This window comes from Halomonas sp. ABH4_019 (assembly GCF_056159885.1).
Genome location: NZ_JBSWWC010000005.1, coordinates 1 through 46,058 on the forward strand (window position 1 = coordinate 1; position 46,058 = coordinate 46,058).

Sequence of the window (46,058 nt, forward strand, 5' to 3'; positions counted from 1 at the left end):
GTAGAGGCCGTAGGGGCAGCGCTGGGGCGAGTTCTGGCCCTCGGGCAGCGCGCCCGGCATGGCCTCGGTGGCGACATGGTTCCGGAAGCCCGGCTGATAGTCGAGCGATGTTGTCATTCTGGACGACCTCGTGGGCGAAATGGTTTCAAGTGAAACTATAGCCAGGCTAGACCCTGATGGTTTCATGTGCAACCATTTTCCGGCCCTTCATGACCGGACCCACAGAGCGATGCCCATGAGCCCCGACGATGCCAGCGCGACGCGCTTCGATCTCGACCGCTTCCTGCCCTATCGCCTCAACAGCCTGGCCGATCGCATCAGCCAGGCCCTGGCGCGCCTCTACGAGACGCGCCACGACCTGACCGTGGCCCAGTGGCGGGTGCTGGCCTGGCTGCATCACCGCGAGCAGTTGACCGCCAAGCAGATTCGCGAGGCCACCCGCATGGACAAGGCGCGGGTCTCACGGGCGGTGCAGGCGCTGGAGGAGCGAGGGCTGGTCCGGCGGCGGCCGTCGCCGGAAGACCAGCGTCGCCATGAACTGCGGCTCACCGAGGCGGGACTGGCGCTGCTGGAAGAGCTGATTCCCGAGGCGCGGGACTGGGAGGCGGAACTGGTCGCGCCGCTGTCGGTGGAGGAGTATCGCCAGCTGCTCGAGCTGATGAGCAAGCTGGAGGGGCAGTTGGGGCGGCTGGAAGGGGAGTGAGAAGAGAGGCGTGAGGAGAGGGGCGTGAAGAGAGGGGCCCGGCGGAAGTGCCGGGCCCGGGTCAGGCCAGGGCCTCGTCGTGGGCGGGGATCCGGCCGCCCAGCCGGGCGGTGATCTCCTCGGCGGCGTCGCGGACCTGCTCGCCGAGCTCGGTGAGGCGCTCCTCGGGAATCCGCGCCATGGGGCCGGACACCGAGATGGCGGCCAGCGGAATGCCCTGCTCGTCGTGGATGCAGGCGGCCACGCAGTGCAGGCCGATGGCATGCTCCTCGCGATCGCAGGCGTAGCCCTGGCGACGGATCTCGGCCAGGCTCTCGCGCAGCGCGATGGGATCGTGGATGGTGTTGGTGGTCACTCGCGCCAGGCCGCGCTCGTCGAGCACCCGCTCGAGTTCGTCGTCGGGCAGCCAGGCCATCAGCGCCTTGCCGACGCCGGAGGCATGCAGCGGCGCCCGAGAGCCCAGACGAGTGATCATGCGCATCATCTGTGGCGATTCGCTCTGGGCCAGGAACACCGCGGTGCTGCCGTCGCGCACGCCGAGGTTGGCGGTCTCGCCGGTCTGGGCGGTCAGTCGGCGCAGGAAGGGGCGGCTGGTGGCCACGAAGTCGCGGGCCTCGAGGAAGCTGTTGCCGATGCGGAAGGTCTTGACGTCGATCTTCCACATCCCGAGCTCGTTGTCCTGGGTGACGTAGCCCTGGCTCTGCAGGGCCTGGAGCAGCCGGTGGGTCGTCGAGGGGGCGAGGTCCGCCTGTTCGGCGATCTCCGACAGCGCCAGGCCACCGGGGCTGCCCGCCAGCCGCTCCAGCAGGTTGAGCCCGCGCACCAGAGACTGGCTGTGGCCGCCGCTGGTCTTGCCCGATGCCGGTCGTCCCGCCGTTCTGCGCTTGCCTTCACTCACTGCCTGGTCTCCTGCTGCGGCTGCTCTGGAATGCCCAGCATACCCTCTCGGGCACGGCCTGTCTCGCCTGCGGAAATGGTTTCCATCCTTGGTCGAAGCGCGGCCGGTATCGGGTCGGGGTGCGAGGGGATGGCCGGTAGGCCGGCGTGGGAGGGTCGGGCGTCGGCGTGGCGGTATTCGCGGGGAGAGAAAGGCCAGGGGCCGCCCCGGGCGGGGCGGCCGTGGGAGGGTCAGACGTCGTCGCGGAAGGCGCGATCGCGCTTGGGCAGCACCAGGTTGAGGATGATCGCGCACAGCGCGCCGGGGATCAGGCCGGACTCGATGATCGCCCTGACGTTCTCGGCGAGGCCGGCGTAGAGGCCCTCCTGGGCGGGCAGGCCGATGGCCGCCGACAGCGACACGCCGATGATCACCATGTTGCGCTTGTTGAAGTCGATATGGGAGAGCATCTTGATGCCGGCGCTGGCGATCATGCCGAACATGATCAGCACGGCGCCGCCCAGCACGGCATTGGGGATGCTCGAGATCAGCCCGCCCAGCTTGGGCAGCAGGCCGGCCAGCAGCAGGAAACCGCCGCCGATGGCCACCACGAAGCGGCTGACCACGCCGGTGAGCGCGACCATGCCGACGTTCTGGCTGAAGCTGATCTGCGGGAAGGCGTTGAAGATGGCGGCGAACACGCTGGCCAGGCCGTCGGCCATCACCCCGCCGGAGAGTTCCTTGTGGGTGGGTTCGCGGTCCATGCCGCCGGCGGTGGTGCCGACGATGTCGCCGATCGACTCGGCGCAGGTCACCACGGCCAGCAGCACCACCGGGATGATGGCGGCCAGGTGGAACTCCAGGCCGATGGTCAGCGGCATGGGCAGCGAGACCCAGTCGGCGGAGACGATCTGGCCGAAATCCACCAGGCCGAAGGCCATGGCGGTGAAGTAGCCGACGACCAGCCCGACCAGCGGGGCGGCCTCGGACCAGATGCCGCGGCCGAACTGGTGCAGGCCCAGGGTGACCAGCAGCACCAGGGCGGCCAGCAGGATGTTGTGCAGCGCGCCGAAATCCTCGGCGCCGAAGCCGCCGCCGGCGTAGGCGAAGCCCACCGGCATCAGCAGGGTACCGAGCATGATCACGAAGCTGCCGGTGACCACCGGCGGGAACAGGAAGCGGAACCAGGGCAGGAAGAGCCCCACCAAAGCCATGGCGACGCCGCCGCACAGGGCCGCGCCGAGCGCCGCCGGCAGCCCCATGCCCACGGCGATGGGGATCAGCACCGGCACGAAGCCGAAGCTGGTGCCCATGACGATCGGCAGCCGGGCGCCGATCGGGCCGAGGCCCAGCGACTGCACCAGGGTGGCGATGCCGGCCACGAACATCGCCGCCTGGATCATGAAGGCGGTCTGGTCCTCCGGGAGGTCGGCGGCGCCGGCGATGATGATCGGCACGGTCACGTTGCCGACGAACATCGCCAGCACGTGCTGAAGCCCCAACGGAATCGCCCGCCCCAGGGGCGGCATGGCGTTGACGTCGTGGGTACTGCGCACCTTCGGCGGGTTGGCCCCGGTGGCGGTGTCGGGTGTCGACATGGGTGGTCTCTCCTGTTGTCGTTGTTGGAAACCCGTGTATTGCCCCTCAGACGGCGCTGCGCAGCGCCCGGGCGGCCTGATCATGGCGGGCCAGCAGGGCGTCGAGATCGACGCCGACCGGCCGGCCCTCGGTCACCCGCCACTGCCCGGCGACCATCACCCGGTCGGCCCGGTGGGCGCCACACAGCAGCAGGGCGGCGATGGGGTTCTCCGCGCCGGAAAAGCGCGGCTCGTCGAGGCGGAACAGCGCCAGGTCGGCCTGCTGGCCAGGGGCCAGGCCGCCGATGTCGTCGCGGCCCAGGCAGCCGGCCGAGCCGTGGGTCGCCCAGCGGATGACGTCGTCGTGGGTGATCCGGCTCGGGGCATAGCGCAGCCGCCCCAGCAGCAGCGCCTGGCGCATCTCCTCGGCGAGGTTGGAATGGTCGTTGGAGGCGGAGCCGTCCACCGCCAGGCCCACCGGGCAGCCGGCGGCTTCCAGCTCCAGGGTGCGGCACAGCCCCGAGCCCAGCACCATGTTCGACGATGGGCAGTGGGCGATGCCGGTGCCCGCGGCGCCGAGCCGGGCGACCTCCTCGTCATTGAAGTGGATGCCGTGGGCCAGCCAGGTGCGAGCGGACAGCCAGCCGGTGGCCTCCAGGTAGTCCAGCGGGCGCATGCCGAACAGCCGCTCGCAGTAGGCGGTCTCGTCCTCGGTCTCGGCCAGGTGGGTATGCAGGCGCACGTCCTTGGCCTCGGCCAGCCGCGCGCTGTCCTGCATCAGCTCGCGGCTCACCGAGAACGGCGAGCAGGGCGCCAGGGCGATGGTGGTCATGGCGCCGGCGCCGCGCTGGTGATAGGCATCGATCAGCCGCGCGCTCTCGTCGAGGATGGTGGCCTCGTCCTGCACCACCGACTGCGGCGGCAGGCCGCCGCTATCGCGGCCCACGCTCATCGAGCCGCGGGTCAGGGCGGCGCGCACGCCGAGGCGCTGGGCGGTTTCCACCTGGACATCGATGGCCTGGGCGAGCGCTCCGGAGAACACGTAGTGATGGTCGGCCACGGTGGTGCAGCCGCTCATCAACAGCTCGACCATGGCCAGCTCGCTGGCCACCGCCAGCTGCGACTCGTCGAGGTGGGCCCAGACGTCGTAGAGGGTGGTCAGCCAGGGAAAGAGTTCCTTGTTCAGCGCCGGTGAATAGGCACGCGTCAGGGTCTGGTAGAAGTGGTGATGGGTATTGACCAGGCCCGGCAGCAGCACGTGATCCGAGGCGTCGAAGGTCGCGTCGACCGGGGTGTCGGGCGCGGCGCCCGCCGGCACCGCCTCGACGATGCGCTCGCCGCGCACCACCACGCCACCGGCGGCGCCGGGGTCGCTGCAGGCGCGGGGGTGGCGGATCCACAGGGTCTGTGCGTTCTCGGTCATGATTGTCCTCCCGAAAGGCCGCCGTGGGCGGCATGGTGGACAAAGGGTTACCCAAGTCTGGCCAGGACCGGAGCCTTGGTTCAGGTGCCTTTGTAGTGTTGTGTACGACGCTGTGTCGTGGATGAATCAAGGATTGTGTACAAAGTGCGAGGGTTTTGCGCGACTGTCAAGAGGGGCGTTCCAGGCTCCCGGCGCGAGGCCCGAGCTTCTCATGGCGATGGGGTGGCGAGTAGGGGGCAGGAGCCGCCAGGCGGCGGCCATCGCGGCGCACGGGAGCGCCGCGATGGCGAGCGGAGTGCACGAGGCGCACGGGCGCCGCGGTCAGGACGTGGGGAGTCGCGACGGCTTCGAGCGCCGTGCCACCTGGCGATTCGCCCGCACAGGCCTTATTCGGTGCCTTCCCGGCGTTCGGAGGCGCCCTTCATCGTGCGCGGATCACGGCCGATGGGGTGGGGCTCGCCGCGCTCCCTGGCCAGGGCGATCTGGTGCTGGCGCTCGCGGGCCGCGGCCCGGGTCTTCTCCGGGAGCGAGTCCCAGCAGTGGGGGCAACTGACGCCGGGCTCGTAACGCTCGGAGCGCTGGTCGTCGGCGGAGATCGGCATTCGGCAGGCGTGGCACTGGTCGTACTCGCCCTCGCTGAGGTCGTGGCGTACCGTGACCCGGTTGTCGAAAACGAAGCACTGGCCCCGCCACAACGACTCCTCCTCGGGGACCTGCTCCAGGTAATTGAGCACGCCGCCCTTGAGGTGGTAGACCTCCTCGAAGCCCTCGCCGAGCATGAAGCTCGAGGCCTTCTCGCAGCGGATGCCGCCGGTGCAGAACATCGCCACCTTCTTGTGCCGGGTCGGGTCGTAGTGCCGGCGCACATGGTCGGGAAACTCGCGGAACGACTTGGTCTCGGGATCGATGGCGCCCTCGAAGGAGCCGATGGCCACCTCGTAGTCGTTGCGGGTGTCGATCACCAGTACCTCGGGGTCGGCGATCAGCGTGTTCCAGTCCCGAGGCTCCACGTAGGTGCCGACCCGGTCGTTGGGGTCGATGCCCTCGACGCCCAGGGTGACGATCTCACGCTTCAGCTTGACCTTGGTGCGGTAGAAGGGCGGCGCGTCGCAGTAGGATTCCTTGTGGTCGATATCGGCCAGCCGCGGATCCTCGGCAAGCCAGGCCAGCAGCGCGTCGATACCGGCACGGGGGCCGGCCACGGTGCCGTTGAGGCCCTCGCGGGCGAGCAGCAGGGTGCCCTTGACCTGGTGGTCGAGCATGGTCTGGCGCAGTGGTTCGCGCAGGGCCTCGAAGTCGTCCAGGGTGACGAACTTGTAGAGCGCCGCGACGACGATCGGTGGCGTCGGGGAGGGGGTCATCGATATCTCCTGGTTGTCGTCCTCGCAAAGGACGGACCGGGCGAGAGTCTGGCGCCATCCGTGGGCGGACGGCCACATGAGCGTATATTCTGCACCAGCGCCGGGGATGGCGACATCCCGGATGCCGGTGCACAGGGGCGGTGATCACGACCGGCGCCCCGGTATGAAAGCCGAGGCGCGGTCGGACGGGGCGTCGGGCCTCAGCCCTCGTAGCTGGACTCGGAGTAGAGCACCCGCACCCGCTTGGTGTGGGCGACCCGGCTCAGTGCCTCCAGGGCCTGGGGGCCATAGTCCTTGTCGACGTCGATGACCACGTAGCCGATGCGTTCGTTGGTCTGCAGGTACTGGCCGAGGATGTTGATGTCGTTCTCGGACAGCACCTTGTTGATCTCGGACATCACGCCCGGCACGTTGTCGTGGATATGCAGCAGGCGATGCTTGCCCGGGTGGGCCGGCAGCGCCACCTCGGGGAAGTTGACCGAGGTGATGGTGGTGCCGTTGTCGGAGTAGGTGACCAGCTTCTCGGAGACCTCGATGCCGATGTTCTCCTGGGCCTCGAGGGTGGAGCCGCCGATGTGCGGGGTGAGGATGACGTTGGCCAGGCCGCGCAGCGGGCTGACGAACTCCTCGTTGTTGCCCTTGGGCTCCACCGGGAAGACGTCCACCGCGGCGCCGTTGAGGCGGCCGGCCTCGAGGGCCTCGGCCAGCGCCTCGATGACCACCACGCTGCCGCGGGAGGCGTTGATCAGGATGCTGCCCGGCTTCATCAGCGCGATCTGCTCCTCGCCGATCATCCAGCGAGTGGAGGGCAGGTCCGGCACGTGCAGGCTGACGATGTCGGCGCGGGCCAGCAGCTCCTCGAGGCTGCCCACCTGGCGGGCGTTGCCCATGCCCAGCTTGGTGACCACGTCGTAGTAGATGACGTCGAAGCCGAGCGACTCGGCGAGCACCGAGAGCTGGGCGCCGATGCTGCCGTAGCCGACGATGCCCAGGGTCTTGCCACGGGCCTCGTGGGAGTTCTTGGCCGACTTCAGCCAGCCGCCCTGGTGGGCACGAGTGCTCTTCTCGGGGATGCCGCGCAGCAGCATGATCGATTCGGCCAGCACCAGCTCGGCCACCGAGCGGGTGTTGGAGTAGGGCGCGTTGAACACCGGGATGCCGCGCGCCAGCGCCGCGTCCAGGTCGACCTGGTTGGTGCCGATGCAGAAGCAGCCCACGGCCACCAGCTTCTCGGCGGCGTCGAAGACGCGCTCGTTGAGCTGGGTCCGGGAACGGATGCCGATGAAGTGGACGTCGCGAATCTTCTCGATCAGCGTTTCCTCGTCCATCGAGGTCGGCAGGTGCTCGATGTTGGTGTACCCGGCGTTGAGTAAGTTATCCACCGCGCTCTGGTGGATGCCCTCGAGCAGCAGGATCTTGATCTTGCTCTTGTCCAGGGACGTCTTGGCCATGGTCGAATCAACCCCTTCTTAGGTGTGCGCCGCTTGCGGTTCAGGTGGGGGAGCGATGGAACCCGCCAGGTCGCGGAGGCCTTGGCCGGTGCCGGCTCGAAATGAGGCCCCATATGCTACCACAGCGCTGCCGCGGCGAGATGAAAATGCTGCGCTGCCGACATGAGGCGCCTGCATGATGACGCCGGCGCTGCCGGCCATCCGGGCGGGGCAGACGACCCCCCGGGGGGAGCGTGTATACTGTCGCCCTCATGGTGGGAGCGACCGACGAGGAAAGCCATGGCGGAACAGCATCGCCGCCCCCCCGGGGAAGCGGATACCGGGCCCCGGGACGAGGCCGAGCCGGCGGACTTCGCCGCGACCGTCGAGCGCCTGGAGGCGCTGGTGGAGCGGCTGGAATCCGGCGAATTGACCTTGGAGGGCTCGCTCGAGGCCTTCGAACAGGGCGTGCGCCTGACCCGCGACGCCCAGTGCCGCCTCGACGCGGCCGAACTCAAGGTGCGCACCCTGACCGAAGGCGAAGACGGCGGCATGGACCTGCGGCCCTTCGCTCCGCCCGCGGAGGACGATGGTGAACGCTGACAGCCTGGCGGCGCGACTGGCCGCCGATCGGGCGCGGGCCGATGCCCGCCTGGAGCGGCTCTTCGCCGAGCGCCCGGCGCCGGCGCCGCGCCTCGAGGCGGCGATGCGCCACGGCGTGCTGGTGGGCGGCAAGCGGCTGCGGCCGGTGCTGGTGTATGCCGCCGGCCGCGCCCTGGGCGCCGACGAGGCGGCCCTGGACGCCCCGGCAGCGGCCCTGGAACTGATCCATGCCTACTCGCTGGTCCACGACGACCTGCCGGCCATGGACGACGACGACCTGCGCCGCGGCCAGCCCACGGTGCACCGGGCCTATGACGAGGCCACGGCGATACTGGCCGGCGACGCCCTCCAGGCCCTGGCCTTCGAGGTGCTGGCCGAGACCGCCCATCCGCGGCTGCCGGCGATGATCGCCTCCCTGGCCCGCGCCGCCGGGCGCGACGGCATGGTGGCGGGACAAGCGCTGGACCTGGCCGCGGTGGGCGGCCACCCTGACGTGACGGCGCTGGCCACCATGCATCGCCACAAGACCGGCGCGCTGATCCGCGCCGCGGTGCGCCTCGGCGGGCTGGTCGCGGTGGCCGAGGACGACCCGCGGCTGGCGGCCCTTGAGCGCTATGCCGAGGCCATCGGCCTGGCCTTCCAGGTCCACGACGACGTCCTCGACGTGACCGGCGATACCGCCACCCTGGGCAAGGCCTCGGGAGCCGATGCGGCCCGCGACAAGCCCACCTATCCCAGCCTGCTGGGGCTGGAGGGCGCGCGGGCCCGGGCCGCCGAGCTGGTCGACGAGGGCGTGACGGCGCTGGCGCCGCTGGGCGAGGCCGCCTCGCCCCTGGCCGCACTGGCCCGATACATGATCGAGCGTGACCACTGAGGAGGCCCTGCCGGCTTCCCTGACAGATAGAGCCTTCATGAAGCTGTTCGATGACATTCCGGTCGAGCGTCCGGCGACGCCGCTGCTCGACACCCTGGAGACGCCGGCCGCCCTGCGGGCCATGGACGATGCCCAGCTCGCCCAACTGGCCGACGAGCTGCGCGCCCACCTGCTCTACAGCGTGGGCGTCTCGGGTGGCCATTTCGGTGCCGGCCTCGGCGTCGTGGAACTCACCGTGGCGTTGCACCATGCCCTGGAGACGCCCCACGACCGCCTGGTGTGGGACGTCGGCCACCAGGCCTACCCCCACAAGATCCTCACCGGGCGCCGCGAGGCGATGACCGGCATCCGCCAGTACGGCGGCCTGGCGGCCTTCCCGCGGCGCGCCGAGTCGCAGTACGACACCTTCGGCGTCGGCCACTCCAGCACCTCGATCTCCGCGGCCCTGGGCATGGCGCTGGCCGCCCGCACCCGCGGCGAGCAGCGCCGCGCCTGCGCGGTGATCGGCGACGGCGCGCTGACCGCGGGCATGGCCTTCGAGGCCCTGGCCCACGCCGGCCACGTGGACGCCAACCTGCTGGTGGTGCTCAACGACAACGAGATGTCGATCTCCGAGAACGTCGGCGGCATCGCCAGCTACCTGGCGCGGATCCTGGCCAGCAAGCCCTACACCAGCATGCGCGAGGGCGGCAAGAAGGTGCTCTCGCACCTGCCGGGGGCGCTGGAGCTGGCGCGGCGCACCGAGGAGCACATGAAGGGCATGGTCAGCCCGGCCACGCTGTTCGAGGAGATGGGCTTCAACTACATCGGCCCCATCGACGGCCACGACCTGGCGACCCTGACCCAGACGCTGCGCAACATGCGCGACCTGGAGGGGCCGCAGTTCCTCCACGTGAAGACCCGCAAGGGGCGCGGCTTCCTGCCCGCCGAGGCCGATCCCATCGGCTACCATGCGATCACCAAGCTGGAAAAGAACGAGCCGGAAAAGAACGGCGATACCCCGCCGCCGCTCAAGCCCGCCAACCCGGCTCCCGCCCCGAAGAAACGCAAGTATTGCAACGTCTTCGGCGACTGGCTGTGCGACATGGCGGCGGTGGACGAGCGGTTGATCGGCATCACCCCGGCGATGCGCGAGGGCTCGGACCTGATCCGCTTCTCCCAGGAATATCCCGAGCGCTACTACGACGTGGCGATCGCCGAGCAGCACGCCGTGACCCTGGCCGCCGGCCTGGCCTGCGAGGCCATGAAGCCGGTGGTGGCGATCTACTCCACCTTCCTGCAGCGTGGCTACGACCAGCTGATCCACGACGTGGCGGTGCAGGCGCTGGACGTGACCTTCGCCATCGACCGGGCCGGCCTGGTCGGCGAGGACGGCCCCACCCACCACGGCGCCCTGGACCTCTCCTACCTGCGCTGCGTGCCGGGCATGGTGGTGCTGGCGCCGGCCGACGAGGCCGAGTGCCGGGCCATGCTCAGCGCCGCCTATCATCATCCCGGGCCCGCCGCGGTGCGCTATCCGCGCGGCACCGGGCCGGGCGCCGAGATGCCCGGGCACCTGGAGCCGCTGGTCATCGGCGAGGCGCAGCTGCGCCGCCGGGCCGGCGGCGAGGGCTCGAGGGTCGCCCTGCTGGCCTTCGGCAGCCTCAATGGCCCGGCCGCCGAGGTGGCCGAGCGACTCGACGCCACCCACCTGAACATGCGCTCGGTCAAGCCGCTGGACCGCGAGGCGGTGCTGGCCGCGGCCGCCGACCACGACCTGCTGGTGACCCTGGAGGAGAACGTGGTGGCCGGCGGCGCCGGCAGCGCCGTGGGCGAGCTGCTGGCCGCCGAGGGCCGTGCCGCCGCGTTGCTGCAGCTCGGCCTGCCCGATGTCTTCGTCGAGCACGGCAAGCCGGCGGAGCTGTTGACCGAGTGCGGCCTCGACGCCGAGGGCATCGAGGCCGCCATCCGTCGCCGGCTGGGCGATGACCCCGCCACGCAACAGGGAGAGACGCCATGATGATGGCCGTGTTGATCGGTGCCCTGCTGGGGCTGTGGATCGGTGGCCCCCTGGGGCTGCTGATCGGCGGCGGCCTCGGCTACTGGCTGGTGCGGCGCCTGCGCAAGAGCATGCTGGGCCGGCTGGCCGGGATCCAGGCGCAGTTCCTCGAGTCGACCTTCGCGGTCATGGGCTGCCTGTGCAAGGCCGATGGCCGGGTCTCCGAGGATGAGCTGGAGGCCTCGCGCAAGCTGTGGGACCGGCTGCGCCTCGGCGAGGCCCAGCGCGCCAAGGCGCGGGCCGACTTCACCCGTGGCAAGAGCCCGGACTTCGACCTGGACGCCGAGCTGGTCAAGGTACGTCAGATCGTCGGTGCCCAGCCGGCCCTGCGCCAGGTGTTCCTGCAGGTTCAGCTGGCGGCGATCGCCGCCGATGGCCAGCTGCATCCCGCCGAGCAGGAGATGCTGATGCGGGTCATGCGCGGGCTGGGCTGTTCCGAGGCCGAGATCGCCCAGATCGAGGCGATGCTGCGCGGCGGCCCCGAGGCGGCGGGCACGGAGGGGCCCACCCTGGAGGACGCCTACCAGGTGCTGGGCGTCGAGCCCGAGGCCAGCGACGCCGAGATCAAGAAGGCCTATCGGCGGCTGATGAGCGAGAACCACCCCGACAAGCTCGCCGCCAAGGGCATGCCGGAGAGCATGCGCGAGGTCGCCAAGGAGCGCACCAGCGAGATCGGCAACGCCTACGAGCGCATCCGCAAGGCCCGCGCCGCCGCGGCCTGATGCCGAGTGGTCGCCGAGGCGACTCCCTTACTTTCTGAATTTCCAGAGATTTTCCTTCAGGCGCCGCCACGCGGCGCTTGCGGCATTCCGGCCGCGGCTTGTGGGGATGTGACATCGCCCTTGCCGGAGCGTCCCGGGGCGCCTAGGATGCCCGGCTGCTCTCCGCCGTGGCCGCTTGCGAGGCGCCGGGTAACGGCGATGCGGAGCCCCCGGTGCGCCGGCGGTGACCGACAAGAATTATCTGGAGATTCCCCTGATGTCATTCGGAGCCTTTTCCCTGCTGCCGCCCGTGCTGGCCATCGTGCTGGCGCTGGCGACGCGCAACGTCATTCCGGCGCTGTTCTGCGGCGTCTGGCTGGGCGCCACCATGCTGGCCGGGGGCAACCCCGCGGCCGGCCTCTATGCGAGCTTCGGCGACTTCATCATCCCCAGCGTCGGCGACGAGTGGAGCGTCACGGTGCTGATCTACTGCGGCCTGTTCGGCGTGCTGATCGGCGTGCTGCAGCGCACCGGCGGCGCCCAGGCCATCGCCCGCTCGATCTCCGCCCGGGTGGCCTCCCGGCGCGGCGCCCAGGGCGCGACCCTGGGGCTCGGGGTGCTGATCTTCTTCGAGGACTACTTCAATGCCCTGACCGTGGGCAGCGTGATGCGCCCGATCACCGATCGTATGCGTGTCTCCCGGGAGAAGCTGGCCTACATCGTCGATTCCACCTCGGCGCCGATGTGCCTGCTGGGCCCGGTCTCCACCTGGGTGGTGTTCGTGATGGGCCTGATCGGCACCCAGCTTGCGACCATGGACATCGACGGCTCCGAGTACCTGATCTACCTGTCGTCGATTCCGCTCAACTTCTACGCCTGGCTGGCGCTGGGGCTGATCGTCTTCCTGGTCGTTACCCAGGGGGATTTCGGCCCCATGGCCCGGGCCGAGGCGCGGGCCCGGACCACCGGCGAGGTGATGGCCGAGGGCGCCAACCCGCCCTCCGGCCACGAGGTCGAGGAGATGGCCACGGTGCCGGAGCACCAGGCCCGCAAGCGCAACATGCTGGTGCCGATCGGCGTGCTGGTGGGCATGATCCCGCCGCTGTTCCTGTGGACCGGCAACTTCCCCGAGAACGACCTGGTCACCGCGGTGGGCGAGGCCGACGGCGGCCAGTCGATCCTGATCGCCACCTTCGTGGCGGTGGCCGTGGGGCTCGCCATGGGCATGGCGCAGAAGCTGTTCGACTTCCGCGAGGCCATGGAGATCGTGGTCGACGGCATCAAGAGCATGACCCTGGTCTACATCATCCTCACCCTGGCCTGGTCGATCGGCAGCGTGACCACCGAGCTCGGCACCGCCGACTATCTGGTGACCCTGGCCGAGGCCAGCCTCGCGCCCAGCCTGGTGCCGGTACTGCTGTTCCTGATCGGCGCCCTGGTGGCCTTCACCACCGGCACCTCCTATGGCACCTTCGCCATCCTGATCCCCATCGCCATGCCGGTGGCGGTGGCCATGGACCTGCCGCTGGCGCTGGCCATCGCGGCGGTGCTCAGCGGCGGCATCTTCGGCGACCACTGCTCGCCGATCTCGGACACCACCATCCTGTCCTCGGCGGGCTCGTCCTGCGACCACATCGATCACGTGCGCACCCAGCTGCCCTATGCGGTCACCGCGGGCCTGGCCGGCATCCTGGCGTTCTTCGTCGCCGGCCTGTCCGGCAGCGCCCTGATCGGCGGCGCTTCCGGCGCCGTCGTGCTGGTGGCCACGGCCCTGATACTGCGCCGCTGGTGGGGCGCGCCGGCCGAGCGGTCGGCGCTGCGGCAGTCCTGAGCGCCCCGCCAGAACCAGAGGCGCCCCCGGCCATGCCGGGGGCGCCTTGCGTTGGGGGACGGGCCGTCGGCCTCAGCCGGTGGTGGCCTGGCGGGCCAGCTCGATGGCGTCGTCGCTGGCGGCGATCCGTGTCGCCCGGGAGTGGGCATTCAGGCGCAGCCGCGCCTGGGCCATGGCCTCGCTGCCGCCCCAGTCCGTCCGTGACTCGAGGGAGGCGTTGTCGTCTGCGGTGCCTGCGGGTGCAGAGGCGGAGGACAGCGGCGCCTGGTTGAGCTCGAGGGCGCGCTCCGTGGCCGGGTCGGCCTGGGCGGCCAGGGGCAGGGCGGCGAGCAGCAGGCTGGCGGTGATCAGCTTGAGTTTCATCTGAGGCTCCTTGGTCTGGCGTGTTTGATAGCGCCTATAATAATAGCTAGCTAACAATTAGCCAAGGCGAGCAGTGCTATGGCGCCGATAACGCCTGGCTATGTCCCGGTCGGGCCAGCGTCTCAGCCCGGGTAGGGCAGTACCTCGGTGACCACGGCGGCGTAGTGGCAGGCGCTGCCGCCCATCACGCACAGGTGCCAGGCGGCGTGATTGAAGGGCATGGCGTGGGCGAGGAAGAACACCAGGCCCAGGGAGTAGGTCAGGCCGCCGGCGACCAGCAGGGCGATCCCGTTCAGCGACAGGGCGCCGTCGAGCTCACCGGCGGCGACCAGGATCAGCCAGCCCATCAGCAGGTAGATGGCCATGTGCAGGCCGCCCAGTGTCCAGGGGCGCCACAGCTTGAGGGTGATCCCGCCCACGGCCAGGGCCCAGATCACCGCCAGTAGCGGCTCGCCGAGGGAACCCTGCAGGTTGACCATCAGGAAGGGCGTGTAGGTACCGGCGATCAAGGCGTAGATCGCGCAGTGGTCGAGGAGCCGGAAGGCGCGCTTGAGGCGGGGGTGTCGCGTGCCGTGGTAGAGGGTGGAGGCGGTGTAGAGCAGCACCAGAGTGGCGCCGTAGAGGGAAACGGCGGCGACCTTGTGGGGGCTGACCGACAGGTCGCGGCTGCTGATGGCGATCAGGGCCACCATGCCGGCGACGCTCAACAAGGCTCCCACGCCATGGCTGACGCTGTGCAGCAGCTCCTCGAGGAGCGAGTAGTCCGGGTCGCCACGAGGGGCGGAGGGCCGAGACATGCCGAGTTCCTCCTTTGTCCTTCGACGCCGGCATCGAAGCGGAGGTTCCCGGCCCAGGACCCCGGGAAATTACGGCTTGCGCTCGATATCCACGTCGCCGGCCTGGGTGAAGTCGCCCAGCGCCATCATGTGGCCGAGCTTGCCGGCCTTGGTGGAGAGATAGTGCTCGTTATGGGGGTTCAGCCCGGTTGTCAGGCCCACCCGCTCGCTGATCTCGACGCCGGCCCGGGTCAGCGCATCGACCTTGCGCGGGTTGTTGGTCATCAGTCGGAGCGCGCCGATGCCCAGGTGCTCCAGCATCGGCAGGCAGAGGTCGTAGCGGCGCAGGTCGGCGGCGAAGCCGAGCTGCTCGTTGGCCTCCACGGTGTCGGCGCCCTGGTCCTGCAGGTGGTAGGCGCGGATCTTGTTGAGCAGGCCGATGCCCCGGCCCTCCTGGCGCAGGTAGAGCAGCACCCCGCGGCCCTCCTCGGCGATGCGCTTGAGTGCTTCCTGGAGCTGGTAGCCGCAGTCGCAGCGCATGGAGAACAGGGCGTCGCCGGTCAGGCACTCGGAGTGCACGCGGCCGAGTACCGGCGCGCCGTCGCCGATCTCGCCCAGACTCAGGGCGATGTGGTCCTTGCCGGTGGCCTCGTCCTCGAAGCCGTGCATGGTGAAGGTGGCCCAGGGGGTGGGCAGCCGGGAGGCGGCGATATAGCGGATCGTCACGATGTACCTCGATGCATGACCATGGCGTGGCCGATGGATATGCCCGCATTCTATCAGGACGACGACGGGCTCACGAGCAGCCCGTGACCCGGCGATGGGGTACACTGTGGCCCACATTTCCCGTGGATGAGTGAGCGCATGGAACTCAAGAACGATCGCCTTCTGCGCGCCCTGGGGCGGCAGCCCGTGGACCGCACGCCGGTGTGGATGATGCGCCAGGCCGGCCGCTACCTGCCGGAATACCGCGAGGTGCGCGGCCAGGCCGGCAGCTTCATGGACCTGTGTCGCGATCGGGATCGCGCCTGCGAGGTCACCCTGCAGCCGCTGGAGCGCTACCCGCTGGACGCCGCCATCCTGTTCTCGGACATCCTCACCATCCCCGACGCCATGGGCCTGGGGCTGTACTTCGAGACCGGCGAGGGGCCCAAGTTTCGCAAGCCGGTACGCAGCGCCGAGGCCGTGGAGGCGCTCCGCGTGCCCGACGCCGAGCGCGACCTCGACTACGTGATGAACGCCGTCTCGACCATCCGCGGCGAGCTCAACGGCCGGGTGCCGCTGATCGGCTTCTCCGGCAGCCCCTGGACGCTCGCCACTTACATGGTGGAGGGCGCCTCGAGCAAGGACTTCCGCCACGTCAAGGCGATGCTCTACGACACCCCGGATACCATGCATCGGCTGCTCGAGACCCTGGCCCAGGCGGTGACCGACTACCTCAACGCCCAGATCCGTGCCGGCGCCCAGGCCGTGCAGATCTTCGACACCTGGGGTGGGGCGCTGTCCACCCCGGCCTACCTGGAGTTCTCGCTGCGCTACATGGAGCAGATCGTCGCCGGGTTGATCCGCGAACACGAGGGCCGTCGGGTGCCGGTGATCCTGTTCACCAAGAACGGCGGCCAATGGCTCGAGGACCTGGCGGCGACCGGCGCCGATGCCCTGGGCCTCGACTGGAGCACTGAACTGTCCGGTGCCCGGGCCCGGGTCGGCCATCGGGTCGCCCTGCAGGGCAATCTGGATCCCAACGTGCTGTTCGCTCGCCCCTCGGCGATCCGCGCCGAGGTGGCGCGGATCCTCGACAGCTATGGCGAAGGGCCGGGCCACGTCTTCAACCTGGGCCACGGCATCAGCCAGTTCACCGACCCGGATCGGGTCAGCGCCTTCATGGAGGCCCTGCACGAGTTGAGCCCGGCCTATCATCAGCGCATCGCCCATGACTGACCCCGGGGGCCGACCACGGCAACGGCTCCGGCGCTGGCACGACCGGCGCCGCCTGTGGGCCGCGCTGGCGGCGGTCGCCGCCTTGGTCCTCGCCTGGGGCAGCCTGATCCCCGGCGAGGCGCTGCCCCGTGCGTTGCCCTGGGACAAGGCCAGCCACTTCCTCGGCTATGCCGTCCTGGCTGGCCTGTCCGGGCTCGCGGGGCTGCGACTGCCGTTGGCCTTCGTCGCCACCGTGGCACTCGGCGCGGCGATCGAGTTCGCCCAGCTGCCGGTGCCCGGGCGCCTCGGCGGCGACCCCGCCGACCTGCTGGCCAACGCCCTGGGGGCGGCCGGCGGTGTGCTGGCGCTGTCCGCCCTGCGACGGGGCTTCCTTCGCGAGTCGTCTTAGGCTACCTTGCGGGCCGCCGCCTGCCTGGCGGCCCGCTCTTCTCCACACGTCACCCTGAGGGTCCCCGATGAGCTCCTCTCTTGATAACGGCCCCGCTGCTGGCCTCGATTCCGGCCTCGACTCCGATGCCGACTCTGGCTGGTTCACCGAAGTCTTCGACAGCCACGGCAGCGCCTTCTCGCTGAAGGTCTCGGAGAAGCTGCACGAGGTGCAGAGCCCCTATCAGCACCTCGAGGTCTATGCCACCGAGACCTACGGCAACCTGCTGGTGCTCGACGGCTGCGTGATGCTCAGCGATCGCGACAACTTCCTCTACCACGAGATGATCGCCCACCCGGCGCTGTTCACCCATACTGCGCCGAAGCGAGTGGTGATCATCGGCGGTGGCGATTGCGGCACCCTGCGCGAGGTGCTGCGCCACCCCGGCGTCGAGAAGGTCACCCAGATCGATATCGACGAGGAGGTGACCCTGGCCGCCGAGCGCTTCTTCCCGGCGCTCACCGCCTCCAACGACGATCCGCGCGCCGAGCTTCGCTTCGCCGATGGGGTGCAGTGGATCGAGGAGGCGGGCGACGACAGCGTCGACGTGCTGATCATCGATTCCACCGACCCGGTGGGGCCCGCCGAGGGGCTGTTCAAGACCGACTTCCTGCGCCGCTGCCACCGGGTGCTGCGCCCCGGCGGCGTGCTGGTGCAGCAGAGCGAGTCGCCGCTCTACCACAGCGGCAGCATCATTCGCGAACTGCGTAGGGACATGCGCGAGGCCGGCTTCGACAGCGTGGCCACGCTGCCCTTCCCGCAGCCGGTCTATCCCTCCGGCTGGTGGAGCGTGACCCTGGCCGGCAAGGCGGCCGACGTCGGTGCCTTCCGCGAGGCGGATGCCGCGGCGAGCGAGCTGCCCCTCGACTACTACACCGCCGAGGCCCACCGCGGCGCCCTGGCGCTGCCGCCCTTTATGCGCCGAGAGCTGGACGATTGACGCAGGCGTCGCCTGGATGACACGACGAACCCCGGCCAAGGCCGGGGTTCGTCGTTTCGAGGGGCTTACAAACTACTCGAGGGGCTTACCAGCTACTGCGCTCGGCCATTGCGGCGTTGAAGTAAGCACTCAAGATGCTCGTTTACCAGCTTGTAAACTCGCACGCGAGCCCGGTCCGTTTTTCGGCCTATTTCGCCTTGCCTGGCCTTCGCTCGTGACGTTTGCAAGCCCCTCGCGAGCGAAATGTTGTCACAGCCGCGGCTCGTTGGCGGGCGCCGGTTCCGCGTGCCCGCCGGCCAGGTCCAGGCGCGGCTCGTCGTGGTGACGGCGCGGGGCCTGGCGGGCGACGCGGGCCGGGCTCAGCACCGCGTCCTCGCCGTCGACCTCGCGGCCGGGGGCGGTCCAGGCATGCTCCTGGTCGTGGACCGCGGGGCGGCGTTCGATCGAGCGGGTGACCACGGCACCGGGGGCGAAGCCGGGGCGCTGAGCCGCCAGGTGGTGGGGGAGCAGCCACAGCTCGGCCAGCAGGCGGGTGGCGACCATCGCCAGCAGCATCACGCCGCCGCCGAGCGCCAGCTCGGGCCAGGCCGCCGCCCAGCCGGTGTCGGCCAGCCAGGGCGTGCGCGGGGCCAGCCACAGGCCGCCGGCCGCCAGCAGGCCGAGCTGGATGACGGCATGGCAGAACAGCAGGGTGGAGCGCGGCAGCGGCTGCCGCGGGAACAGGAAGTGGCGCATCTCGGGTCCTCCGGGGTTCGGCCTGGGGCCGCTCGGTCGCATCGGCGGCGTGGGCCGTGAGCCGGCATCCTACCCCAGTCGGCGGTCCCGCGGCAGTGTCCGCGGAGACCGACGCCGGGTGTCGCCGTTTGACGCTGGCATGGGGCTTGCCAATGCTGAGAGGGTGAGCGGGAGAGCCCCTCTCGCCCCACACCTCCAAGGAGCGACTATGACGACCTATATCGTGGTGGCCGATGCCGCCAGGGCACGGGTCTTTACCCGCGATGCCCTCAAGCTCGAAGAAAAGGACAGCCTGGTGCATGCCGAGGGCCGCCTGCACGAGGGCGACCTGGTGACCGACCGCGAGGGCGACGTGCACGAGTCGACATCCACCACCGCGCGCTCCGCCGGGGGCGAGAGCACGGCCTCCGCGCATCACGAGACCCTGTTCGCCCGCGAGGTCGCCGATCGCCTCTACCGGGCCCGGGTCGACAATACCCTGGAGAAGCTGATCCTGGTGGCGCCGCCGCGCTTTCTCGGCCTGCTGCGCGACAAGCTCGATGGGCCCACCGCCAGGCTGGTCATCCACACCCTCGCCAAGGACCTCACCAAGGCCAGTCTCGAACACATCCAGCAGGCGGTGAGCGACCTGCGTTGATCGGCGGGCGACATCCGCGAGGCGGAGCCGGCCCCGAGTCGTCAAGTCCAAGGGCGGCGTGCCGATAAGGGCAGGGCGCGGCACGTCCGCGTGCCGGCAACCCATCCCCTTGTCCCGATTCGCGAGTGTCTTCCATGACCATCCTTGCCCCGACGCGCGGAGCGGCCCGCCCGCTCCGCGCCCCCCTGACTTCTGCCCGACACGCCCTTCGCCGTCATTCCGAACCGCGGGAGGCCGGCCATGCGCTTTGAGTCGTTGCGTACCCACGTCGCGCTGCTGGTCGGGCTGTGCATCCTGAGCGTGGCGGTGGTGCTGGTCGGCTATGCCACCTGGGCAGGCGCGCGCTCCCAGTCGCTGGTGGCGGAGCGTGCCGGAGAGCTGATCAAGGCCAATGCCGAGCAGCGCCTGGAGGCCCTGGCGGAGGCTCGCACCCAGGCGATCCGGCGCCAGCTCGAGGGCGCCCTGGCCGTGGCCCGCGGCCTGGCCGACACCAATGCGTTGATGGGCGAGCGCGATGCCGAGGAACGGGCCCGCCTGACCCTGGGGCGCCGCGAGCTGTCCTACCTGACCCGCGACGCGGTGGCCGAGCATCCCGAGTTGCTGGACGCCTTCATCGGCTGGGAGCCCGACGCCTTCGGTCCCGATGCCTACTTCACCGACATCGCGGACGGGGGCTACGGGCCCGATGGTCGCTTCATGCCCTGGTGGTATCGCACCGACAACGGTGACATCGAGGTACTGTCACTGGGCGACGGCATGGAGAGCAAGGCGCGCAACGCCCAGGGCATTCGCGAGGGCGAATACTACCTGTGCCCGAAGGAAACCCGACGCACCTGCATCATCGATCCGCACTACTACGACTACGGCGGCGAGCAGAAGCTGGTGACCTCGTTCAACGTGCCGATCCTGGTGGACGACGAGTTCCGTGGCATCGCCGGCGTGGACCTGGACGTGGCCTTCCTCCAGGGCATGCTGGCCGAGGCCAACCAGGGGCTCTATGACGGCGTGGGCGAGATGGTGCTGGTGGCCTCCCGGGGGGTAGTTGCCGCGGCCACCGAGGCCGAGTCGGCGCTGGGTGAGCTCGCCGCCGATGCCCTCGACGAGGCGCTGCAGGCGCCATTGGCCGCGGCCCGTGACGGCGAGGCGAGCTATCGCTTCGACGAGGCGGCCGGGCGCTTTGAGCTCTACCGGCCCTTCACCATCGGCGACACCGGTGAGCGCTGGGTGCTGGCGATCCACCTGCCCGAGCAGGCCGTGCTGGCCGGGCTGCATGGCCTCGAGGCGCGGCTGGCCGAGCAGCGCCGGGCCGACCTCTGGGGGATGAGCCTGGCGGGGCTGCTGGTGGTTGGCCTGGGCCTGCTGGCCAGCTGGTGGGTGGGGGGACGAATCGCCCGGCCGCTGCGCCACCTGGCCGAGCGCATGCGCGACGTCGCCTCCGGCGACGGCGACCTCACCCGGCGCCTGCCGGTGCACGGTCGCGACGAGACGGCCCGCCTGGCCATCCAGTTCAATGCCTTCGCCGACAAGGTCAACGACGTGCTGGTCGACGTGCGCGACAGCAGCGAGTCGGTGCGGGTGGCCGCCACCGAGATCGCCCAGGGCGGCCAGGACCTGTCGCGGCGCACCGAGAACGCCGCCTCCAGCCTGCAGCAGACCTCGGCGTCCATGGAGCAGATCACCAGCACCGTGGAACACACCGCGGACGCCTCGCGGCAGGCCAGTGGCCTGGCCGAGTCGGCCAGCGCCGTGGCTCGCCGTGGCGGCGCGGCCATGGACGACGTGGTGGAGACCATGCAGGGCATCAGTGACTCCTCGCGGCAGATCGGCGAGATCGTCACCCTGATGGACGGCATCGCCTTCCAGACCAACCTGCTGGCGCTCAACGCCTCGGTGGAGGCGGCCCGGGCCGGCGAGCAGGGCCGCGGCTTCGCGGTGGTGGCCGGCGAGGTGCGCCAGCTGGCCAGCCGCAGCGCCGAGTCGGCCAAGCAGATCCGGGCGCTGATCGATACTTCGGCGAGCCGCACCGAGCAGGGCGAGCGACAGGTGCGCGCCGCCGGCGAGACCATGGAAGAGCTGGTGGAAAGCGTGACTCGGGTGGCCCAGGGGCTGGGCGAGATCACCGCGGCCAGCGGCGAGCAGCGCGACGGCATCGGCCAGGTCAACGTGGCGGTCTCCGAGCTGGACCGCATGACCCAGCAGAACGCGGCGCTGGTGGAGCAGTCGACCACCGCCGCCGAGCAGCTCAAGGACCAGGCCGATCGCCTGTCGGTCCTGGTCGGCGGTTTCACCCTGCGGGCCCGCGAGGCCTCGGCGCCGGCCCTGCCGGCGGCCCGCCCCCGGCGGGCCGAGCTTGCCCTGCTGGAGGACTGAGCCGGCCAGCGTTTCCGCAGAGCCGGTCACGGCACAGGGACGTGCCGCTTGGCCGATCAGTAGTGGGGCAGGTCGAGCTGGTCGCTGCGGCGGATGCCTTCGGTCATCTGCCGGCATAGCTTGAGAAACTCGCGCATGCCGGGGGCCAGGTACTTGTGGCGGTGCCAGATGAAGGCGAACTGGCGGCTCAGGTCCAGCTCGGGGGTGGGGATCGGCACCAGGCTGCCGCGGCGGAAGGCGTCGCGCAGCGCCAGCCGCGAGACGCAGCCGATGCCCAGCCCGGACTCCACGGCGCGCTTGATGCCCTCGGTGTGCTCGAGCTCGAGCAGGGTGTTGAAGCGCCCCCGTCGGTGCCGGGCGGCCTGCTCCAGGGTCAGCCGGGTACCCGAGCCTTGCTCGCGCATGATCCAGGCCTCGCGCAGCAGCCGGTCGAGCTCCACCGGGCCCCGGTCGGCCAGCGGGTGGCGGGGGGCGCAGAACACCGCCAGCTCGTCCTCCACCCAGGGCTGGGTGATCACGTCCTCGTCCTCGCACTGGCCCTCGATCAGCCCCAGGTCCAGCTCGTGGTGGCGCACGCCCTCGATGATGGTGCGAGTGTTGCGCACCTGCAGGCGGATGCGGCTGCCCGGGTGCTGCTGCATGAAGTCGCTGATCAGCAGGGTGGCCAGGTAGTTGCCGATGGTCAGGGTGGCGCCCACGTCCAGGGTGCCGATGCCCTGCTGGCCGCGCAGCAGCTCCTCGACCTCCTCGGCGCGGTCGAGCAGCGCCACCGCCTTGGGCAGCAGCTGGAAGCCCAGGGCATTGAGCTTGAGCCGCTTGCCGATCCGGTCCAGCAGCCGGCAGTCGAACTGACGCTCCAGCTCGGCCAGCGCCGTGCTGGCCGCGGACTGGGAGAGCGACAGGGCGCGGGCGGCGTGGGAGACGCTCTCGTGCTGGGCCACCGCCACGAACACCTCGAGCTGGCGCAGGGTATAGCGCATCCGCTGAGCTCCGGAGTTGTTTTATCCAGAGTATAGATAAGCTTTATCCATACAATCAATTTAACAGATATTCCGTCGTCTCTTAGAATCAGCTGCAAAGACTGATCGACGCAATTATGCGTTTACGGAATATACGTTTTCGAAATTGACGGGAGCCGGCATGAGCAAGTTCGCCCTGGAAGAGGTCCTCAGCGTCCATCACTGGAACGACACCCTGTTCAGCTTCAAGACCACCCGGGAGCGCAGCCTGCGCTTCAAGAACGGCCAGTTCGTGATGATCGGCCTGGAAGTCGACGGCAAGCCGCTGATGCGCGCCTATTCCGTCGCCAGCCCCAACTACGAGGATCATCTGGAGTTCTTCAGCATCAAGGTGCCGGACGGCCCCCTGACCTCGCGCCTTCAGCACCTCAAGGTCGGCGATCAGATCATGGTCAGCCGCAAGCCTACCGGCACCCTGGTCACCGACGACCTGCTGCCGGGCCGCAACCTCTACCTGCTGTCCACCGGCACCGGCCTGGCGCCTTTCATGAGCCTGATCCAGGACCCGGAGGCTTACGAGCGCTTCGAGAAGATCGTGCTGATCCACGGCGTGCGCACCGTCAGCGAGCTGGCCTATGCCGATTTCATCACCAAGGAGCTGCCGGCCCACGAGTACCTGGGCGAGGAGATCAGCGAGAAGCTGGTCTACTACCCGACCGTGACCCGCGAGGAGTTCCACACCATGGGGCGCCTGACCGACCACATCCGCAGCGGCAAGCTGGCCGAGGACACCGGCCTGCCGGCCCTGGACCCGAAGCAGGACCGCGCCATGATCTGCGGCAGCCCGGCGATGCTCGACGAGACCAGCGCGCTGCTCGACGAGCTGGGTTTCAATATCTCGCCGCGCATGGGCGAGCCCGGCGACTACGTGATCGAACGCGCCTTCGTCGAGAAGTAAGCCGGAAGCTGGAAGAGCGCCGCTACGCGGCTGGAAGCTGGAAGAATAACCGCCCCCAGGCACTTGCCGTGGGGGCGGTTGCATTTATGTTGCCTTCGAGCTTCGAGCTTCGAGCTTCGAGCTTCGAGCTTCGAGCTTCGAGCTTCGAGCTTCGAGCCTGCGGCCGGGCCTGCTAGAATCCTCGCCTTCATTCTCGTCACAAGGCTCCGCCGTGCTGACTCTGCTGGCCGAGCGTGTCGCCAGGCACCTCGAACGTTCTCCCAGGTCGCCCAAGTACCTTTGCATGCGCGATGCGATCATCGAGCTGATCGTCGAGGGGCGGCTGGAGGAGGGCGCGCGCCTGCCCACCGAGCAGGCGTTGGCCGAGGCGCTGCCGCTGAGCCTCGGCACGGTGCAGAAGGCGCTGCGCGACCTGGTGGAGAGCGGCGAACTCTATCGCCAGCGTCGCCTGGGCACCTTCGTCGCCGGCGGCGACCATCGCCGCGAGATCACCACCCCGGCGTTCGGCTTCCTGCGCCCCGACGGCGCCCGGGTGCGCATGGTGTTCATCCGCCTGCTCAGGCGCGAGCGCTTGAGCCGCCAGGGGAACTGGCGCGAGGTCCTCGGGCCGTGCGAGGAGGGCCATGTGCGGCTGGTGCGCCAGGATCGCATCGACGGGGCCTTCGACTGCCATACCGAGATCTATCTGCGCGCCGACATGGCGGCACCGCTGCTCGAGGTCGAGGCCGAGGCGCTGGAGCACGAGAGCGTGCTGCCGTTGCTCGAGTCGCGCGCCCGGGTGACGGTCAATCATGCCGAGAACCGGGTGCGCCTGGTGCGTCTGCCCAAGCCCGCGGCCCGGGTCATGCTGCCCGGCCAGGCCGAGGAGCCGCCCCTGGGGCTGCGGCTCGAGACCTTCTATCGCCTGGCCGACGACACCACCGTCGCCTGGCAGGTCATGCATATCCCCGCCAACGACTATCGTCTCTCCCTGCGCACCGAACTGCGATAGGGGCCTGCCGGCTCGACCGATCGCCGCGAGAGTCGCGGATGTCGCATCGCATCTGTCGATCTCGTTGGGCACAGCGCGCGATGTGACGCGATAGATCGAAGCCAGTTGGCCGAAGTCCCGAGTTCATGATGGACCGGGCCGGGGCCGACGGATGCCTCGCCGGCGGCGCTTCCCCCACCACTCCGCCTATGCTGTAGACAGGCGCCGATATCGGCACGATACTCAATACTATATAGTATTTGACAGCCGGCGCGGCGCGCCTATACTGGCGCCAAGGATCATATAAAAAACTCCGTCTCAAATAAGAGATTCGTCAGGGATGAATCATCCCCCGACCGATGAGGACCGAGCCATGAGTTGGACCACCGTCTGCAAGACCGACCAGGTACAGGAAGACTTCCCCTATTCCGCCAAGGTCGACGGCAAGGAGATCGGCGTCTACGTGCTCGACGGCGAGTATTACGCCCTCGAGGACGTCTGTCCCCACGCCTACGCCCTGCTGTCCCAGGGCTTCGTCGAGGATGGCCAGGTGGAGTGCCCGCTGCACGAGGCGACCTTCGACATCAAGAGCGGCAAGTGCCTGCGCGAGCCGGCCGACCGCGACCTTCACGTCTATCCGGTGCGGATCATCGACGACGAGGTACAACTCGAGACCAGCGAGGAGAGCTGAACCATGGCCCAGCAGGATTACAACCCCCAACTCAAGACCTGGCAGCGCATCATTCCCTCCAGCGAGCCCGGCCAGGGTCATATCGAAGCCCCCGGCGGCTTCGCCAATCCCGTGTGGCAGACTCGCGCCAGCGCGCCGGGGCCCTTCGAACACGCCCTGGTGGCGGCCCTCGAGGAGGTCTTCGCCGACGGCGCGACCGAGCTGGACGCCGTGGTCGAGGGCCTCAATGCCCGCCACCGCCACGACCGCAATGGCCAGGCCTGGACCCAGGAAAGCTTCCTTCAAGAGATGGCGGTGCTCGGGCAGTGAGCCGTCCGGGGCCATGCCCCTTGCCAGTACAAGACATAACGAGGTCGAGACATGACTAGTGCATCCTCCGTCGACACCACCGTCCAGGATTATCTGGACAGCGGTCTGCGTTCCCTCTGGTATCCCGTCGCCGCCAGTTGGGAGGTCGGCAGCAACCCCGTGGGCATCACCCGACTGGGCGAGAACCTGGTGCTGTGGCGCGGCTTCGACGGCACCCTGCATGCCGTTGAGGACCGCTGCCCCCACCGCGGCGCGCGCCTGTCCAAGGGCTGGAACCTGGGCGATCGCCTGGCCTGCTGGTATCACGGCGTCGAGGTCAACGGCGAGGGCGAGGTCTGTGACGTGCCGGCGATCAGCAACAGCCCGCTGGTCGGCCAGGCCTGCGTGCGTCGCTATCCGATCCAGGAGGCCCACGGCGCCATCTTCGTCTATTTCGGCACCACCCCGGACGAGGAACCCGACGAGCTCGCGCTGCCCGAACAGCTGACCGACGGCGAGACCTACGGCCACTTCCTGTGCACCGCCACCTGGAATTGCAACTACCAGTACGCCATCGACAACGTCATGGACCCGATGCACGGCACCTACCTGCACTCGGACTCTCACTCCATGGCCGAGGGCGACCGCCAGGCCGAGATGGTGCTCGAGCCCACCGAGAGCGGCTTCGTGTTCAAGAAGACCGGCCAGACCGGGGTCAACTTCGACTGGGTCGAGTTCGGCAACACCAATGCCCTGTGGCTGCGCCTGTCGATTCCCTACCAGCAGCGCTTCGGCCCGGGCGGTCCGTTCTGGATCGTCGGCATGGCGGTGCCCGAGGACAAGGAGCACACCCGGGTGTTCTTCTGGCGGGTGCGCAAGGTGGACGGCTGGCAGCGCCAGGTGTGGCGCTTCTTCTATCGCACCAAGCTCGAGCAGCTGCACTGGGACGTGCTGGAGCAGGATCGCATCATCCTCGAGAACCTGGCCCCGCAGGCCCGCAATCACGAGAACCTCTACCAGCACGACGTGGGCCTCTCGCGGCTGCGCCGGGTGATGCTGAAGATGGCCAAGAAGCAGCTGGCCGAGCGCCAGCAGGCGGCCTGACATGGCCGAGATGCTGAAGGGCAAGCGCATCCTGGTGACCGGGGCCGCCCGCGGCCTGGGCCGCAGCGTCGCCGAGGCGGCCGCCGCCGAGGGCGCGCGGCTGGTGATCAGCGACATCCTCGAGGCGGAGCTGGCGCAGACCGCCTCGGCGCTGCGCGAGGCCGGCGCCGAGGTCGAGGCGCTGGTCATCGACCAGGCCGATCCCGCCTCCATCGAGGCGGGCCTGGCCCGGGTCGCCGAGGGAGGTGCCCTGGACGGCCTGGTCAACAACGCGGCCATCGCCACCGGCGTCGGCGGCGAGACCATGATGGACTACGACATGGCGCTGTGGGACCGGGTGATGGCGGTCAACGTGCGCGGCACCTGGCTGATGACCCGGGCCGCGGTACCGCTGCTCGAGGCCGATGGCGGCGGCCGGGTGGTCAACCTGGCCTCGGATACCGCCCTGTGGGGCGCCCCCAGGCTGATGGCCTACGTGGCCAGCAAGGGCGCGGTGATCTCCATGACGCGCTCCATGGCCCGGGAGCTGGGCGAGCGCGGCATCGGCGTCAACGCCGTGGCCCCGGGGTTGACCCACTGCGAGGCCACCGAGTATGTGCCCCAGGAGCGCTACGACCACTACGCCCAGGGGCGCGCCCTGAAGCGCGAGCAGCAGCCCGACGACGTGGACGGGACCATCCTCTACCTGCTCTCGGGCTGGTCGACCTTCGTCACCGGCCAGGTGATCCCGATCAACGGCGGCTTCGTCTTCAACTGAGGTGGTGCACATGGCAAGCGATATCCAGCACATCGTGGTGATCGGCGGCGGCCAGGCCGGCGGCTATGCCTGCAAGGCGCTGCGCGGCGAGGGCTTCGCGGGCCGGCTGACCGTGGTCGCCGACGAGCCCCACGACTTCTACGAGCGGCCGCCGCTGTCCAAGGGCGTGGTCACCGATAGCGAGCCGCTGCCGCGATTGTTCCCGGAGGACAGCCTGGCGGCCCTCGACATCGAGTGGCGGCGCCCGCGCCGTGCCGTCGAGATCGACCGCGCGGCCGGCGAGGTGGTGCTCGACGACGGCGAGCGACTGCCCTACGACCGGCTGCTGATCGCCACCGGCAGCCGGCCGCGACTGCCGGTGGCCGGCTGGGTGGAGATCCCCAACGTCATGACCCTGCGCACCTGGGACGACGCTACTCGGCTCAAGGCCAAGCTCGAGGGCAGCCGCCGGGTCGGCATCATCGGCGGCGGCTGGATCGGCCTCGAGGTGGCCTCCAGCGCCCGCAAGCTGGGTGTGGAGGTGGATGTCTTCGAGCGCGCCCCGGCGCTGTGCGGTCGCAGCGTGGGGCCCGAGGTGGCCGAGGCGATCCGCGAGCTCCACGAGGGCCAGGGCGTTGGCCTGGAACTCGGTCGCCAGGACATCGCCCTGGGCGAGGAGGGCGATGGCCGGGTGAGCGTCACCGCCGACGGCACGGCGCATGAGCCCTACGACCTGGTGGTGGTGGGGACCGGCGTCGAGATCAACCTGGAGCTGGCCCGCGAGGCGGGGCTCGCCACCGAGCAGGGCATCGTCATCGATGCCGCCGGGCACACCTCGGACCCGCGGATCTTCGCCGCCGGCGACGTGGCCCAGCATCCCCATCTGGGGCTCTGCCTGCAGTCCTGGGCCTATGCCCAGAACCAGGCCCGGGTGGTGGCCGACGCCATGCTCGGCAAGGAGGCTCACTACGACGAGCCGGCCTGGCTGTGGTCCGACCAGCACGGCGTCAATATCCAGATCCTCGGCGTGCCCAGCGGCGAGCTGCACTGCGTGGTGCGCCGCGATCCCCAGGGGCCGGTGTTCTTCTACCTGGACGACGAGAACCGCCTGGTGCAGATGGTGGCCTTCGACCAGCCTCGGGCCATCAAGCTCGGCAAGCGCTGGCTGGCCGCCGAGCGGGTGCTCGACCCGGCAGCGCTGGGCGATCCCGACTACAACCTGATGCAGCTGCGCTGATCCCCCCGTGACGACACAACGATAAAGGTGAACCGATGTCCGATACCGCCGCCCCGGCCATGACGGCCGGGGCTTCGCCCGTGGCCGAGTCATCGCGCGGCGCGCGCCGCTGGCTGGTGCCCCTGGCCCTGCTGGCCTGCGTGATCCTGTCGTTCTTCGACAAGATCAGCGTCGCCGTGCTGATCTCGAGCCCCTCCTTCCAGGCGGACCTGGGGCTCGTCGGCGAGTCGACCAAGCTGGGCCTGCTGATGACCGGCTTCCTGCTCTCCTACGGCGCCTCGTCGATGTTCCTGGGCTTCCTGGGCGACATCTTCAGCCCCCGCAGCTGCCTCTACGGCATGCTGATCCTCACCGCCAGCATCATGGCGGTGATGGGCTTCGTCGACGACTACGGCCTGATGCTCGGCCTGCGGGTGCTGCTGGGCATCGCCGAGGGGCCGATGTTCGCGGTGGCCTATACCATCGTCAAACGGCTCTTCCCACCTCGGGAGCAGGCCCGGGCGACCATGCTGTGGCTGCTGGGCACGCCGATCGGCGCCACTCTGGGCTTTCCCTTCACCATCTGGGTGATCGAGCAGTTCGGCTGGCGGGCCAGCTTCTTCGCCATCGCGCTGCTGACGCTGCCGGTGATGCTGATGGTCTACCTGGTGTTCCGTCGCCTCGACGTCACCACCCGCTCCCCGGCGCTGCAGGACAGCGAGCAGTCCCATGTGCCGCTGTCGTCTCACAAGGTGGCCACCGGGCGGCTGCTCAAGCGCTGGTCGTTCTGGGCGATGTGCCTGTTCAACGTGGCCTTCCTGGCCTACCTGTGGGGCCTCAACAGCTGGCTGCCCACCTATCTTGTGCAGGACAAGGGCATCGACCTCGACCAGGCGGGGATCTTCTCCTCGCTGCCGTTCATCGCCATGCTGCTAGGCGAGGTGATCGGCGCCATCGTCTCCGACCGCTTCGACCGCCGCGCCCTGATGTGCTCGATCGCCATGCTCGGCGCGGGCCTGGGGCTGCTGATGGTGGTCTCCATCGAGGACTCCAACTGGGCGATGATCGCCGCCATGTCGTTCAGTGCCGCCATGTGGGGCGTCGGCGCGCCCAATGTCTTCGCGCTGCTGGCCAAGGCCACGCCCTCCGACGTCAGCGCCACCGCCGGCGGCATCTTCAACGGCCTGGGCAACTTCTCCGGCGCCCTGGTGCCGGTGCTGATCGGCGCGTTGATCGTCGCCACCGGCAACATGACCGCCGGGCTGCTGTTCATGATGGCCATGGCCTTCCTCGGCGCCATCGTGCTCCTGCCCTTGGTCCGCCGCTATTGAGTGGCCGGCGCCGGCCCGGGTCGGCGCCGGCCTTTCAGCGCTATCTTGTTGATTCTCAGAGGGTCGTGCACCGACCCTCGACAACCGCTCGGGCGACGTTTGACAAAGCCCGGTGGCGGGCCTACATTGCTATCATCAAATAATAAACAAAGTTTCAAATATGGCACGCCAAGCGGCGCGCCGTCTGGGATGGCAACAAAGGTAACAACAGAATGACAAGCCTGAAGATCGGTATCTGCGGCGGGGGTGTCGGCGGTCTCTGCGCGGCGCTGGCGCTGCGTCAACAGGGCCACGAGGCCATCGTCTTCGAACGCGCCAAGCAGTTCCTGCGCATCGGTGCCGACGTCAACCTGACCCCCAACGCCGTGCGCGCCCTGGATCGCCTGGGCGTGGGCGAGGTGCTGCGCGAGACCGCGGCGCGTCCGACCCACCGCATCAGCCGCACCTGGGACACCGGCGAGGAGACCTCGCGGCTGCCCATGAGCGAGGCCGCCGAGCAGCGCTACGGCGCCCCGCAGCTGACGATCCATCGCGGCGATCTGCTCCAGGCCCTAGAGAAGGCCCTGCCCGAGGAGGCCATCCGGCTGGGCAAGCAGGCCGAGGGCGTCGAGCAGGGCGAGCCGATGCGCATTCGTTTCGCCGACGGCAGCCACGAGGACGTCGATCTGGTGGTCGGCGGCGACGGCATCCACTCCGCGGTGCGTCGCGAGCTGTTCGGTGCCGACCAACCGGAGTTCACCGGCCTGGTGTCCTATCGTGCGGTGGTGCCGCGCAGCGCGGTGCCGGAGGTCGAGAACCTGGACGCCTTCACCAAGTGGTGGGGCCCTAGCGCCGACGTCCAGGTAGTGGTCTTCCCGCTGACCCGCGGCGAGGAGGTGTTCGTCTTCGCCACCACGCCCCAGGACGACTGGCGCGAGGAATCCTGGACCCTGCCCGGCGACGTCAACGAGCTGCGCGAGGTCTACAAGGATTTCCACCCCGATGTGCGCGCCCTGCTGGCCGCCTGCGACGGCGTGACCAAGTCGGCGCTCTACGTCCGCGAGCCCATGGACCGCTGGTCGGTGGGCCATGCCACTCTGCTCGGCGATGCCGCCCACCCCATGGTGCCCTTCATGGCCCAGGGTGCCTGCATGGCCATCGAGGACGCCGTGGTGCTGTCGCGTTGCCTGGAGGGCGTCGACCGGGATGGCCTCTCCGCGGCGCTGGAACGCTACGAGTCGGCCCGCAAGGAACGCACCGCCAAGGTGCAGCGCGGCTCCCGGGCCAACGACTGGCTCAAGGGCGAGGGCAATGCCGACTGGGTCTACGGCTACGACGCCTGGAGCGTGGCGCTGGCCTGACAACGCCGGCCGCCGCTCCCCGATCGCTTCAATAACAACACCCGAGGAAAACCCCACATGACCAAGCAATTCCTGACCTCATCGCTGCTGGGACTGTCCCTGATCACCGCGGCTACCGCCGCCCAGGCCGAGGAAGTCACCCTCAACGCGGTGTCCTTCACCCCCAAGTCCGCGGTGGTCTCTCACGGCTTCGAGGCCTTCGTCGAGGCCATCAACGAGGAGTTCGAGGGCGAACTGCAGATCAACTGGCGCGGCGGCCCCGAGGTGATGCCGCCCTTCCGCCTGGCCGACGCCGTGCGTAACGGCTCCATCGACATGGCGCTGACCAGCCCCAGCTACTACTCCGGCCTGGTGCCCTCGGCCACCGCCTCCAATCTGTCGTTCAAGACCTACGCCGACATCGCCGAGACCGATTACCTGAACCGCATGACCGAGGTCCACGCCGAGCGCGGCCTGCACTTCCTCGGCGAGATTCCGGCCAGCCCGGTGAAGTTCTTCCTGTTCTTCAAGGAAGAGGTCGGCGGCCTCGACGACATCGCCGGCAAGCGCATCCGCGTCTTCCCGACCATCCTGCCGTTCGTCGAAGAGCTCGGCGCCGAGCCCCTGGTGCTGCCCATGGGTGAGATCTACACCGCCATGGAGCGCGGCGTGATCGACGGCTTCGCCCAGAGCAACCTCGGCTGGGTCGACCAGTTCGAGGACGTGGTCAACTACTACATCACGCCCGCCTACTACCGGGCCGGCTTCAACGTGCTGGTCAACCCGGAGGCCTGGAGCGAGCTGCCCGAGGACCTGCGGGGTCGCGTGCAGGCCTACCTGCGCGAGGAACTGGCCCCCGAGATCGACGCCAGCTGGGAAGACATCATCGCCACCGGCTATGCCGAGATGGACGAAGCCGGCTTCCAGGAGGTCGAGCTGACCGGGGATGACGCCGACCAGTATCTCACCACCGCCATCGAAGCGGCCTGGGACAAGCTGGCCGAGGACGTCGACCCGGCACTGCATGCCGACCTCAAGGCCATGCTGGTCGACTGATCGACCTCGCGCCCTCGGCGCCCCTGGGGCGCCGGGGTCCGACCACCTTTCGGGGCTAACGCTATGGATGACTCCCTTTCCGTCTCGCGTCCGCCGGCTTCGGCGTTCATGCGCGGCGTCAGCCGTCTGAACCTGTGGCTGGCCTGGCTCAGTGCCCTGGTGCTGGTCGCCGCCACCACCCTGGTATTCCTGGAGATCCTCTCCCGGGTGCTGTTCGACCACTCCCTGGTCTGGGTCATCGAGCTCAGCGAGTACTCGCTGCTCTACATGACCTTCCTCGGCGCGCCTTACCTGCTCGAGAAGCATCGCCACGTGGCCATCGACCTGGTCACCGACGCCCTGTCCGGGTGGCCGCGGCGGCTGCTGGTCGGCGTGCTGTGCGCCCTGGCCGCGGTGGCCTGTGGCTACTGTGCCTGGGTCGGTGGCCTGGTGACCCTCGACCAGTTCGAGTACGGCATGCGCGAGACCACCCTGATGCGACCGCCGAGCTACCTGATCACCCTGGTCTTCCCCCTCGGCATGCTGCTGCTCGCGATCCAGTTCGCGGCGCAGACCCTCGACAGTTTCAAGCGCTGAGCCCGTGGCCGGCGCACAGACAATACTCCCCTGGAGGCTGATATGGATTGGTGGCTGACGCTGCTCCTGCTCATGGGACCGCTCCTGCTGCTGATGATGCTCGGCATGCCGGTGGCGTTCGCCTTCCTGGTCGTCAATCTGGTCGGTGCCTATGTGCTGCTGGGCGGCATGTCCGGCGTCGAGCAGTTGGTGATCAACACCACCGGCGCGCTGACCAGCTTTACCCTGGTGCCCATCGCCATGTTCATGATCATGGGCGAGGTGATGTTCCGCTCGGGCATCGCCAACGACCTGCTCGATACCCTCGACAAGTGGTTCGGCAAGCTGCGTGGCCGGCTGGCCTTCATGGCCGTGGGCGGCGGGGTGCTGTTCTCCACCCTGACCGGCAACAGCATGGGCTCCATCGCCCTGCTGGGCTCGAGCCTGGTGCCGGAGATGGAGAAGCGCGGCTACCAGAAGCCCATGTCGCTGGGGCCGGTACTGGGTTCCGCCGGCCTGGCGATCATGATTCCGCCGAGCTCGCTGGCCGTGGTGCTGGGGGTGGTGGCCGAACTGCCGATCGGTCGGCTGCTGATCGCCATCATCCTGCCGGGCCTGCTGATGGCGGTGCTCTACACCGTCTACATCCTCGGTCGCTGCACCCTGCAGCCCGAGGTGGCGCCGTCCTTCGACGTCGCGCCAACGCCGGTGCGGGTCAAGCTCGAGGCCGGGGTGCGCAACATCCTGCCCATCGGCATCATCGTGTTCGCCGTGGTGGGGGTGATCTTCCTGGGGCTCGCCACGCCCACCGAGGCGGCGGCCTCCGGCGCCGTGGCCACGGTGCTGCTGGCGCTGCTCAAGCGCCGGCTGAGCCTCGATATCTTCAAGAGCTCGATGTTCGAAAGCGCCGCCATTTCGGTGATGGTGCTGCTGATCGTCGCCGGGGCCATCGCCTTCACCCAACTGCTGTCCTTCACCGGGGCGACCTTCGGCCTGATGGACGCGGTGCTCGGCCTGCCGTTCGGCAACAAGACCATCGTGCTGGCCATGGTGCTGACCATCGTGGTGCTGGGCATGTTCATGGGGCCGTTGCCGATCATGATGATCACCCTGCCGATCTTCGTGCCGGTGGTGGAGCAGTTCGGCTTCGATCCGCTGTGGTTCGCGGTGCTGTTCCTGATCGCCATCGAGACCGGCTCCACCTCGCCGCCGCTGGGCGCCGCGCTGTTCGTGATGAAGGCCGTGGCGCCCGAGGGCACGCGGATGGGCAGCATCTACAGGGCCGCGGTGCCCTTCCTGATCTGCGACTTCCTGGCCATCGGCATCGTCTTCGTCTTCCCCGAGATCGTCACCTGGCCGGTCGGCCTGATGTTCGACTGAGCCGGCGACCCCGAGCGAGGAGGCCGAGATGCGACGCCCCAACTTCATCGTCTTCATCACCGACCAGCAGCGCGCCGAACACCTGGGCTGCTACGGCGACCCCACCGTGCGCACGCCGCACCTGGATGGCCTGGCCGCCGCCGGCGTGCGTTTCACCCGCTTTCACGTGGCCACGCCGATCTGCCAGCCCAACCGGGCCTGCCTGGTCACCGGCCAGCAGCCGTCGGTCAACGGCGTCCGCCAGAACGGTATCCCGCTGGACCTGGATAGCCTGACCTTCGCCGACGTGCTGCGCGGGGTCGGCTATCGCACCGGCTACATCGGCAAGGCGCACTTCCAGAACGTCACCGACATTCCGGCGCCCCCGCGGCGCCAGGCCGGAGACGGCGAGACGCTGCCCGACGCGCTCGGGCACAGTCTGCGCCGCCAGCGCGACGGCGAGGCCTATGGTTGGGAGGTGCGCCGGCGCTGGGCCGAGACGCCGGACCTCGAGCTGCCCACTCCCTATTACGGCTTCGACCATGTGCGGCTGTGCATCGGCCACGGCGACCAGGTGGAGGGCCATTACAGCGGCTGGCTGCGCGAGCGGCATGCCGATGCCGACGCCCTGCGCGGGCCGGCCAACGCCCTGGCCGACGAGGGCGTCACGGCGCCGCAGTGCTGGCGCACGGCGCTGCCCGAAGGCGCCTATCCGACCGCCTATGTGGCCGATCAGGCCTGCGCCTTCCTCGATGACCAGGACGACGAGACGCCCTTCGTGCTGGTGGTGTCCTTCCCCGACCCGCACCACCCCTTCACCCCGCCCGGTCGCTACTGGTCGATGTACGACCCCGACGAGGTGGTGCTGCCGGCCACCGCGGGGCGCTCGGTCGAGGCCATCGCCGAGCTGCCGGATTCGGCCCTGGCGGCCTACCGCTGGGGGCGCGACGAGCCCGACAGCCACTGGCCGCTGAGCCTGTCCGAGCGCCAGCTGCGCGAGATCATCGCCCTCAACTACGGCAGCATCTCGATGGTCGACGATGCCGTGGGCGAGGTGCTGGCCAGGCTCGAGGCCCGAGGGCTCGCCGACGACACCGTGGTGGCCTTCACCTCGGACCACGGCGATTACATGGGCGATCACGGCACCGTGCTCAAGCTCGGCCTGCACTTCCAGAGCGTGGTGCGGGTGCCGCTGATCTGGCACGACCCGCGCTCGCCCGAGCCGGGCGGGCGCGTCTCGGGGCGGCTCGGCAGCGCCATCGACCTGGCGCCGACGCTGCTGCAGCGGGCCGGCCTGAAGCGTCCCGTGGGCATGCAGGGGCGCGACCTGTTCGAGGCGGGCCGGCCGGCACCGCCGGTGCTGATCGAGGACGCCGGCATCCAGGTGTTCCGCGACGGCGATGCCGCCAGCGGCATCACCACCCTGGTCACCGAGGACTGGCGGCTCAGCCTGTTCGAGGGCGAGGCGGGCGGCGAGCTCTATCACCTGACCGAGGACCCCGGCGAGACCCGCAACCTGTGGGCCGATCCGGCCCACCAGGACACCCGGATGGCGCTGCTGGAGGCCCTGGCGCGGCGCATGATCGAGCTGCGCGACAAGCGGCTGTTGGCCACTGCCAGGGCCTGATCCGCCCCTTGCCCGCTCCTTGGGCGTCCGGGCGCGGAATTTAGGCCGGTCGAGCGTTTTTTTCTTCATTAAAATCAGTTGGTTGTAAGTGATTCCTGAGGCTTTTCGCGGACCTTGACAAACGTCGGCCCGACGTCTATCTTCAGGTTGTATCAAATAAGAAATACAGTTTAATATTTGAAATTAGCGGCGACGCCGAGTCGCCAAGGGAAGCCGAGGCGAAATCGGCTCCCGGGTCCCGATCCGGTATCGTAGGCGCAAGGGCGCCAGGGCTCAGCGAGGAGCCCGCCAGCCGGCGCGGAAACCGACCCGACACCAAGAGGCGATGACGCGATGAGCGACACCGAGAAGGACGCAAGGAAGTACCTGATCCCAGGCCTGGAGCGTGGCCTGATCATCCTGATGGAGCTCAGCCGCAACCATCGGGAGATGAGCTTCGCCGAGATCGTCAAGCGCGTCGATATCCCCAAGGCCACGGCCTACCGCGCCATCCAGACCCTGGAGTACATGGGCTTCATCCGGCGCCATCCGTCCACCGGGCTGTATTCGCTGGGGGTTAACGTGCTGCGGCTCGGTTTCGAATATGTCGCCTCGCTGGACGTGGTCCAGGTCGGCCAACCGGTGATCGAGTCGCTGCGCGACAAGACCGGCTGCTCGAGCCATATCGCCATCCGCGACGGTCGCGATGTCATCTACGTGGCCCGGGTCAGCGCCGCCAACGCCACCGTGCGCCGGGTCAGCGTCGGCACCCGACTGCCGGTGCATCGCACCTCCCTGGGGCGGATGCTGCTGACCGACCTGAGTCGCGAGGCGTTCGAGGCGCTCTACCCCGAGGAGACCCTGCCGGACAACGAGCCCGGCACCCCCGCCGACCGCGAGGCGCTGTGGCAGCTGGTGCAGGAGGATCGCGAGCGGGGCTATGTGATCGCCGAGTCCTATTTCCAGTTCGGCATCTCCTCGATCGTCTATCCGCTGCTCAACCACGCTGGAGAGATCGAGGGGGTGGTCAGCATCATGGTGCCGGTGCACGAGATACCGGAAGCCGATCGGGACCGCCTGCGCCTCGAGGTCGCCGAGGCGGCCGACAACATCTCCAACCTGCTGGGCTACCAGGGCAGTGTCGGAGGGCAGTACCAGATGAAATGAATACGTTCTGATCCATTTCGCCGGGCGTTCGGCTCGCCACGCCCGGCCCAAGCCAAGATGGCAACCAGACTGTCGCGAGGCCCGCGCCTCGCGAACGGGGACCCTTTGTGTCCGTGACATCGCCTAAACGACGGCGGAGGTCACCATATAGCAGGAGATCGACATGAGTATCGTGGGTATCGAAGCATTGGAGTTCGGCGCCGAAGACGTCGAGGCCGGCAAGCAATTCGTCGAGGACTTCGGCCTGGCGCCGGTCGACGGCGAGGAAGGCGCCGCGTCCTTCGAGACGCTCAACGGTGCCCGTCTGGTGGTGCGCCCCGTCGACGACCCGGCGCTGCCCGCGGCCTTCGAGGAGGGCTCGACCCTGCGCCGCATGACCTGGGGCGTGGCGAATCTCGAGGCCCTGGAGCCGCTGCGCGAACGCCTGCGCGACCAGCCCGGCTACGTCGACCACGGCGATCGCCTGGAGTGCCGCGATCCCAACGGCCTGACCGTGTGCATCCAACCCACCGGTCTCAAGGACGTCGAGCTGGAGGTCACCCCGATCAACCAGTGGGGCGACATGCAGCGCGTCGACCAGCCGAGCCCCGTCTACGAGCGTGCCACCCCGGCGGGCATCGGTCATGCGGTGTTCTTCGTCGACGACCTGGAGGCCAGCGAGCGCTTCTATCGTGAGCTGCTGGGCTTCTCGGTCTCCGATCGCTACATCGAGCGTGCCGTCTTCCTGCGCATGCAGGCCCGCGGCGGGCACCACAATATCTTCCTGCTCAAGCTGCCGCACCGCGGCGCGGGCCTTAACCACGTGGCCTTTACCGTGCGCGACATCCACGAGGTGATCGGCGGTGGCCTGGCGATGAACCGTCGCCAGTGGAGCACCTTCATCGGCCCCGGTCGCCACCCGATCTCTTCCGCTTACTTCTGGTACGTCAACAGCCCCCTGGGCGGGGCCTTCGAGTACTACACCAATGAGGACTACCTGACCGAGGCCTGGGAGCCGCGCGAGATGCAGCACTCCCTGGAGTCGTTCACCGAGTGGGCCATCGAGGGCGGCATCGACGCCGACACGCGTCGCCAGAAGAAGGCCGACGCCTGACCCGTGGCCGGGCCCGAGGCCCGGCAGCCCAAGCTTCACCATCGAGGCCGGTCGCCCACGGGCGGCCGGCACGGGGACCCCTCGTCCCGAATCCGGCTCCGGCCGGGCGATACGCGCAACGAGGCCTCCCCGTCACCGACCGCCAAGCGCGATTCCCGAGGAGATACATCATGTCCGAACAGTTCGCTACCTGGAACAAGCCCGACGACCTGTCCTTCGACGACTGGATCGAGTCGCGCATCGCGCGCTTCAAGGGCCGCAAGTACGACTGGAACGCGCTGAAGTTCCAGGCCGACTTCGACCCCAAGTACCGTCGCGCCCAGATGCGCTACATCGGCACCGGCGCCACCGGCGTGGCCAACGACACCAACACCATCCCGGCCGAGCACTTCACCTTCTCGACCATGGTGCTGCCGTCCAAGTGCGAGGGCCCGCTGCACGTGCATGACGACGTCGAGGAAGTGTTCTTCGTCCTCAAGGGCTCCATTCGCCTGTTCCTCAAGGATGGCGACAACTACACCGAGACCGTGCTCGGGGAGCGTGACGTGGTCTCCGTGCCGCCGGGCATCTACCGCGGCCTGCTCAACGAGAGCGAGGAAGAGGCGCTGATGTGCGTGATGCTGGGTACGCCCAAGCCGCAGATCCCGACCTATCCGGACGATCACCCGCTGTCCAAGGTCAAGCGCGACGGATGAGTGGGCCGGCCATGACACCCCAGACCCTGACGCTCGACGCCGGCCGCCAGGCCTACCGCGAGACCGGCGAGGGCCCCGCCATCGTGCTGCTCCACGGCATCAGCTCCGGGGCCGCCTCCTGGGCGCCGCTGGCCGCACACCTGGGCGGCTATCGGCTGCTGGCCTGGGACGCCCCGGGCTACGGCGACAGCCAGCCGCTGGCGGCGGCCGAGCCCACGGCGGCCGACTACGCCGCGCGCCTCGAGGCCTGGCTCGACGCCCTGGGCGTCGAGCGCTGCGTGCTGGTCGGCCACTCGCTGGGGGCGATGATGGCCGCGGCCTTCGCCGCCCGCCGGCCCGAGCGGCTGGCCGGGGTGGTCCTGGCCGACCCGGCGCTCGGCTACCGCGACGCCGACGACGCCAAGCGCGACAGCGTCTATCGCAGCCGCTGGACGATGCTGGCCGAGCAGGGCCATGAGGCCTATGCCGCCGCCCGCGCCCCGCGGCTGTTGCGTGATGGCGCTGACGAGGCCGATGTCGCCCGGGTCCGCGAGGGCATGCAACGCCTGCACGTCGAGGGTTTCGCCCAGGCCTGCTGGATGCTGGCCAACGACGCCCTGGAGGGCTACCTGCCCGAGGGGCTGCCGGTGCCGGCCACGGTGCTGTGCGGCGACGAGGACGCCATCACCACGCCTGCGGCCTCCGGGTCCCTGGCCGAGCGCCTGGGGCTGCCCTATCGCGGCCTGCCGCGTGCCGGCCATGCCAGCTACATCGATGCACCCGAGGCCTTCGGCGCGGCCGTCTCGGCCTTCGCCGGGCCGCTGCTGGCGCCATCCACCCGGAACTGAGACGAGGACGACACCATGAGCTTTATGATCGAAGACCGGGTGGCGGTGGTCACCGGCGGATCCTCCGGGATCGGCCTCGAGACCGTGCGCCTGCTGCTGACCCATGGCGCCCGGGTGGCGCTGTGCGGCCGCAATCCCGAACGGCTCGAGGCGGCCCGCGCCGCCCTGGTCGAGGAATTCCCCTCCGCCGAGCTGCTGGCCGAGACCTGCGACGTGCTCGACGAGGCCTCCTGTGCGGCCTTCGCCGAGGCGGTACGCGGCCGGTTCGGCGGCGCCGATATGCTGATCGCCAACGCCGGCCAGGGCTACGTGGCCCATTTCGACGACACCCCGCGGGAGGCCTGGCTGTCCGAGGCCAACCTCAAGCTGTTCGGGGTGATCAATCCGCTGAGCGCCTTCCGCGCCCAGCTGGCGGCCTCCGAGATCGGCTCGCTGACCTGCGTCAACTCGCTGCTGGCGCTGCAGCCCGAGCCGCACATGATCGCCACCTCGGCGGCGCGGGCGGCGCTGCTCAACATGACCCACTCGCTGTCCCATGAGCTGATCGGCGACGGCATCCGGGTCAACTCCATCCTGCTGGGCATGGTCGAGTCCGGCCAGTGGCGCCGCCGCTTCGAACAGCGCGACGACACCTCCCAGGATTGGGAGCAGTGGACCGGCGCCATCGCCGCCAAGCGAGGCATCCCCATGGGCCGCCTGGGCCGCCCCCAGGAGCCGGCCCGTGCGCTGGTCTTCCTGGCCTCCCCGATGGCCTCCTTCACCACCGGCGCCGCCCTGGACGTCTCCGGTGGCTTCAACCGCCACCTGTGACGACGCGGAGAACCCCATGACCAAACGACTGATGATGATCGGCTACGGCGCCATGGGCAGCGAGGTGCACCGCCTGCTGCCCGAGGGCCTGGAACTGGCCTGGGTGGTGGTGCCGGAGGCCTTCGCCACCGATGTGCGCGATCGCCTGGCCGGCCAGGCCGAGGTGCTGACCGCCATCGATCAATGCGACGCGCGCCCCGACCTGGTGGTGGAGTGTGCCGGCCAGCCGGGCCTCGCCGAGCACGGCGAGGCGGTGCTGCGCCGCGGCCTGACCCTGGCGGTGGTGGCCACCGGCGCGCTGTCCGACGAGGCCCTGTACCAGCGACTCGCCACCGCGGCCCGCGAGGGCGGCGGGCGCATGCAGCTGCTGTCCGGCGCGGTGGCCGGCATGGACGGCCTGTCGGCGGCACGCGAGGGCGGCCTTGACGAGGTCACCTACGAGGCCTGCAAGGCGCCGCGCAGCTGGAAGGGCAGCCACGCCGAACAGCTCGTCGACCTCGACGCCGTCACCGAGAAGACGGTGTTCTTCGAGGGCGATGCCGGCGAGGCCGCGCGGCTGTTCCCGGCCAACTCCAATGTCGCCGCCACCATCGCCCTGGCCGGCGTCGGCATGCGCGACACCCGGGTGAAGCTGACCGTCGATCCGGCGACCACGCGCAATACCCACCGTATCCACGCCAGGGGCCGCTTCGGCGAGTTCACCATCGAGCTCAACGGCTATCCCCTGGAGAGCAACCCCAAGACCTCGACCCTCGCCGCCCTGTCGGTGGTGCGCGCCTGTCGCCAGGCGCTCGAGCCGGTCTCGTTCTAAGGGAGGTGCCCCAGATGACCCTGAAGATCTTTATCGCCGGTGAATGGCGCGAGGGCCGTGGCGACCCCATGGTGTCGCGCTTTCCCGCCGACGGTTCGGTGAACGCCGAGCTCAACGCCGCGAGCCTCGACGACGTCGAGGAGGCGATCGCCGCCGCCGACGCGGCCTGGCGTGCCCCGGCCTGGCGCGAGCGCCTGCCCCACGAGCGCGCCGAGGTGCTGTATCGCGTCAGCGACCTGATCCGCGAGCGGCTCGACGAGCTCGCCGCCCTGCAGACCCGCGACAACGGCAAGCCCCTGGCCGAGGCCCGCGGCCTGGTGGCCAGCGCCGCCGGCACCGCGCGCTACTTCGCGGCGGCCTGCGAGACCCTGGAGGGTGAGCTGCCCACCCGTCGCAACGCCGGCTTCATGACCCTGAGCCAGTACGAGCCGCTCGGGGTGATCGCCGCCATCACGCCCTGGAATTCGCCGATCGCCAGCGAGATGCAGAAGGTCGCGCCGGCGCTGGCCGGTGGCAATGCCGTGGTGCTCAAGCCCGCCGAGGCGACTCCGCTGATGGCGCTCAAGCTCGCCGAGATGTTCGAGGAGGCCGGGTTGCCCAAGGGGCTGCTCAGCGTGCTGCCGGGCCGTGGCCGGGTGATCGGCGAGGCCATCGCCCGCCATCCCAAGGTGCGCAAGATCTCCTTCACCGGCGGCACCAGCACCGGTCGTCACCTGGCCCATGTGGCCGCCGACAAGCTGATCGGCACCTCCCTGGAGCTGGGCGGCAAGTCGCCGACCATCATCCGCGAGGACGCCGACCTGGAGCAGGCGGTGAAGGGGGTGGCCTACGGCATCTTCAGCTCCGCCGGCCAGGCCTGCATCGCCGGCTCGCGGCTGTTCATCCATCGCAGCCGCTACGACGAGGTCATGACGCGCCTCGAAACCATCGCCCGCGAGCTGCGCGTCGGCCATCCCGAGACGCCCGGCGTCCACCTGGGTCCGCTGATCAGCGAGGCGCACCGCGACAGCGTGGCGGCCTACGTCGATCGGGCCCGGGAGGAGGGCGGCCGTATCCGCGCCGGCGGCGTGATCCCCACCGAGGGCGAGCTGGCCGCGGGCAGCTTCTACCCGCCGACCCTGATCGAGGGCCTGCCCCACGACAGCGCGGTCTGCCAGGAGGAGATCTTCGGCCCGGTGCTGGTGGCGCTGCCCTATGACGACGAGGACGAGCTGGTGGGCCTGGCCAACGACAACGTCTACGGCCTGGCGTCTGGCATCTGGAGCGCCGATTACCGCGCGGCCCTGCGTCTCGCCGACAGGCTCGAGGCCGGCACGGTGTGGATCAACACCTACAAGAACTTCTCCATCTCGACGCCCTTCGGCGGCTACAAGGAGAGCGGCCTGGGCCGCGAGAAGGGCCGCCAGGGCATCCAGGCCTACATGCAGCAGAAGAGCCTGTACCTGGGCCTCGACGCCAACCCCAACAACTGGTGCGACTGAGCGCCCACGGTCACTGAGGAATTCGACATGACGACCATCACCGTGGGCGAAGCCGTCGCCCGCACCCTGGAAGCCTACGCGGTCTCGGCCGTGTACGGCGTGATCTCCATCCACAACCTGCCGATCGCCGATGCCATCGGCCAGCGCGAGCGCACTCGTTTCGTGCCCTCCCGCGGTGAGGCCGGGGCGGTGACCATGGCCGACGGCCATACCCGCGTCGGCGGGCTCGGCGTGGCCCTGACCAGCACCGGCGCCGGCGCCGGCAACGCCGTGGGCGCCATGCTCGAGGCGCTCAACGCCGGCACGCCGCTGCTGCACATCACCGGCCAGGTCGAGAAGGCCTACCTGGACCGCGACGCCGGCTTCATCCACGAGACCCGCGACCAGATGGGCTTCCTCGCGGCCTGCTCCAAGCGCGCCTATCGTGCCTGCACTCCCGAGCAGGTGGTGCCGCTGCTGCATCGCGCCATCCAGGAGGCCATGACCCTGCCCCGAGGCCCGGTGAGCCTGGAGATTCCTATCGACATCCAGGCCAGCCAGGTCGAGTGGGTCGAGACCGCGCCGGTGTCGCCCGCCGCCCCGGCCCGGGTCGCCGACGCCGAGGTCGACGCCCTGGCCGAGCGACTGCTGGCCGCCAAGCGTCCGGTGCTGTGGATCGGCGGCGGCTGCCTGGAGGCCGGTGAGGCCGTGCGTCGCCTGGCCGACGTCGGCATCCCGGTGGTCTCCAGTACCCATGCCCGCGGCGTGTTGCCCGACAGCCACCCGCGCAGCCTGCGCGCCTTCCACAGCGCCCCGGCGGTAGAGGAGCTGTTCGCCGGCAGCGACCTGATGCTGGTGGCCGGCTCGCGGCTGCGCAGCAACGAGACCCGCACCTACTCGGTGGCGCTGCCGCGGCCGCTGGTGCAGATCGACGTCGATCCGGCGGCGGCCCATCGCAACTATCCGGCCGACGCCTTCCTGTGCGGCGAGTGCGGCGATGTGCTGACGCGCCTGGCCGATCGCCTGGAGGGCCAGCGCGCCCCCGACGCCGAGTTCGACCGCGACGTGGCCCAGGCCGTGGCCGCCGCCGAGAAGGCCCTGCGCGACCAGGTCGGCGAATACGCCAAGCTCTGCGACGCCGTGCGCGAGTCGCTGCCGGCGGATGGCATCTTCGTGCGCGACATCACCGTCTCCGGCAGCACCTGGGGCAGCCGGCTGCTGCCCAGCGAGCGAGCGCTGACCAACATCCACTCGCTGGCCGGCGCCATCGGCCAGGGCCTGGCCACCGGCATCGGCTGCGCCGTGGGCGCCGAGGGCCGCAAGGTGGTCACCGTGGTCGGCGACGGCGGCCTGATGCTGATGGTCGGCGAGCTGGCCACCCTGGCCCAGGAAGGCCTCGACATGACCCTGGTGGTGATGAACGACGGCGGCTACGGCGTGATGCGCGGCATCCAGGACAAGTACTTCGAGGGGCGCCAGTACTACAACGACCTGCACACCCCGGACTTCCAGGCCATGGCCGATGCCCTGGGCCTGCCGCGCTGGAAGGTCGCCCGCGGCGACGACTTCCAGGCCGTGCTGGCCGAGGCCGTGGGCCGCGCCGGCCCGGCGGTGGTCGAGGTGGACATGGCCAGCGTCGGCGAGCTGAAGTTCGCCGGCCCGCCCCAGAAGACCCTCTACTGATGCCCGGCGCCACCGGCATGCCGGTGGCGCCCCACTCACCGTCGAGGGAGGAGACGCGAGGGAACTTCAAGAGAGCCTGAACGAAAAAAACAATCCTTTTTCTTCCGTTTCATAACAACGACTCAAGAGAGATCCACATGCAAGCCAAGACAACCCTGATGCTGGCCCTGCTGCCGGCAGGCATCCTTGCGGCCCAAAGCGCCACCGCCTTCGACGTGGTCGAGGCCGGCCAACCCGTCGTCACCGGCGAGCCGAGCCGGGTGGGCGCGCCCTGGAACCACCGCAGCACCTTCAATATCCCGGGCACCAACACCGACGTGGCCTTCGGCGGCTACGTCAAGTTCGACGCCCTCTACGACTTCGACTACGACCTGGGCGAGATCACCGATCCGCTGGCCGCCGCCAGCGAGGCTAACGCCACCGACGGCAAGACCACCTTCACCGCTCAGGAGACGCGGCTGAACTTCCGCACCCAGACCCGCTTCGGCGACGAGGTGCTCAAGACCTACCTCGAGGGGCACTTCGCGCCCGACAACAAGTTCAACCTGCGCCACGCCTACGGTGAGTACAACGGCTTCCTGGCCGGCCAGACCTGGACCAACTTCATGCACTTCCTGGGTACGCCGCGGATCCTCAAGCTGGGCGGCCCGATCGGCTATGCCACCGGGCGGCCCGAGCAGGTGCGCTATACCCACCAGTCGGGCGGCAACACCTTCGCGGTGGCCCTCGAGAACCCCGAGGCCTCGATCTCCGATCTGGGCCCCGGCGGCGCCGCTGACGAGAACAATGAGCTGCCTGACCTGACCCTGCGCTATCAGTACAAGCGCAACTTCGGGATCTCCGGGGTGGTGCGCCAGTTCTCCACCGATTCGGCGGTGAGCGGCCAGGACGAGAGCGCCACCGGCTATGGCGTGGCCGCCCAGGCGGCGCTGCCGATGGGCAGCACCACCCTCAAGGGCAACATGATGGTGGGCAGCGGCCTGGGCGGCTACCTGGACTACGTACCGGCCGCGGGTGCCAAGTTCCGGGCCCCGGACGCCTACCTGGACGCCAATGGCAACCTGGAAAGCGTCGACCTGCAGAGCGTCGGCGTGTCCCTGGACCATCGCTGGAACGACGCCTGGTCGAGCTCCATCGGCACCTCGGTGGTCAGTCAGGACCTGCCGGACGACGCCCCGGCCTTCCAGGGCATGACCGACACCGTGCAGTTCTCCCACGTCAACCTGATCTGGGACGTCAACTCGCGGATGACGGTGGGCCTGGAGTACCAGTACGTCGACCTGGAGAAGATCAGTGGCGACGAAGTGGATGCCAGCCGGCTGCAGGCCAGCGCCCAGTTCCACTTCTGATCGCGCGATGCCCTTTTGACCTGGCCTTGCCTGTTGAAAGGCGAAGGATTTGCCGGCCCCCGTGGCCGGCTTTTTTTTCCCGCCTCCCGGCCGCGCCGGACACGGCACGCCATAAGCTCGGAGCGGCGCTGCGCGCCTGGAAGCGTGAAGAGGAAAGAGGGAAGAGGGAAGAGGGAAGAAAAACACCCCTGCAGCCTGGCTGTAGGGGTGTGGACGTATCGGGGCGCGAGCTGCGCCTTGCGCCTTAGACGGCGTCCTTATCCGTTTCGCCGGTCCGGATGCGGCGGTGCGGCGTTCCGCTCACCTGCTCCAGGGCGGTGACGCAGATCTTGCCGTCGCCGATCTTGCTGAAGGTATCAGCGCGACCCGGGCGCTTAGACGGCGTCCTTATCCGTTTCGCCGGTCCGG

Annotated in this window: 44 protein-coding genes; 33 read left to right on the forward strand and 11 right to left on the reverse strand. The window is 69.3% G+C overall.

Going from position 1 to position 46,058, the window contains the following annotated elements; translation table 11 throughout:
• Window positions 1–117: homogentisate 1,2-dioxygenase (locus tag ACXAFN_RS18065; protein WP_474991153.1), on the reverse strand; the 117-nt coding region annotated here is incomplete at its 3' end.
• Between the two features lie 118 nt (window positions 118–235).
• Here ACXAFN_RS18065 and ACXAFN_RS18070 point away from each other — a divergent pair.
• Window positions 236–703, forward strand: a complete 468-nt coding sequence (locus ACXAFN_RS18070; protein WP_474991069.1) for a MarR family winged helix-turn-helix transcriptional regulator — start codon at window positions 236–238, stop codon at window positions 701–703.
• Window positions 704–764: 61 nt separating this feature from the next.
• On the opposite strand, the gene bhcR is transcribed toward ACXAFN_RS18070, so the two are convergent.
• From bhcR to serA, 5 genes are all read right to left on the reverse strand, one after another.
• Window positions 765–1,601: an HTH-type transcriptional regulator BhcR gene (gene bhcR / locus ACXAFN_RS18075; protein ID WP_474991071.1), complete on the reverse strand. Its 837-nt coding sequence runs from the start codon at window positions 1,599–1,601 to the stop codon at window positions 765–767.
• A 230-nt stretch (window positions 1,602–1,831) separates the two neighbouring features.
• Entirely contained in the window at window positions 1,832–3,178 is a 1,347-nt protein-coding gene (locus ACXAFN_RS18080) for a uracil-xanthine permease family protein (protein WP_474991073.1), read from the reverse strand.
• Between the two features lie 46 nt (window positions 3,179–3,224).
• Complete coding sequence (locus tag ACXAFN_RS18085) at window positions 3,225–4,580, reverse strand: 8-oxoguanine deaminase (protein WP_474991075.1); 1,356 nt, start codon at window positions 4,578–4,580, stop codon at window positions 3,225–3,227.
• A 386-nt stretch (window positions 4,581–4,966) separates the two neighbouring features.
• Entirely contained in the window at window positions 4,967–5,941 is a 975-nt protein-coding gene (gene trhO / locus ACXAFN_RS18090; protein WP_474991077.1) for an oxygen-dependent tRNA uridine(34) hydroxylase TrhO, read from the reverse strand.
• A 200-nt stretch (window positions 5,942–6,141) separates the two neighbouring features.
• A complete protein-coding gene (serA, locus tag ACXAFN_RS18095; RefSeq protein WP_474991079.1) occupies window positions 6,142–7,392 on the reverse strand; it encodes a phosphoglycerate dehydrogenase in 1,251 nt (416 codons plus the stop codon).
• Between the two features lie 279 nt (window positions 7,393–7,671).
• Here serA and xseB point away from each other — a divergent pair, with 279 nt between their 5' ends.
• From xseB to ACXAFN_RS18120, 5 genes are all read left to right on the forward strand, one after another.
• The gene (xseB, locus tag ACXAFN_RS18100; RefSeq protein WP_474991081.1) at window positions 7,672–7,974 is read left to right on the forward strand and encodes an exodeoxyribonuclease VII small subunit; all 303 of its coding nucleotides are present in this window, start codon (window positions 7,672–7,674) and stop codon (window positions 7,972–7,974) included.
• Window positions 7,961–8,848 carry a (2E,6E)-farnesyl diphosphate synthase gene (gene ispA / locus ACXAFN_RS18105; protein ID WP_474991083.1) on the forward strand — a complete coding sequence of 296 codons (888 nt, stop codon included), beginning with the start codon at window positions 7,961–7,963 and terminating at the stop codon, window positions 8,846–8,848. The genes xseB and ispA overlap by 14 nt, the downstream gene beginning before the upstream one ends.
• A gap of 37 nt (window positions 8,849–8,885) precedes the next feature.
• Complete coding sequence (dxs, locus tag ACXAFN_RS18110) at window positions 8,886–10,847, forward strand: 1-deoxy-D-xylulose-5-phosphate synthase (RefSeq protein ID WP_474991085.1); 1,962 nt, start codon at window positions 8,886–8,888, stop codon at window positions 10,845–10,847.
• Window positions 10,844–11,608: a co-chaperone DjlA gene (djlA, locus tag ACXAFN_RS18115; protein WP_474991087.1), complete on the forward strand. Its 765-nt coding sequence runs from the start codon at window positions 10,844–10,846 to the stop codon at window positions 11,606–11,608. The genes dxs and djlA overlap by 4 nt, the downstream gene beginning before the upstream one ends.
• Before the next feature lie 256 nt (window positions 11,609–11,864).
• Window positions 11,865–13,418, forward strand: coding sequence for a Na+/H+ antiporter NhaC family protein (locus ACXAFN_RS18120; RefSeq protein ID WP_474991089.1), 1,554 nt, complete (start codon window positions 11,865–11,867; stop codon window positions 13,416–13,418).
• Between the two features lie 72 nt (window positions 13,419–13,490).
• Here ACXAFN_RS18120 and ACXAFN_RS18125 read toward each other — a convergent pair whose 3' ends face one another.
• From ACXAFN_RS18125 to ribA, 3 genes are all read right to left on the reverse strand, one after another.
• Window positions 13,491–13,781 (reverse strand): hypothetical protein, encoded by a 291-nt coding sequence (locus ACXAFN_RS18125; RefSeq protein ID WP_474991091.1) that lies wholly within the window; start codon window positions 13,779–13,781, stop codon window positions 13,491–13,493.
• A 122-nt stretch (window positions 13,782–13,903) separates the two neighbouring features.
• Window positions 13,904–14,578: a PAQR family membrane homeostasis protein TrhA gene (gene trhA / locus ACXAFN_RS18130; RefSeq protein ID WP_474991093.1), complete on the reverse strand. Its 675-nt coding sequence runs from the start codon at window positions 14,576–14,578 to the stop codon at window positions 13,904–13,906.
• Between the two features lie 69 nt (window positions 14,579–14,647).
• The gene (gene ribA / locus ACXAFN_RS18135; RefSeq protein WP_474991095.1) at window positions 14,648–15,283 is read right to left on the reverse strand and encodes a GTP cyclohydrolase II; all 636 of its coding nucleotides are present in this window, start codon (window positions 15,281–15,283) and stop codon (window positions 14,648–14,650) included.
• 138 nt (window positions 15,284–15,421) lie between these two features.
• Between ribA and hemE the strand changes: the two genes are divergently transcribed.
• The 3 genes from hemE to speE all read left to right on the forward strand — a co-directional run bounded on the left by hemE (window position 15,422) and on the right by speE (window position 17,865).
• Entirely contained in the window at window positions 15,422–16,498 is a 1,077-nt protein-coding gene (gene hemE, locus ACXAFN_RS18140) for a uroporphyrinogen decarboxylase (RefSeq protein WP_474991097.1), read from the forward strand.
• Complete coding sequence (locus ACXAFN_RS18145) at window positions 16,491–16,886, forward strand: VanZ family protein (RefSeq protein ID WP_474991099.1); 396 nt, start codon at window positions 16,491–16,493, stop codon at window positions 16,884–16,886. The genes hemE and ACXAFN_RS18145 overlap by 8 nt, the downstream gene beginning before the upstream one ends.
• Before the next feature lie 67 nt (window positions 16,887–16,953).
• Entirely contained in the window at window positions 16,954–17,865 is a 912-nt protein-coding gene (gene speE, locus ACXAFN_RS18150; protein WP_474991101.1) for a polyamine aminopropyltransferase, read from the forward strand.
• Between the two features lie 249 nt (window positions 17,866–18,114).
• Here speE and ACXAFN_RS18155 read toward each other — a convergent pair whose 3' ends face one another.
• A complete protein-coding gene (locus tag ACXAFN_RS18155; protein ID WP_474991103.1) occupies window positions 18,115–18,600 on the reverse strand; it encodes a hypothetical protein in 486 nt (161 codons plus the stop codon).
• 208 nt (window positions 18,601–18,808) lie between these two features.
• Here ACXAFN_RS18155 and ACXAFN_RS18160 point away from each other — a divergent pair, with 208 nt between their 5' ends.
• Together ACXAFN_RS18160 and ACXAFN_RS18165 are read left to right on the forward strand one after the other, a co-directional pair.
• Window positions 18,809–19,237: a host attachment protein gene (locus tag ACXAFN_RS18160; protein WP_474991105.1), complete on the forward strand. Its 429-nt coding sequence runs from the start codon at window positions 18,809–18,811 to the stop codon at window positions 19,235–19,237.
• A 240-nt stretch (window positions 19,238–19,477) separates the two neighbouring features.
• A complete protein-coding gene (locus ACXAFN_RS18165) occupies window positions 19,478–21,607 on the forward strand; it encodes a methyl-accepting chemotaxis protein (protein ID WP_474991107.1) in 2,130 nt (709 codons plus the stop codon).
• Between the two features lie 56 nt (window positions 21,608–21,663).
• Here ACXAFN_RS18165 and ACXAFN_RS18170 read toward each other — a convergent pair whose 3' ends face one another.
• Window positions 21,664–22,587 carry a LysR family transcriptional regulator gene (locus ACXAFN_RS18170; RefSeq protein ID WP_474991109.1) on the reverse strand — a complete coding sequence of 308 codons (924 nt, stop codon included), beginning with the start codon at window positions 22,585–22,587 and terminating at the stop codon, window positions 21,664–21,666.
• A gap of 160 nt (window positions 22,588–22,747) precedes the next feature.
• Here ACXAFN_RS18170 and ACXAFN_RS18175 point away from each other — a divergent pair, with 160 nt between their 5' ends.
• The 22 genes from ACXAFN_RS18175 to ACXAFN_RS18280 all read left to right on the forward strand — a co-directional run bounded on the left by ACXAFN_RS18175 (window position 22,748) and on the right by ACXAFN_RS18280 (window position 45,650).
• The gene (locus tag ACXAFN_RS18175; protein ID WP_474991111.1) at window positions 22,748–23,524 is read left to right on the forward strand and encodes a ferredoxin--NADP reductase; all 777 of its coding nucleotides are present in this window, start codon (window positions 22,748–22,750) and stop codon (window positions 23,522–23,524) included.
• A gap of 283 nt (window positions 23,525–23,807) precedes the next feature.
• Entirely contained in the window at window positions 23,808–24,515 is a 708-nt protein-coding gene (locus ACXAFN_RS18180; protein WP_474991113.1) for a GntR family transcriptional regulator, read from the forward strand.
• A 352-nt stretch (window positions 24,516–24,867) separates the two neighbouring features.
• Window positions 24,868–25,185: a nitrite reductase small subunit NirD gene (gene nirD / locus ACXAFN_RS18185; RefSeq protein ID WP_111382319.1), complete on the forward strand. Its 318-nt coding sequence runs from the start codon at window positions 24,868–24,870 to the stop codon at window positions 25,183–25,185.
• Window positions 25,186–25,188: 3 nt separating this feature from the next.
• Complete coding sequence (locus ACXAFN_RS18190; protein WP_474991115.1) at window positions 25,189–25,494, forward strand: recombinase-like helix-turn-helix domain-containing protein; 306 nt, start codon at window positions 25,189–25,191, stop codon at window positions 25,492–25,494.
• 51 nt (window positions 25,495–25,545) lie between these two features.
• On the forward strand, window positions 25,546–26,577 hold the full coding sequence (locus ACXAFN_RS18195; RefSeq protein WP_474991117.1) for a Rieske 2Fe-2S domain-containing protein: 1,032 nt from the start codon (window positions 25,546–25,548) through the stop codon (window positions 26,575–26,577).
• 1 nt (window position 26,578) lies between these two features.
• Window positions 26,579–27,334, forward strand: coding sequence for an SDR family oxidoreductase (locus ACXAFN_RS18200; protein WP_474991119.1), 756 nt, complete (start codon window positions 26,579–26,581; stop codon window positions 27,332–27,334).
• 10 nt (window positions 27,335–27,344) lie between these two features.
• Complete coding sequence (locus ACXAFN_RS18205) at window positions 27,345–28,550, forward strand: NAD(P)/FAD-dependent oxidoreductase (protein ID WP_474991121.1); 1,206 nt, start codon at window positions 27,345–27,347, stop codon at window positions 28,548–28,550.
• Between the two features lie 35 nt (window positions 28,551–28,585).
• Window positions 28,586–29,860: an MFS transporter gene (locus tag ACXAFN_RS18210; RefSeq protein WP_474991123.1), complete on the forward strand. Its 1,275-nt coding sequence runs from the start codon at window positions 28,586–28,588 to the stop codon at window positions 29,858–29,860.
• A 212-nt stretch (window positions 29,861–30,072) separates the two neighbouring features.
• The gene (locus tag ACXAFN_RS18215; protein WP_474991125.1) at window positions 30,073–31,200 is read left to right on the forward strand and encodes an FAD-dependent monooxygenase; all 1,128 of its coding nucleotides are present in this window, start codon (window positions 30,073–30,075) and stop codon (window positions 31,198–31,200) included.
• Between the two features lie 57 nt (window positions 31,201–31,257).
• The gene (gene dctP, locus ACXAFN_RS18220) at window positions 31,258–32,235 is read left to right on the forward strand and encodes a TRAP transporter substrate-binding protein DctP (RefSeq protein ID WP_474991127.1); all 978 of its coding nucleotides are present in this window, start codon (window positions 31,258–31,260) and stop codon (window positions 32,233–32,235) included.
• A gap of 63 nt (window positions 32,236–32,298) precedes the next feature.
• A complete protein-coding gene (locus tag ACXAFN_RS18225) occupies window positions 32,299–32,811 on the forward strand; it encodes a TRAP transporter small permease (RefSeq protein WP_474991129.1) in 513 nt (170 codons plus the stop codon).
• A 42-nt stretch (window positions 32,812–32,853) separates the two neighbouring features.
• The gene (locus tag ACXAFN_RS18230) at window positions 32,854–34,170 is read left to right on the forward strand and encodes a TRAP transporter large permease (RefSeq protein ID WP_474991131.1); all 1,317 of its coding nucleotides are present in this window, start codon (window positions 32,854–32,856) and stop codon (window positions 34,168–34,170) included.
• A 28-nt stretch (window positions 34,171–34,198) separates the two neighbouring features.
• Window positions 34,199–35,776 carry a sulfatase family protein gene (locus ACXAFN_RS18235; protein WP_474991133.1) on the forward strand — a complete coding sequence of 526 codons (1,578 nt, stop codon included), beginning with the start codon at window positions 34,199–34,201 and terminating at the stop codon, window positions 35,774–35,776.
• Between the two features lie 333 nt (window positions 35,777–36,109).
• Window positions 36,110–36,922, forward strand: coding sequence for an IclR family transcriptional regulator (locus ACXAFN_RS18240; protein ID WP_474991135.1), 813 nt, complete (start codon window positions 36,110–36,112; stop codon window positions 36,920–36,922).
• Between the two features lie 163 nt (window positions 36,923–37,085).
• Complete coding sequence (locus ACXAFN_RS18245) at window positions 37,086–38,015, forward strand: VOC family protein (RefSeq protein WP_474991137.1); 930 nt, start codon at window positions 37,086–37,088, stop codon at window positions 38,013–38,015.
• A gap of 170 nt (window positions 38,016–38,185) precedes the next feature.
• Window positions 38,186–38,710, forward strand: coding sequence for a cupin domain-containing protein (locus ACXAFN_RS18250; RefSeq protein WP_474991139.1), 525 nt, complete (start codon window positions 38,186–38,188; stop codon window positions 38,708–38,710).
• A gap of 11 nt (window positions 38,711–38,721) precedes the next feature.
• On the forward strand, window positions 38,722–39,537 hold the full coding sequence (locus ACXAFN_RS18255; protein WP_474991141.1) for an alpha/beta fold hydrolase: 816 nt from the start codon (window positions 38,722–38,724) through the stop codon (window positions 39,535–39,537).
• A gap of 15 nt (window positions 39,538–39,552) precedes the next feature.
• A complete protein-coding gene (locus tag ACXAFN_RS18260) occupies window positions 39,553–40,347 on the forward strand; it encodes an SDR family oxidoreductase (RefSeq protein WP_474991143.1) in 795 nt (264 codons plus the stop codon).
• A gap of 16 nt (window positions 40,348–40,363) precedes the next feature.
• The gene (locus tag ACXAFN_RS18265; protein ID WP_474991145.1) at window positions 40,364–41,158 is read left to right on the forward strand and encodes an aspartate dehydrogenase; all 795 of its coding nucleotides are present in this window, start codon (window positions 40,364–40,366) and stop codon (window positions 41,156–41,158) included.
• Between the two features lie 14 nt (window positions 41,159–41,172).
• The gene (locus ACXAFN_RS18270; protein WP_474991147.1) at window positions 41,173–42,639 is read left to right on the forward strand and encodes an aldehyde dehydrogenase; all 1,467 of its coding nucleotides are present in this window, start codon (window positions 41,173–41,175) and stop codon (window positions 42,637–42,639) included.
• Between the two features lie 27 nt (window positions 42,640–42,666).
• Window positions 42,667–44,301 (forward strand): thiamine pyrophosphate-binding protein, encoded by a 1,635-nt coding sequence (locus ACXAFN_RS18275; protein WP_474991149.1) that lies wholly within the window; start codon window positions 42,667–42,669, stop codon window positions 44,299–44,301.
• A 137-nt stretch (window positions 44,302–44,438) separates the two neighbouring features.
• Complete coding sequence (locus ACXAFN_RS18280; protein ID WP_474991151.1) at window positions 44,439–45,650, forward strand: DcaP family trimeric outer membrane transporter; 1,212 nt, start codon at window positions 44,439–44,441, stop codon at window positions 45,648–45,650.
• Window positions 45,651–46,058 lie beyond the last annotated feature (408 nt).

Coding starts and splice junctions, on each gene's coding strand:
- ACXAFN_RS18170 (WP_474991109.1), bottom strand. CDS start 22,587: ATGCGCTATACCCTGCGCCAGCTCGAGGTGTTCGTGGCGGTGGCCCAG.
- djlA (WP_474991087.1), top strand. CDS start 10,844: ATGATGATGGCCGTGTTGATCGGTGCCCTGCTGGGGCTGTGGATCGGT.
- nirD (WP_111382319.1), top strand. CDS start 24,868: ATGAGTTGGACCACCGTCTGCAAGACCGACCAGGTACAGGAAGACTTC.
- ACXAFN_RS18215 (WP_474991125.1), top strand. CDS start 30,073: ATGACAAGCCTGAAGATCGGTATCTGCGGCGGGGGTGTCGGCGGTCTC.
- trhO (WP_474991077.1), bottom strand. CDS start 5,941: ATGACCCCCTCCCCGACGCCACCGATCGTCGTCGCGGCGCTCTACAAG.
- ACXAFN_RS18125 (WP_474991091.1), bottom strand. CDS start 13,781: ATGAAACTCAAGCTGATCACCGCCAGCCTGCTGCTCGCCGCCCTGCCC.
- ACXAFN_RS18200 (WP_474991119.1), top strand. CDS start 26,579: ATGGCCGAGATGCTGAAGGGCAAGCGCATCCTGGTGACCGGGGCCGCC.
- ACXAFN_RS18190 (WP_474991115.1), top strand. CDS start 25,189: ATGGCCCAGCAGGATTACAACCCCCAACTCAAGACCTGGCAGCGCATC.
- ACXAFN_RS18235 (WP_474991133.1), top strand. CDS start 34,199: ATGCGACGCCCCAACTTCATCGTCTTCATCACCGACCAGCAGCGCGCC.
- trhA (WP_474991093.1), bottom strand. CDS start 14,578: ATGTCTCGGCCCTCCGCCCCTCGTGGCGACCCGGACTACTCGCTCCTC.
- dxs (WP_474991085.1), top strand. CDS start 8,886: ATGAAGCTGTTCGATGACATTCCGGTCGAGCGTCCGGCGACGCCGCTG.
- ACXAFN_RS18275 (WP_474991149.1), top strand. CDS start 42,667: ATGACGACCATCACCGTGGGCGAAGCCGTCGCCCGCACCCTGGAAGCC.
- ACXAFN_RS18280 (WP_474991151.1), top strand. CDS start 44,439: ATGCAAGCCAAGACAACCCTGATGCTGGCCCTGCTGCCGGCAGGCATC.
- ACXAFN_RS18270 (WP_474991147.1), top strand. CDS start 41,173: ATGACCCTGAAGATCTTTATCGCCGGTGAATGGCGCGAGGGCCGTGGC.
- ACXAFN_RS18225 (WP_474991129.1), top strand. CDS start 32,299: ATGGATGACTCCCTTTCCGTCTCGCGTCCGCCGGCTTCGGCGTTCATG.
- ACXAFN_RS18205 (WP_474991121.1), top strand. CDS start 27,345: ATGGCAAGCGATATCCAGCACATCGTGGTGATCGGCGGCGGCCAGGCC.
- xseB (WP_474991081.1), top strand. CDS start 7,672: ATGGCGGAACAGCATCGCCGCCCCCCCGGGGAAGCGGATACCGGGCCC.
- ACXAFN_RS18070 (WP_474991069.1), top strand. CDS start 236: ATGAGCCCCGACGATGCCAGCGCGACGCGCTTCGATCTCGACCGCTTC.
- ACXAFN_RS18240 (WP_474991135.1), top strand. CDS start 36,110: ATGAGCGACACCGAGAAGGACGCAAGGAAGTACCTGATCCCAGGCCTG.
- ACXAFN_RS18250 (WP_474991139.1), top strand. CDS start 38,186: ATGTCCGAACAGTTCGCTACCTGGAACAAGCCCGACGACCTGTCCTTC.
- ACXAFN_RS18265 (WP_474991145.1), top strand. CDS start 40,364: ATGACCAAACGACTGATGATGATCGGCTACGGCGCCATGGGCAGCGAG.
- ACXAFN_RS18210 (WP_474991123.1), top strand. CDS start 28,586: ATGTCCGATACCGCCGCCCCGGCCATGACGGCCGGGGCTTCGCCCGTG.
- ACXAFN_RS18255 (WP_474991141.1), top strand. CDS start 38,722: ATGACACCCCAGACCCTGACGCTCGACGCCGGCCGCCAGGCCTACCGC.
- ACXAFN_RS18085 (WP_474991075.1), bottom strand. CDS start 4,580: ATGACCGAGAACGCACAGACCCTGTGGATCCGCCACCCCCGCGCCTGC.
- dctP (WP_474991127.1), top strand. CDS start 31,258: ATGACCAAGCAATTCCTGACCTCATCGCTGCTGGGACTGTCCCTGATC.
- ACXAFN_RS18175 (WP_474991111.1), top strand. CDS start 22,748: ATGAGCAAGTTCGCCCTGGAAGAGGTCCTCAGCGTCCATCACTGGAAC.
- ACXAFN_RS18120 (WP_474991089.1), top strand. CDS start 11,865: ATGTCATTCGGAGCCTTTTCCCTGCTGCCGCCCGTGCTGGCCATCGTG.
- ACXAFN_RS18180 (WP_474991113.1), top strand. CDS start 23,808: ATGCGCGATGCGATCATCGAGCTGATCGTCGAGGGGCGGCTGGAGGAG.
- ACXAFN_RS18160 (WP_474991105.1), top strand. CDS start 18,809: ATGACGACCTATATCGTGGTGGCCGATGCCGCCAGGGCACGGGTCTTT.
- ACXAFN_RS18260 (WP_474991143.1), top strand. CDS start 39,553: ATGAGCTTTATGATCGAAGACCGGGTGGCGGTGGTCACCGGCGGATCC.
- ACXAFN_RS18195 (WP_474991117.1), top strand. CDS start 25,546: ATGACTAGTGCATCCTCCGTCGACACCACCGTCCAGGATTATCTGGAC.
- ACXAFN_RS18245 (WP_474991137.1), top strand. CDS start 37,086: ATGAGTATCGTGGGTATCGAAGCATTGGAGTTCGGCGCCGAAGACGTC.
- ACXAFN_RS18080 (WP_474991073.1), bottom strand. CDS start 3,178: ATGTCGACACCCGACACCGCCACCGGGGCCAACCCGCCGAAGGTGCGC.
- ACXAFN_RS18155 (WP_474991103.1), bottom strand. CDS start 18,600: ATGCGCCACTTCCTGTTCCCGCGGCAGCCGCTGCCGCGCTCCACCCTG.
- hemE (WP_474991097.1), top strand. CDS start 15,422: ATGGAACTCAAGAACGATCGCCTTCTGCGCGCCCTGGGGCGGCAGCCC.
- ACXAFN_RS18230 (WP_474991131.1), top strand. CDS start 32,854: ATGGATTGGTGGCTGACGCTGCTCCTGCTCATGGGACCGCTCCTGCTG.
- speE (WP_474991101.1), top strand. CDS start 16,954: ATGAGCTCCTCTCTTGATAACGGCCCCGCTGCTGGCCTCGATTCCGGC.
- ACXAFN_RS18145 (WP_474991099.1), top strand. CDS start 16,491: ATGACTGACCCCGGGGGCCGACCACGGCAACGGCTCCGGCGCTGGCAC.
- serA (WP_474991079.1), bottom strand. CDS start 7,392: ATGGCCAAGACGTCCCTGGACAAGAGCAAGATCAAGATCCTGCTGCTC.
- ispA (WP_474991083.1), top strand. CDS start 7,961: ATGGTGAACGCTGACAGCCTGGCGGCGCGACTGGCCGCCGATCGGGCG.
- ACXAFN_RS18165 (WP_474991107.1), top strand. CDS start 19,478: ATGCGCTTTGAGTCGTTGCGTACCCACGTCGCGCTGCTGGTCGGGCTG.